This is a genomic window from Burkholderia sp. BCC0419 (assembly GCF_902830285.1).
In the GTDB taxonomy this organism is placed as follows: domain Bacteria; phylum Pseudomonadota; class Gammaproteobacteria; order Burkholderiales; family Burkholderiaceae; genus Burkholderia.
The window spans coordinates 743588-801258 of record NZ_CADESR010000001.1; the positions used below are offsets into that span (position 1 = coordinate 743588).

A 57671-nucleotide genomic window follows, 5' to 3' on the forward strand; every position below is an offset into this window, starting at 1 on the left:
TGAATCTCGCCGCGGCGACTGCCGCTGCGACTGCGGCCGCAGCAGGCGGCGCCGCGGCTGCAGAAGCGGAAGCCGCGCCGTCCGTCGAACGCGAACTGCCGATCACGCCCGAGATGCCGGTCGCACGCGATGCGGCGTCCGACATGAATCTCGCCGCGGCGACTGCCGCTGCGGCGGAGACGGTCGAGCCGCTCGCAGCGGACACATCGCCCGCGCCCGAAATGACGGCACCGCGCGACGAGTTGCCTGAGTCGTCGCCTGCTCACGCTGCGGAGCCGCCCGCGAACGAGGCGACCCCGGTTCCGGCTGAGGCTTCGCACGACGCAGAACCGGCCGAAAAAGCCGCTGTCGCTGACCAGCCGGCCCAGCCGGCCCAGCCGACCGCCGCATCCGCCGCATCTGCCGCACCTTCGACAACCGAAGCGCAGCACGCGACGCTGATGCAGAACGCGATCAGCGCGCTCAACAGTCTCGACATGCCGTTGCCGCCGCGGGCGGCGGACGAGCCGTCGTTGACGCCGGAGGAAGTCGCAGCGCGGGCAACGCAGCCCGACGCCGATAAAATCGCAACTAACGGTCAATCCGCCCAGCACCCGCCGATGGGTTCGGGTGAAACGACACCGGAACATCCGGCCGACCAGGAAGACGAGTTCGACTGGGATCCGGACGCGGCGATGCCCGCCGGCCAAGCGGGCAGCCCGCCTGCGGCGACATCGCTGCCGCCGCTCGGCGGCGCGCAGTTCGGCGCGCTGAAGCTCGACTTCGATCTCGACCTGCCGTCCACGCCGGGTGCCGCGCTGCCTGCGCTCACCGCGGACGAACTCGCGCGCATCGCCCGCAACAAGCTCGACCTCGCGGCCGAATACGTCGAACTGGGCGACCTGTCCGGCGCGCGGACGCTGCTGCAGGAAGTGGTCGACGCGAACGACGCCGCGACGCGCGACGACGCACGCGCGCTGCTCGCGAAACTGGCGGACGAGGCGTGATGCGGATCGCGCTGGGCATCCAGTACGACGGCGCGGCGTTCTGCGGCTGGCAGGCGCAGCCGCACGGCAAGACCGTGCAGGACGCGCTCGAGCACGCGCTCGGCGAATTCGCGTGCGTGCCGCTGCATACGACGGTGGCCGGGCGGACCGACACGGGCGTGCACGGGCTAGGGCAGGTCGTGCATTTCGACACCGACCTCGAGCGCGAGGTGTTCTCGTGGGTGCGCGGCACCAACGCGTTCCTGCCGTCGACCGTTTCCGTGCAGTGGGCGAAGCCGATGCCGGACACCTTCCACGCGCGTTTCTCGGCGTTCGAGCGTACCTACTACTACGCGCTGTACGTGCATCCGGTGCGCTCGCCGATGCTGGCCGGTCGCGCGGGCTGGATCCACACGCCGCTCGACGACGACGCGATGCGCGCCGCCGCCGCGCACCTGATCGGCGAGCACGACTTTTCGTCGTTCCGGTCGTCGGAATGCCAGTCGAAGACGCCGGTCAAACACCTGTATCAGATCGACGTGCGGCGCGCGGGGCATTTCATCCATTTCCGCTTCCGCGCGAACGCGTTCCTGCATCACATGGTGCGCAACCTGATGGGCTGCCTCGTCGCGGTCGGGCGCGGCCGCTATCCGGCCGACTGGCTCGCCGACGTGCTGGCCGGGCGCGATCGCAACCTCGCGGCGCCCACGTTCATGGCCGACGGGCTGTATCTCGCCCACGTCGGCTACCCGGCGGAATTCGCCGTCCCGCCCGCGCAGCTCGGCAGCGTGCCGTGGAGCAGCGTCTGGGCCGATCTGGACCCACTATCATGACGGATCACGACGTGCCTTCTTCGAGTTCCGCCGCGGCGGGCCTGCCGCCGCGCACGCGCATCAAGCTGTGCGGGCTGTCGCGCCCCGAGGACGTGCTGCACGCGGCGGCGCTCGGCGCCGATGCGATCGGCCTCGTGTTCTACCCGAAGAGCCCGCGCGCGGTGACGATCGCGCAGGCAGCCGAGCTGGCGAGCCTGGCGCCGCCGTTCGTCTCGGTGGTCGGGCTGTTCGTGAATGCGACCGAAGCCGAGATCGAAGCCGTCGTGCGCGACGTGCCGCTCACGCTGCTGCAGTTCCACGGCGACGAGACGCCCGAGCAGTGCGATGCGCTCGGCCGCGCGGCCCGCCTGCCTTGGTTGCGCGCGGTGCGCGTCGGCCCCTCGACGCAGCGTGCCGATTTGGTAGAATCGGCTCTTCATTATTCGAAAGCGCGCGGCCTCCTGTTCGACACCCTGGTGCCGGATTACGGCGGTAGCGGCAAGGTCTTCGATTGGTCTCTTATTCCCGCAGAGCTCGCGCGTCGGGCCGTTTTGAGTGGTGGCTTGAACGCGCAAAACGTCGGTGATGCGATCCGCCAGCTGCGTCCGTTTGCTGTCGATGTCTCGAGTGGCATCGAAGTGGAGGGCGCGAAGGGCGTGAAGGATCACGCCCGGATGGCGGCGTTCGTACGCGCGGTGCGCGAAGCGGACGCCGGGTGATGCAAGCCGGTGCGGCCTGACAAGCGGGCGCACCGACCGATCGAGAGAGACACCATGTACAACCTTCCTGATGATCGCGGCCATTTCGGCCCGTATGGCGGCACGTTCGTCGCCGAGACGCTGATTCACGCGCTGGACGAACTGCGCGCGGCGTATGAAAAGTTCCGGAACGATCCCGAGTTCGTCGCCGAATACGAGCGCGAACTGAAGTACTTCGTCGGCCGTCCGTCGCCGATCTATCACGCGCAGCGCTGGAGCGAGATGCTCGGCGGCGCGCAGATCTACCTGAAGCGCGAAGACTTGAACCACACGGGCGCGCACAAGATCAACAACGTGATCGGCCAGGCGCTGCTCGCGAAGCGCATGGGCAAGAAGCGCGTGATCGCCGAAACGGGCGCCGGCCAGCACGGCGTCGCGACCGCGACGATCTGCGCGCGCTTCGGGATGGAGTGCATCGTCTACATGGGTTCCGAGGACGTGCGCCGGCAGGCCGCGAACGTCTACCGGATGAAGCTGCTTGGCGCGACGGTCGTGCCGGTCGAATCGGGTTCGCGCACGCTGAAGGACGCGCTGAACGAAGCGATGCGCGACTGGGTCACGAACATCGAAAGCACGTTCTACATCATCGGCACGGTCGCGGGCCCGCACCCGTACCCGATGATGGTGCGCGACTTCCAGCGCGTGATCGGCGACGAGTGCAAGGTGCAGATGCCCGAGCTCGCCGGCCGGCAGCCGGACGCGGTGATCGCCTGCGTCGGCGGCGGGTCGAACGCGATGGGCATCTTCTATCCGTACATCGACGATCAATCGGTGCAGCTGATCGGCGTCGAAGCGGCCGGCGACGGCCTCGACACGGGGCATCACGCGGCCTCGCTGATCGCCGGCAGCCCGGGCGTGCTGCACGGCAACCGCACGTACCTGCTGCAGGACGACGACGGCCAGATCATCGAGACGCATTCGGTGTCGGCGGGCCTCGACTATCCGGGCGTCGGCCCCGAGCACGCATGGCTGAAGGACAGCGGCCGCGCGCAGTACGTGCCGATCACCGACGCAGAAGCGCTAAAGGCGTTCCACGACTGCTGCCGGATCGAGGGGATCATTCCCGCGCTCGAGTCGAGCCACGCGATCGCGTATGGCGTGAAGCTCGCGCCGACGTTGCCGAAGGACAAGATCCTGCTCGTCAACCTGTCGGGCCGCGGCGACAAGGACATGCACACGGTCGCCGAGCGATCGGGCATCGAGCTCTGACCCCGACCGATGCGTGACCTGATCGAAGAGCCGGGCGGCGGCGCCGCGAGCGAGGTGGAGGCGGTTCAGCCCGCCGCTGCCGTGCCGCGCGCGCTGCCGCACGGTATCGAACTGCACAACCGCGATTTCCTGACCGATGCCGCGCACCTGCCGGACGCGTCGATCGACCTGATCGTCGCCGATCCGCCGTACGGGCTCGGCAAGGACTACGGCAACGATTCGGACAAGCGTTCGGGCGACGATTTCCTCGCGTGGACGCGCGAGTGGCTCGAACTCGCGATTCCGAAACTGAAGCCGAGCGGGTCGATGTACATCTTCTGCACGTGGCAGTACGCGCCGGAAATCTTCAGTTTCCTGAAGACGCAGCTCACGATGGTCAACGAGATCATCTGGGACCGGCGCGTGCCGAGCATGGGCGGCACGACGCGCCGTTTCACGTCGGTGCACGACAACATCGGCTTTTTCGCGGTTTCCAAGGCGTATTACTTCGATCTCGATCCGGTCCGCATCCCGTACGACGCCGACACGAAGAAGGCCCGCTCGCGCAAGCTGTTCGAAGGCAGCAAGTGGCTGGAGATGGGCTACAACCCGAAGGACGTCTGGTCGGTCTCGCGCCTGCACCGGCAGCACGCGGAGCGCGTCGATCATCCGACCCAGAAGCCGCTGGAAATCATCGAGCGGATGGTGCTCGCAAGCTGCCCGCCGGGCGGCCGCGTGCTCGATCCGTTCATGGGCAGCGGCACGACCGCGGTGGCCTGCGCACGGCAGGGGCGCGACTTCGTCGGCTACGAGATCAACGAAAGCTATTGTGCGATCGCGCACGAGCGCGTGAGCGCGCTCGCCGCGCCGGCGTGCGCGTGAATCGCGCCGCCGCATCGCCGAACGCACCAAGGAAAAAATTGCCATGTCCCGTATTCAGCAGACCTTCGCCGCGCTCGCCGAACAAGGCCGTAAAGGCCTGATCCCGTTCATCACGGCCGGCGACCCCGATCCCGCGAAAACCGTCGAATTCATGCACGCGCTCGCCGCAGGCGGCGCGGACGTGATCGAACTCGGTGTGCCGTTCTCGGACCCGATGGCCGACGGCCCCGTGATCCAGCGCTCGTCGGAGCGCGCGCTCGCGCGCGGCGTCACGTTGAAGAGCGTGCTCGCCGACGTGAAGCGTTTTCGCGAAACCGACCCCAAAACCCCCGTCGTGCTGATGGGCTATGCGAACCCGATCGAACGGATGGGCGTCGACGCGTTCGCGGCCGAAGCGCACGCGGCCGGCGTCGACGGCGTGCTGGTGGTCGACTATCCGCCGGAAGAGGCGGGCGTGTTCGCGGAAAAGATGCGGGCCGCGCAGATCGATCCGATCTTCCTGCTCGCGCCCACGTCGACCGACGAACGCATTGCCGACGTCGGCAAGATCGCGAGCGGCTACGTGTACTACGTGTCGCTCAAGGGCGTGACCGGGGCCGGAAATCTGGATGTTTCCAGCATTGCGGGTAAAATCCCGGCCATCAAGTCGCGCGTGCCGGTTCCGGTGGGCGTCGGCTTCGGCATCCGCGACGCCGAAACGGCGCGCGCGGTGGCCGAAGTGTCGGACGCCGTCGTGATCGGCAGCCGCCTCGTGCAGCTGCTCGAAAGCGCTGCGCCGGACGCTGCCGCCGATGCGCTGAAGACTTTCATCGCCGAGCTGCGTGCCGCCCTGGACGGCGCGGGCAAGACGGCGCGATAAACACAACAGGAAGCGGGCGGGCCAAGCGGCCGGCCCGCCACGGAACAGGAAACCATACGATGAGCTGGCTCGACAAACTGTTGCCGCCGAAGATCAAGCAGACCGACCCGAAAAGCCGCAAGGGCATTCCGGAAGGCCTGTGGGTCAAGTGCCCGTCCTGCGAGGCCGTTCTCTATCGCAACGACGTGGACGCGAACCTGCACGTGTGCCCGAAGTGTGATCACCACATGCGCATCGGCGCGCGCGAGCGCCTCGACGGGCTGCTCGATCCGGAAGGCCGCTACGAGATCGGCCAGGAAATCGTGCCGGTCGACTCGCTGAAGTTCAAGGACAGCCGCAAGTACCCCGATCGTCTGAAGGAAGCGATGGACGAGACGGGCGAGACCGACGCGATGGTCGTGATGGGCGGCGCGATCCACACGCTGCCGGTTGTGGCAGCCTGCTTCGAGTTTTCGTTCATGGGCGGCTCGATGGGTTCGGTCGTCGGCGAGCGCTTCGCGCGCGGTGCGCAGAACGCGCTGGAACAGCACGTGCCGTTCATCTGCTTCACCGCATCGGGCGGCGCACGGATGCAGGAAAGCCTGCTGTCGCTGATGCAGATGGCCAAGACCACCGCGATGCTGACCAAGCTGGCCGAAGCGAAGCTGCCGTTCATCTCGGTGCTGACCGACCCGACGATGGGCGGCGTGTCGGCGAGCTTTGCGTTCCTCGGCGACGTCGTGATCGCGGAGCCGAAGGCGCTGATCGGCTTCGCCGGCCCGCGCGTGATCGAGCAGACGGTGCGCGAGAAGCTGCCGGAAGGCTTCCAGCGCGCGGAATTCCTGCTGACGACGGGCGCGATCGACATGATCGTCGACCGCCGCAAGATGCGCGACGAGATCGCGCAATTGCTCGCGCTGCTGCAGCGACAGCCGGCCGACGCGCTGGCTTGACCGGCGCAAGGTTGTGACTCTGCGCGTCGCCTGGCTTCAGCGTCAGGCGGCGCGCTTCGTTTTTCGTAGTGGCGGTACCGATCCAGATTTGATCCGATGAGCACTTTTCCCACTCTCGATGCGTGGCTTTCGCATCTCGAACGCGCGCACCCGGTCGGCATCGACATGGGCCTGACCCGCATCGGGCAGGTCAAGGCGGCGCTGCAGCTCGAATTCGCGTGCCCCGTGATCACCGTCGGCGGCACGAACGGCAAGGGCTCGACCTGCGCATTCCTCGAGACGATCCTGGTGCGCGCCGGCTACAAGGTTGGCTGCCACACGTCGCCGCACCTGCTCGAATTCAACGAGCGCGCGCGCGTGAACGGGCAGAACGTGACCGACGACGAACTGCTGCCGCACTTCGAGGCCGTCGAAGCCGCGCGCACGTCGCTGGCCGAGCCCGTGTCGCTCACGTATTTCGAATTCACGACGCTCGCGATCCTGCATCTGTTCGCATCGCGCGGGCTCGACGCGGTGATTCTCGAAGTCGGCCTCGGCGGCCGGCTCGATGCGGTCAACATCATCGATACCGATTGCGCGATCGTCACGAGCATCGACATCGACCACACCGAATACCTCGGCGACACGCGCGAGAAGATCGCGTTCGAGAAGGCCGGGATCTTCCGCGCGGGCAAGCCGGCGATCTGCGGCGATCCGGCCGCGCCGCAGACGCTGATCGACCACGCCGAAGCGATCGGCGCCGACCTGTGGCTGGTCGGCCGCGATTTCCGCTACGAGGCGCAGGCGGGCGCCGAGCGCCAGCAATGGAGCTACCTCGGCCGCGAGAAGCGCTATCCGGCGCTCGCGTATCCGGCGCTGCGCGGCGCGAATCAGCTGATCAACGCATCGGCCGCGCTCGCCGCGCTCGAGGCGCTGCGCCCGGTGCTGCCGGTGTCCGCGCAGGACATCCGGCTCGGGCTGGCGAACGTCGAGCTGCCGGGGCGCTTCCAGGTGCTGCCCGGCAAGCCGGCGATCGTGCTCGACGTCGCGCACAACCCGCATGCAGCGGCCGTGCTCGAGCAGAACCTCGGCAACATGGGCTTCTTCCCGTACACGTACGCGGTATTCGGCGCGATGCACGACAAGGACATCGACGGCGTGCTGCAGCACCTGAAGGGCGAGATCGACCACTGGTGCGTGACCGATCTGCCGCTGCCGCGCGCGGCCTCCGCGGAGCAGCTCGAAGCCGCGCTGCGCAAGGCCGGCGTGGAGGAGGGGCCCGATTCGAGCGTGACGCGTTACGCGTCGCCCGCGGAAGCATTTCGCGATGCACTAAAAAGAGCATCCGAGAATGATAGAATCGTGGTTTTCGGCAGTTTCCATACGGTCGCCGGCGTGCTGGCCTACCGTAAATCGCAGCAACACTGACTGACGGGCAGTTTCGGACTCAGCCATTCATGGGAATTTTCTCGTTCGGCAAGAAAGACGACGACGCGCCCCCGCGGCGCGGCGGTCGCACCGGGGCCTCCCGGAACGTGCGCACGGAGCGCACTGAACGCGTCGAGCGACGCTCGCGCCGCACCGAGCGTCCGGAATCGGACGCACTGCTCCTCGATCCGACCCTTCCAGAAAAGCAACGCGCGCGCCGTCGCCTCGTCGGCGCGATCGCGCTCGTCGTGGCCGCGGTGGTCGTGCTGCCGATGGTGCTCGATTCGCACCCGAAGCCGGTCACCGACGACATCGCGATCGACATCCCGAACCGACCTGCGCACCAGGCGGTCGCGCCGCGCGACGACGATGTGTCCGACGTGCAGGCGGGCGTCGCGCACGACGAACCGCCGGCCTCCGACACGGCCGTTGCGGCCGCACCGGCGCCCGCGCCGAAGGATGCTGCCAAGCCGGTCGCGAAACCCGATACGACCACCACCGCGAGCGTGACGCCGCCGAAGCCGGCTGCGCCCGCGGCGAAACCGGCCGCGCCGAAGCCTGCGCCCGCAACGGTAGCGAATGCCGGCGCGGCGAGCCCGGACAGCGGCGATGCATCGTCGCCGGCATCGCCGGCCGGTGCGCGCTTCGCGGTGCAGCTCGGGTCGTTCAAGGACGACGCGACGGCCCGTTCGTGGGCGACCAAGTTGAAATCGGCGGGCGTGCCCGCATATGTCGAGCATCGCAAGCAGGCAGACGGCAGCACGGCTACACTGTTGCGTGCCGGCCCGTTCGCGGATCGCTCGGCGGCCTCCGCCGCGATCGCGAAGGTGCGCGAAGCCGGTCTGACGCAGTAATGCCGCGATGCTGACGGCTTTCGACTACGCTGTGTTGGCGGTGATCGTGTTGTCGGCGCTGCGCGGCGCGTGGCGCGGCTTCGTGTCCGAGATTTTCGGGCTGATCGGCTGGATCGCGGCGATCGTGATCGCGGGCCGCTACGTCGGGCTGGTCGTGCCGTATATCCCGGCGAACTGGCCGGGCGGCGCGCTGACGCAGTGGGTGATCGCCTTCGCGTTGCTCGTGATCGGCGTCGTGCTGGTCGCCGGCGTGGCGAACGCGCTGCTGTCGCGGATCGCGCAGGCGAGTGGCCTGGGCGGCGTCGACCGCTCGCTGGGCATGATGTTCGGGCTGGTGCGCGGCTGCGTGCTGGTGGTGCTGCTGGTCGCGGCGGCCGGGCTGACCGAACTGCCCAAACAGGATTTCTGGCGCAATGCGCTATTGCGTCCTTTTGCCGAACAGGGCGTGCACGAGCTGAAGCAGCTCCTGCCCGACGGCATGGCCCAGTACGTACGCGTGTGACGACGCGGCCGGGCAGGACGTAACCGATTTTGTCATCTTGAAGGACATGCCATGTGCGGCATCGTAGGTGTTATCTCCCAATCCCCGGTCAACCAGCTGATCTATGACAGCCTGCTGCTGCTGCAGCATCGCGGTCAGGACGCGGCGGGCATTGCGACGGCGGACGGCAGCAATTTCCACATGTACAAGGCGAACGGCATGGTGCGCGACGTGTTCCGCACGCGCAACATGCGCAGCCTGCCCGGCACCTACGGCATCGGCCAGGTGCGCTACCCGACGGCCGGCTCGGCGTCGAGCGAGGCCGAGGCGCAGCCGTTCTACGTGAACGCGCCGTTCGGGATCATCCTCGCGCACAACGGCAACCTGACGAACTGGCAGCAACTGAAGGACGAGATGTTCCGGATCGACCGCCGGCACATCAACACCAATTCCGACAGCGAAGTGCTGCTCAACGTGTTCGCGCACGAGCTGCAACTGTCGACCACGGGCCTCGAGCTCGATCCGGCATCGGTGTTCAAGGCGGTTTCTGGCGTGCATCGCCGCCTGCAGGGTTCGTATGCGATCGTGTCGCTGATCGCCGGCTACGGCCTGCTCGCGTTCCGCGATCCGTTCGGCATCCGCCCGCTGTGCCTCGGCAAGCTCGAGACCGAACACGGCACCGAGTGGATGGTCGCGTCGGAGTCGGTGGCGGTCGAAGGCATCGGTTTCGAATTCGTGCGTGACCTGGAGCCGGGCGAAGCGATCTTCATCGACAAGGCCGGCAACTTCCACAGCCAGCAGTGCGCGGAGAACCCGACGCTGAATCCGTGCATGTTCGAATACGTGTATCTGGCCCGTCCGGATTCGTGCCTCGACGGCGTGCCGGTCTACAACGTGCGCCTGCGCATGGGCGACTATCTCGCCGAGAAGATCAAGCGCGAACTGCCGAACGTGCCGATCGACGTCGTGATGCCGATTCCCGATTCGTCGCGCCCGGCTGCGATGCAGGTCGCCGCGAAGCTCGGCGTCGAGTATCGCGAAGGCTTCTTCAAGAACCGCTACGTCGGCCGCACGTTCATCATGCCGGGGCAGGCCGTGCGCAAGAAGTCGGTGCGCCAGAAGCTCAACGCGATGAGCATCGAGTTCAAGGACAAGCACGTGCTGATCGTCGACGATTCGATCGTGCGCGGCACGACCTCGCACGAAATCGTGCAGATGGCGCGCGATGCGGGCGCGAAGTCGGTGATCTTCGCGTCGGCGGCGCCGCCCGTGAAGTTCCCGAACGTGTACGGCATCGACATGCCGACGCGCGGCGAGCTCGTCGCGCACGGCCGCACCGACGAGGAAGTCGCGAAGATCATCGGCGCCGACCACCTGATCTACCAGGACGTCGACGATCTGCGCCGCGCGGTGCGCGACATCAACCCGAAGCTCGAGCGCTTCGAGGCGTCGTGCTTCGACGGCAACTACATCACCGGCGACGTGACGCCCGAGTATCTCGACAGGATCGAGCGCGCGCGCCTCACGCCGGCGTCGCAGGCCGATCGCGACACGGCCGGCGACACCGAGCGTTCGCAGATGAACCTGCAACTGTCGGTCGAGTAACGCCGGCGCACGCTTTTATCGAGGCGTGATAGGATGTGGCCTTGCGTCGATTTGATATCAGCTTGCGGACGCGGGGCAACTTCCCAAAACAGCTAAAGCGAAGGCCGGCGGCAGCCGGCCCGAGTCGATCGCTGTCGTACCGCACCGAAGCCCGCTGATGCCGACGCATAGCGGGCTTTTTGTTTTTTGGCCTCGGTTTTGACCGGGTCCGCGCCTCATGCATGACCGTCGGCGCGGCCATCGAATACGGAAAACGGAACATGGACGACTCCCTCAACTTCGACACGCTTGCCGTGCGCGCGGGCACGCTGCGCAGCGACTTCAACGAGCACTCGGAAGCGCTGTTCCTCACGTCGAGCTTCTGCTTTTCGAGCGCGGCCGACGCGGCCGAGCGTTTCGCGAATTCGGAAGACTATTTCACCTATTCGCGCTTCACGAACCCGACCGTCACCATGTTCCAGGAGCGTCTCGCGGCGCTCGAGGGCGGCGAGGCGTGCATCGCGACGGCGTCGGGCATGGCCGCGATCATGTCGGTCGTGATGTCCGCGCTGCAGGCGGGCGACCACCTCGTCAGCTCGCGCAGCCTGTTCGGCTCGACGCTCGGGATGTTCTCGCAGATCTTCAGCAAGTTCGGGATCACGACGACCTTCGTCGACCCGACCGACCTGAACGCGTGGCAGGAAGCCGTGCGGCCGGAAACGAAGATGTTCTTCCTCGAGACGCCGTCGAACCCGCTGACCGAACTCGCCGACATCGAGGCGATCGGCAAGATCGCGAAGGCCGCGAACGCGCTGTTCGTCGTCGACAACTGTTTCTGCAGCCCGGTGCTGCAGCAGCCGCTGAAGCTCGGCGCGGACGTCGTGATGCACTCGGCGACGAAATTCCTCGACGGGCAGGGCCGCGTGCTCGGCGGCGCGCTGGTCGGCTCGAAGGAATTCATCATGGGCAAGGTGTTCCCGTTCGTGCGCAGCGCGGGCCCGACGCTGTCGGCCTTCAACGCGTGGGTGCTGCTGAAGGGGATGGAGACGCTGTCGCTGCGCGTCGAGAAGCAATCGGCGAACGCGCTGGAGATCGCGCGCTGGCTCGACTCGCATCCGGCGGTGGCGCGCGTGTTCTATCCGGGCCTCGAATCGCATCCGCAGCATGAACTCGCGAAGCGCCAGCAGAAGGCGGGCGGCGCGATCGTGTCGTTCGAGCTGAAAGGCGACACGCCGGAGCAGCAGCGCGCGAACGCATGGCGCGTGATCGACGCCACCAAGCTGGTGTCGATCACCGGCAACCTCGGCGACACGCGCACGACGATCACGCATCCGGCCACCACGACGCACGGCCGCATCACGCCGGAAGCGCGCGCGGCGGCGGGGATCACCGAGGGGCTGATCCGCCTCGCGGTTGGGCTCGAGCATGCAGGCGACGTTCGCAACGATCTGGCGCGCGGTCTGGACGGCTGAGCACGCTGGCAGGCATCCTCACAGCGATGCGACGGGGCGTTCTTGTGCGGACGGCCTGTCGCCATCGGCGACATAGTCGCGGCGTCCGCCTTCGCGCGTGCGCGATCCGTTCAGCGGCCGCGCAGGTGCCGCCGGCGCGTCGTTACGCACGGCGCTCACCATCCATCGCAACGTTTCGTCGAGCGGCGTGACGGGCAGTTCGCCCACCGCGCGCCGCAGCTTGTCGCGCGACCCGCTCAGGCTCTTCACTTCGTTGTCCCGCACGAAACGCGGATCGATCGTCACGTCGATCACATAGCCTGCGATGCGGGACAGGATCGCCAGCACTTCCTTCAGCGAATAGGCGCGCTCCGAGCAAACGTTGAGTATCTCGCCGGCCGGCGCGGTTTCGATCAGTTTCAGGTACGCAGCCGTCACGTCACGCACGTCGGAGAAATCGCGGCGCACGTCGAGATTGCCGAGCGAGATCCGCGGTTCGTTGCGCGCGTAGTGCGCGACGAGTTTTGGCAGCAGAAATGAGTCGCTCTGGCCGACACCCGTGTAGTTGAACGGCCGCGCGATGATGATCGGCAGCCGGTCAGCCCACAGCTTCGCCGCGTATTCCATCGCGAGCTTGCTGATTGCATAGTCGTTCGCCGGGGCGGGCGGGACGTTCTCGTCGAGCACGCCGGCGGTCGAATTGCCGTAGATGTTTGCGCTGCTCGCGAGCAGCACGGCCGACGGACGGCGGTCGAGGCCCGCGAGCGCGGCCAGCAAATTGCGCGTGCCGACTACGTTGACCGCGTAAGTTTGCGCCGGCTCATCCTGTGCGACATGCGCGCGTGCGGCGAGATGCACGACTGCGTCGGGCCGTGCGTCGGCGGTCGCCGCGCGTACCGCATCCGCATCGAGCAGGTCGACGGGCAGCAGCGTGCAATTCGCGAACATCGGATCGTCGGTGGGCGGCGAACCGGGCGCGACCGTTCCCCAGACCTCGTAGCCGGCGGCTTCGAGATGCTGCGCCATGTAGCGCCCGGTGAAACCCGTCAAGCCCGTGACGAATGCACGGCGCGGTGCGTGTTCGATCTCAGAACGTGTCATGGTGTTGGTTCCGCGTCAGATCCGCCTCGACCATCATCTGGCAAAGCTGTTCGAGCGTCGTTTCCGGCGCCCAGCCGAGCTTGCTCTTGGCCTTGCCCGCGCAACCGATCAGCAGATCGACTTCCGCGGGGCGGTAGAACTTGGGATTCACTTCGACGAGCACGTTGCCCGTCGCCACATCGAGGCCGCGCTCCTGCTCACCCTTGCCGGTCCATTCGATCTGATAGCCGGCCGCCGCGAACGCCATCCGCACGAAGTCGCGCACGGTCTCGGTCCGGTTGGTTGCCAGCACGTAGGTGTCGGGCTCGTCGGCCTGCAGCATCCGCCACATCCCTTCGACGTATTCGAGCGCGAAGCCCCAGTCGCGCTTCGCGTCGAGGTTGCCGAGTTCGAGGCGGGTTGCCTTGCCGAGCTTGATCTTCGCGACGGTGTCCGTGATCTTGCGCGTGACGAATTCGCGGCCGCGCAGCGGCGATTCGTGGTTGAACAGGATGCCGCTGCTGCCGAACAGGCCGTACGACTCGCGGTAGTTCACGGTCATCCAGTGCGCAAACAGCTTCGCGACGCCATACGGGCTGCGCGGGTAGAACGAGGTCGCTTCCGTCTGCGGAATCGACTGCACCTTGCCGAACATCTCGGATGTCGACGCTTGGTAGAAGCGCGTCTTCGGGCTCACGACGCGAATCGCCTCGAGCAGGTGCAGCGGGCCGAGGCCGGTGACATCGGCGGTTGTGGACGGTTGCTCGAACGACACGCCGACGAAGCTTTGCGCGGCCAGGTTGTACAGCTCGTCCGGCTGCGTGCGTTCCAGCAGCCGCATGCTCGAACCGGCGTCAGTCAGGTCGTGCTCGACGAGCGTGAGGTTCGGGTGCGTGTTGACGCCCAGCTCGGCGATGCGCCACAGGTTAACCGAGCTGGTGCGGCGGTAGGTTCCCGTGACCTGGTAGCCCTTGTCGAGCAGCAACTTGGTCAGGTAGGCGCCATCTTGCCCGGTGATCCCCGTGATGATGGCCTTCTTGCGAGTTTGGCTCATGGCGTTGTCCTTGTCGAAATCGATGGATAGAAAAATTCAGGCGGTCGTGCCGGCGGCGGCCGGCACCACGCGGCGCGCAGGCCCGCGCGTCAGGCGCCGTTCGAAGCCGTACCAGCTCAGGGTCGCGTAAGCGAGCGTGATCGCAAGCGCGAGCGCGGCCGTGACGAAACGGTTCAGGTGCAGCGGCCACAGCGCGTACAGCACGCTCAGGTGGATCAGGTAGACGGTGTAGCTGACGGTGCCGACGTAGACGAGCATCGGGTTCGTCAGCACGCGCTGCAAGAGGCCGCGGCCGCGCAGCGCGATCACGACGATCGACGTGCACAGCAGCAGCGAGATGCTGTAGAGCGCGGCATTCGACAGCGGCGTGTTCGCGGCGCGAAAGCGCGGGAACGACAGGTGCAGCCAGCCGAGGATCGCGAGCGACACGAGCGCGCCGACGATCGCGAGCGGGTAGAACGGCTCCAGCGCGCGCCGGTCGCGGCGCAGCACGATCGCGAGCAATGCGCCGGCCGCGAGCAGGTCCATCCGGAACGGCGTCAGGTAGTAGATCGGCCAGAACGAATCGAACCACGGCGTCGCGATCGCGCGCAGCACCGGCGCCGCGACGATCAGCGCGGCGGCGACCCACAGCAGCGCGCGCTCCGAGCACCACAGCACGACGAACGGCCAGAAGATATAGAACTGCTCCTCGACCGCGAGCGACCACAGCACGTTCAGGCTGTCATGGCCGATGCTGCCGAGCGACAGCCCGATATTGGTCGAGAAGAACGCGAACCACGGCCAGTGCGGCAGCCAGCTCGCACCGAACAGCAGCGTCGACACCACCAGCAGCAGCACGTACGGCGGCAGGATGCGGCGTACGCGGCGCGCGTAGAAGTGGCTGAAGTACGACTGCCCGCGCGCCTTGCGATCGAGCAGGATGCCGGTGATCAGCAGGCCGCTCAGCACGAAGAACAGATCGACGCCCATCCACAGCGGGGCCTTCAGCGCGTGCTGCAGGAATACGGCGCCCACCGCGATCGCGCGCAGCCCGTCCAGCTGGACGATGCGGCCGTGTTGCGGCGGGGCGAGGTCGGCGGGGCGCGACAGGGCCGTCATCGCGCGGCTCCTTCACGACCCGCATCCGATGCGTGTACGTATTGCATGCCTTTAAATGGAATAGGGAATCGAAATCGATTCTAGGGAAAAGAAATCGGTAAAAAAACGCGCGTCATTTATCTGCCGCCAAATATTCAAATCCCGATTATTGCGATCGCGAGATGAAAGGTTGGCCCTCGGGCGGGCACGACAGGCGGCGCGGAGCGGAATTTTCTACACGGCGGCGGCTGAAAGGCGGTCGTTATTGCCGTTTCCGGACGTCATTTACAGGCTGTTCCGGTTCGATATTTCAGGTAGAAACATCCCCAAATATTTCCAAATTTCTTGTGATTATTTTTGCTTGTAACCTGCATCGCGACGTTTGAAACCCATTTAGCGACAGGTCGCCGCCGCGGGCGATCCGTGGCGGCGCCGGTCGCTGTTGCATCGAGTCTGGAGAAGCGCATTGCGACGTCTGATTCTGGTTGGCATGACGGTAGGCGCGGCGCTGCTGACGAGCGCCGTGCCGGCCGAAACGGTGTTGCCCGCGACGACGTCGTGGATCGGCAACACGTTCGGCTATGGCGACGGCAGCTGGACGCAGATCGACATCCGCGCGATCGCGGTGACGCCCGAGGGCAAGGTGTATACGAATGCGCCGTGGGACGAGAGCGGCGCCGAGGCGAGCGTCTACCAGGACGGGAAGATGCTCGGCTTCGCCGGCGGCACGCACGGCTGGGGCAATCTTGGCGGCAACGCGATCGCGGTGAACAGCAAGTACGCGTACGTCGCGATCGGCGTCGGCAACGAGCGCGGCCACCTGCAGTCGCCCGGCATCTGGCCGGACAAGGGCAAGCAATGGTTCGGCATCTCGCGGCGCACGATCGGCGACATGAAGCAGCCCGCGCCGTTTCGCGCGGCGCCGCAGGTCGCACCGGGCGGGCGCGCCGATACCGGCCGCGCACGGATGGCCGCGAGCTTCATGATGATGAACGAGGTGCCGGCCCCCGCGCGCTCGGAAGTGGGCGAGGCGAAGGCGGAAGTGGGCGGCCTCGCGGCCGACGACAAGACGCTGTTCGCGACGAACCCGTCGCATGACGCGGTCGACGTGTACGACGCCGAGACGATGCAGCAGAAGGGCACGTGGAGCGCGCACGAGCCGGGCCGCATCGCGCTCGCGGGCGACGGCACGCTGTGGCTGCTGACCGATACGCTGGGCGGGCCCGCGCATCTCGTGCACGTGCGGGCCGACGGCCGCAAGCTCGACGACGCGCCGGCGCTGCCGGAAGGCACCGACGCGGTGGACGTGGCGGTCGACGCGAAAGGGCGCGTGCTGGTCGCGGACAACGGGCCGCGCCAGCAGATCCTGATCTTCTCGAAAGGCGGCAAGGGCTATGCGCCGTCGGGCACGCTCGGCGAGCGCGGCGGCATCTTCGCGGGCCCGGTGCCGGGCCGGCCGGGGCCGCAGCGCTTCAACGGGCTGACGGGCGTCGGTGTCGACCGCGCCGGCAACATCTATGTGTCGATGAACGGGATCGGGCCGCGCCACGACACGATCGGCGCGGGGCTCGGCGCGGTGCTGGAAAGCTACACACCGGACGGCAAGCTGCGCTGGCAGGTGCAGGGGCTGCTGTTCGTCGACGGCGCGTGGCTCGACCCCGCGCGGCCGAACAGCGTGTACATGGGCAACAAGCGCTTCGAGCTCGACCTGTCGAAGCCGCCGGGCCAGGACTGGAAATACGTCGGCTTCCTGTCGAACCGCTTCAAGTATCCGGACGATCCGGTGTTCCACACGGACCAGTATCCGGGCATGCCGATCGCGCGGCGCGTCGACGGCCGTACGTTCCTGTACCTGACCGACATGTACGCCGATCACCTGAAGATCTACCGCTTCGACGCGAAGCGCGACGGCGAGGTCGCGATTCCTTCCGGCCTGATCGCGGGCCGCGCGCGGCCGGTCGACAAGGTGCCGAACAAGCCGCCGGGCGGCGACTGGCTGTGGCGCGACGCGAACGGCAACGGCCGGATCGATGCCGACGAGTCCGAGATCAACACGACAGGCAAGGCGAAGGCGGGCGGCTGGGGCTGGTGGGTCGATACGAAGGGCGACATCTGGCGCACGAGCGACGTGCGCGGCATCCACCGCTTCCAGTACGGCGGCGTCGACAAGGCCGGCAACCCGATCTATTCGTACGACAAGGTCACGACCTACCCGATGCCGCAGCCGTTCACGCAGCTGCGCCGCGCGATCTACGAGCCGCAGACCGACACGCTGTACGTGACCGGCTACACGGCCGACGCGCCGCCGCAGCCGGGCATCAACAAGGAAGTCGGGCGCGTGCTGATCCGCTTCGACAAGTGGTCGACGGGCTCGCCAGTCGTGCGCTACCAGGTGGCGTTGCCGTGGAAGCTCGATGCGAAGCCGATCTTCGACCTGATCGGGATCACCGTCGAGGGCCGCTACATCTTCACCGTGGAGCCGGTCGGCAAGATCCACGTGTATGACAAGGACACCGGCAAGGAAGTGGGCGTGATGAGCCCGGGCGCGGAGGTCGGCAAGGCGTCGGGCTGGGTCGACGTGCCGTTCGGCATCAGCGCATTCCGGCGCGAGAACGGCGAATACCTCGTGTTCGTCGAGGAAGACGCGCGCGGCAAGGTGCTGATGTATCGCTGGAAACCGTGACGGGCGGCGCGCCGTCGTCGACGTCACTCAAGGCTTAAGCATGGACAAAGGCATACTCAAGAACGTTTCGATCAACTTCATCGGGCTGATCCTGCCGACCTTCGTGTCGCTGGTGACGGTGCCCGCGTATATCCACGCGCTCGGCGTCGAACGCTACGGCGTCGTCAGCCTCGTGTGGACGCTGATCGGCTATTTCGGGATCCTCGATCTCGGGATGAGCATGGCCGCGCAGAATCACATCTCGAAGGCGCTCGCGAGCGGCGACGACGACGAAAGCGCGCGCGTGTTCTGGAGCGCGTTCTGGCTGAATCTCGGCACCGGCATCGCGGGCGGGCTGCTGATCTATTTCGGCGCGTTCGTCTACACCGCGTATTTCACGAAGGTGTCGGCCGTGATGCAGCACGAGGTGTATCTGGCGCTGCCGTGGCTCGCGCTCGCGATTCCGCTCGCGAACGTGTCGTGGGTGTTCGCCGGCGCAATCAACGGCGCCGAACGGTTCGGCGTGTTCAACACGAACCAGACGATCGGCACGTTCCTGTTCCAGCTGCTGCCGCTCGGCGCCGCGTGGTGGATCGCGCCGAACCTGCAGACGGTGCTCGCCGCGGCCGTCGTCGCGCGCCTGATCGCCGCGGTGATGCTCGGCCAGGCCAGCATCAAGGTGCTCGGCATCCGGCGCATCGACCCGCCGCAGTGGGGCACCGCGAAGGGGCTGTTCAACTTCGGCGGCTGGATGCTGATCGCGAGCATGACGAGCATGATCGCCGACACGCTCGACCGCGTGATGCTCGGCGCCGGCATGGGCGCGAAGTTCGTCACCTACTACACGGTGCCGCAGAACCTCGTCACGCGCCTGAACATGTTGCCGAACGCGCTGGTGCGCACGCTGTTCCCGCGCCTGTCGGCGGTCGGCCGCGATCATGCGGATACCCTCGCGCGCCAGTCGCTCGAATTCCTGAACGGCGTGTTCACGCCGGTCGGCATCGTCGCGATCTTCGCGCTTGCGCCGTTCCTGACGCTGTGGGTCGGCGCCGATCTCGCCGCGCATTCGGCGCCGGTCGGCCGCGTGCTCGTGATCAGCGTATGGCTCGTCGGCCAGGCGAGCGTCACGCGCATCCTGATCCAGTCGCAGGTCAACCCGGCCCGCGCGGCATTCGCCGGGCTCGTCGAGATGCCGTTCTTCGTCGGCGGCCTGTGGTTCGGCATTCATCACTTCGGGCTGATCGGCGCGGCGGTGGTCGTCGCGGCGCGCGCGCTCGTCGACTACGGCGTGCTGCTGTATCTGTCGGCGATCCGGATGCGCGCGATCGTGCTCGACATGCTGGCGCACCTGGCCTTCCTGCTCGCGAGCCTGTTTCTCGCGCAGGCCTGGTCGGGGCTCGGCGAGTCGATCGGCATGTGCGCGGTCGTGCTGGTGCTGAACGTCGCGTGGTCGCTCACGATGACGCCGGGGCTGCGCGCGCTCGTGCGTGACCTGTTTGTCCGTCTCAATGCGAGGAAAACCATTTGACGTCCTCCACTGCCTAAAGGCAGCGGATTCCCACAACCGGCGATGCACGTCCGCATCGGAGAATGTTCAGCGCAGCGTTGATATCACGATCATGCACGACACCACAGCCGTCGCAGGCCCACTCTCTTATTCGCAGTCCCGCGATACCTTTCGGCCGCGTCGTGCTGTCTTTCGACCCGCACGCCGAACAGGACTGGGTAGAACCGCTTTCGTCCACTTCCTCGAACGTGGCTCCGTGCGCGATCGCTTTGTAACGGAGCTTGCTTCGGAAGGACGACCAGGCTGCGTCGTAGACGCTCTTCGCCATCCTGGTTCTGGCGAGTTTCGCGGCCGACACATTGCCCACTGCGATGTAATCGAAGCGCAGCACCAGATCGAGCGCGAGCTTGTGCTGGAAATCGGCTCGGGCGTTCGCCACCTTGGCGTGCAGCTTCGCAATATGTCGTTTGTGCTTTCGTGCTCGCTGCGCTTTCGCCAACTTTTCCGCCGCTCGCCGACCGAACAGGTCATTGGGCAGTTTCTCGCCGGTCGAAAGTGTGGCGAAGTCTTTCAGGCCGAGATCGATGCCGACACCCGAACGAATCGGGCGAGTCGGAGCATCGGGTATCTCGATCACGATATTCAAGAACCAGTTGCCACGCGCATCCTGCGCAAAGTTGGTGCCGTCCTTGATCTTGCCTTCGGGAAGCGGCCGGCTACTGAACACACGGAAGGTATTGCCGGCAAAGCGAAACGCAGCCCCCTCGCGCTTCAGTTCCCGGCCTTTCAGCGGCACCCAGCCGAGCGATTTTTTGCCGCGATAACGCAGGTAAGGGCGCCGGTGCTGGTTGCGCGATTTCGCGTATTGCTCGCACGTTGCGTTGACCGTACCGGAGTGAATGCCGAGTTCCTTGCTGCTGCCGGTCGTCAGCACGTTCAGGTCGAAGCCGGTCGGCCATTTCTTGCGCCACTTGAGCGCGTGCTTCTGCGTGTCGTTGCAGAAGTTCCAGACGTAGTTCACCGCACGGCTCTGCTTGTTGAGCAGTCCGTTGAGCGATTTCACCCGGTAGCGGTAGACAAGAATCATACCGGTGAGACTAACCCGTGGAAGAAGCTGCCTGTCAACAGCACTCCTTTCCCTCCCGTCATCAATGGCGGGGTTTCATGGAGCGACTGATGAATCGCGATCTAGCGGAACACGCCATCCTGAACCTGGCCACGGCCGACGGCACCGTGGTGGAAGCCGGTACTGCCGCCGCGCTGCGCCGGACCGAATCGGCAGGGCAAGCGGGCGCCCGTCATGCGTCCCGCCCGCTGCGCGTGGCGATCGTCCACGACTGGCTCGTCACCTATGCGGGCGCCGAGCGCGTGCTCGAACAGATCGTCGCGTGCTTTCCCGACGCGGACCTGTTCAGCCTCGTCGATTTCCTCGACGATCGCGCGTTCGTGCGCGGCAAGCCGGTGACGACGTCGTTCATCCAGAAGCTGCCGTTCGCACGCACCAAGTACCGCAGCTACCTGCCGCTGATGCCGCTCGCGATCGAGCAGCTCGACGTGTCCGAGTACGACCTCGTGATCTCGAGCAGCCACGCGGTCGCGAAGGGCGTGCTGACCGGACCGGACCAGGTGCACATCAGCTACGTGCATTCGCCGATCCGCTATGCGTGGGACCTGCAGCACCAGTATCTGGAACAGTCCAATCTCACGCACGGGCCGAAATCGCTGCTCGCGCGGATGATCCTGCATTACATCCGCAACTGGGACACGCGCACCGCGAACGCGGTGGACGGTTTCGTCGCGAACTCCGCGTTCATCGCGCGGCGCATCAAGAAGGTCTATCACCGCGACGCGGCGGTGATCTTCCCGCCGGTCGACGTCGACGCGTTCTCGCTGAACGCGGTGAAGGAGGACTTCTACCTGACCGCGTCGCGGATGGTGCCGTACAAGAAGATCGACCTGATCGTCGAGGCCTTCTCGAAGACGCCCGAGCGCAAGCTCGTCGTGATCGGCGACGGCCCCGAGATGCAGAAGATTCGCGCGAAGGCCGGCCCGAACGTCGAGATCATGGGCTACCAGCCGTTCGCGGTGCTGCACGACCGGATGCGGCGCGCGAAGGCGTTCGTGTTCGCGGCCGAGGAGGATTTCGGCATCTCGGTGGTCGAGGCGCAGGCGTGCGGCACGCCGGTCATCGCGTACGGCAAGGGCGGTGCGCTCGAAACCGTGCTCGACCCGCAATCGAACCTGAACCCGACCGGGCTCTTCTTCGACGAACAGACGCCGCACGCGATCGTCGCGGCCGTCGACGATTTCGAGCGCGCGCCGCAGCGCTTCACGCCGGGCGCGTGCCGCGCGAACGCGGAGCGGTTTTCCGCCGATACGTTCCGGCGGCGCTTCCTCGACTACGTGGAGCAAGCACTGCCCGGCTCGACCGCGCAGCGCGGCATGGCCGCCCCGCTGCCGGCCACGCGCGGCCCGGCGACGCTCGTGCTCGACCAGAGCGGCGTGCTCGGCGGCGCCGAGTTGTCGCTGCTCGAGATCATGAAGCACATGCGCGCGAACGCCGACGTGCTGCTGTTCGACGACGGCCCGTTCCGTGCGGCGCTCGACGAGATCGGCGCGCGCGTCGACGTGGTCGAGCAGGGTGCGCTCGCGGGCGTGCGCAAGCAGGGCGGCGTGTCGTTCGGCGCGGTGAAGCAACTCGTGCGGCTGGTGCGCGACGTCGCCCGGCGCGCGCGTCGCGCCGAGGTGATCTACGCGAACACGCAGCGCGCGATGGTGGTCGCCGCGCTCGCCGGGCGGCTCGCGCGCAAGCCGGTGGTCTGGCATTTGCGCGACATCGTCAGCACCGACCATTTCGGCGGCAAGCAGTTGCAGGCGATCAAGTACTGCGCGCGGTTCGGTGTCACGCGCGTGATCGCGAACTCCGACGCATCCGCGCAGGCGTTCCGCGCGCTGACGGGCTTCACGCCGCAGCACGTCGACGTCGTGTTCAACGGCATTTCGGCCGAACCGTTCGATGCGCTGGAAGGCGTAAGCCAGGCCGCGCTGCGCGCGCGCCTCGGGTTGCCCACCGACGCGTGGCTGGTCGGCTCGTTCAGCCGTCTCGCGCGCTGGAAGGGGCAGCACGTGCTGCTGGAGGCCGCCGCGCGGCATCCCGACATGCACGTGGTGCTGGTTGGCGCGCCGCTGTTCGGCGAGGACGACTATGCGGCGCAGCTGCACGAATACGTCGCGCAGCACGGGATGGACGCACGCGTGCATTTCCTCGGGTTCCAGCGCGACGTGGCCGCATGCATGACGGCGGTCGACGTCGTCGCGCACACGTCGATCACGCCGGAGCCGTTCGGGCGCGTGATCGTCGAGGGGATGCTCGCGCGCCGGCCGGTCGTCGCGGCGCGTGCGGGCGGCGTCGTCGAGATCATCGAGGACGGCGACAACGGGCTGCTCTGCGAGCCGGGCAACGCGGCCGCGCTGGCCGATGCGCTGGCGACGCTCAAGCGCGACGGCGCGCTGCGCGAGCGGCTCGTCGCGAGCGGGCGCGCGACCGCGGTGCGCCGGTTCGGGACTGAAACCTACGTGGAGCGGGTCGAGAAGATCCTCGCGGATACGGCCAAGGCCGCGAAGGCGAAGAAGCGGTAGCCGGCAGCCGGCGGCGGCCCGCGACGCGGAGCGTCGTGAACCGGCGGCAAACGGGCCCTCATGCGGTGTTGCGCTGCATGGGGGCTTCGTCTTTGGGGAGGTCTGTCTCGTGCGTTCAGCGCGGGCTGTTGCGGCAGGCCTGGATGAATTTCCGGTCGCGTTGGCTCGTTCCGTCGCCGCCGTCGATGCTCGGCTTGCCGGACGCCGCCGGTGTCGGATGCCCGGATGCTTGCTTCGTGGGCCCTGGATCGGAAGCGGTTCCATCGGGATCGCCTTGCGGACGCCAGGAGGCGGCGCGGTCCGATCGCGCAGGGAATCGGGTGGGATGGCCGGCGCGACGGTAGCGCGGCCGCTCAGGCGGGCGCTACGCACGGCTGATACACGTCGGGACGTCGCACGCGCCGCGCCCCGCCGCGCAGCCGCATTCCCGCACCTGTCCCGCTCATGAAAAAGCCCCCGCGCAACCAGACGCTGCACGGGGGCGGGGAGCGCCGGAACGGCGCGCTCAGGCAGTCTGTTCCGGTGCCGATGCTGCGACGCGGGCGGCGCGGGTCGGCTTGAAGCTGGCCGACCACATCATCGCCGGCCGTTCGAACATCCGGTAGAACAGGTACGCCACCGGAATCGCGACGGCCATGAACGCGAACGACGGCCAGATCGACAGTTGCAGTTCGGAGTGGAACAGCACCGAGCCGAGGCAGACGAACAGCGGCAGATGGATCAGGTACAGCGAGTAGCTGAAGTCGCCGAACCAGCTCAGCACGCGCAGCGGCGGCGTCGGGCGTGGCGGGCGGGCGAGTGCGCGGTACAGGAAGCACGCGAAGCCGGCCGACCACAGCTGGAACGCGCCGTACTGGCCGAAATGGAACGCGCCGCAGCCGGCCGCCAGCAGCACGGCGGCCGCGACGTACCACGCGCGCGACGGCACGACGGCCGTGCCGCGCGACTGCTGCGCGCGCACGTCGGCGATCCATGCGCCGATCGTCCAGGACAGCCAGTACGACGTGAAGAACTGCAGGTCGTGCCGTTCGAGCAGCCACGCCGACGCGACGTTGACGAGCGCGACCGCGGCCACGACGGCCGGCATGCCGATGCGCCGGCGCAGCGCGAACAGCAGCGGGTAGATCGCGTAGAACTGCACTTCGAGCGACAGCGTCCACAGCGCGCCGTTCGACCCGTACGTGTAGCCGGCGACGCCCTGCAGCGAGAACAGGTTCACGAGGAACGCGACGAGGCCGACGTCGCGGATCTTGTGGCTGACGGGCTCGATCTGCAGGCTGACCGCGTCGAGCGCGAGCGTGAACAGCAGCGCGGCGAGCAGCACCGGATAGATGCGCGCGAAGCGGCGCACCCAGAAGTTCGGCGCGTCGAGCCGGTACGCGGGATTGGCCGCGAGCTTGAGCGCCGCGTTGCGGTGGATGCAGTAGCCGCTGATCACGAAGAAGATCGGTACGCCGGCGGAGCCCCATGCGAACGGGAAGGTCAGGTAGCCGGCGATCACGCCCGGGCTCAGTGCGTGGCCGTAAGCCTGATGGAAGCTCTGCATGCCGACCCAGACGACCTGGCGGCAGTGGAAATAGGCGACGAGCAGCGCCGCGAAGCCGCGCATCGCGTCGATCACGTGTTCCTTGTGATCGGCGACGGGCGGCGCGGCCAGAGACGATCCGCTGAAAGCTTGCATGCGATTCGATTCCTTGCGACGGATGGACGGGAAGTTTCATCCAATCGTAATGCGCAAGAATTCGGTCAATGAATAAAAAAATACCGCCCGGAAATATCGGTATTCCACATCATGGATTTATGCCGGCCTGAAAGCGGAGTCTCGAGGGGCTACAATTATTTGCCGATTTTTTTCTGATAGTTTGAAGCTCCAGTTGATTGATGCAAGGAGCGGCAAGATGGACATGCATTGGATCGCGAGCGCTGCAGTACTGCTGGTCATGGCCGTGCTGTCGGCGTACCGTGAGGCGCTGAAGAACGAACCGATTCGCCCGGGCCTCGAGCGGGGCGGCGTGCCCTATATCGAGGAATTCGAATCGTAAGAATTTGTATCTGGAAAATCGGTAATTTGTTTCTGCTTCGGCAATCGGTTCGGCAATATCGACCGGGTTGAAACGATTATATTTTTTTTGAAATAATTGGGCAATCAGTTCATATCGAAAATGAACGGAGTGGAATTGGCAGTACCGTCGATTCTCGATATGCCGTTCGGAACACAATCGCGCCGGGTCGCGGGTCGACGCGGCGCAGTCAACGCTATCAGGATGCGAACATGTTGAAAGTCACCAGGGCCGTGTTTCCCGTTGCCGGTCTCGGAACGCGGTTCCTCCCGGCAACGAAGGCGAGCCCGAAGGAAATGTTGCCCGTCGTCGACAAGCCGCTGATTCAGTACGCGGTCGAGGAAGCGATCAACGCCGGTATCACCGAGATGATCTTCGTCACCGGGCGCAGCAAGCGCGCGATCGAGGATCACTTCGACAAGTCGTACGAGATCGAGGCCGAGCTCGAGGCGCGCGGCAAGGAAAAGCTGCTCGAGCTCGTGCGCGGCATCAAGCCGAGCCACGTCAACTGCTTCTACGTGCGCCAGCCGGAAGCGCTCGGTCTCGGCCACGCGGTGCTGTGCGCGGAGAAGCTCGTGCACGGCGAGCCGTTCGCGGTGATCCTCGCCGACGACCTGCTGCACGGCGAACAGCCGGTGCTCAAGCAGCTCGTCGACGTGTTCGACCACTATCACAGCTCGGTGATCGGGGTCGAGACGATCCCGCGCGAGGACAGCCGCTCGTACGGCGTCGTCGAAGGCCGGGAGTGGGAAGAGGACATCATCAAGCTGTCGGGCATCATCGAGAAGCCGGCGCCGGAGGATGCGCCGTCGAACCTCGGCGTGGTCGGCCGCTACGTGTTCATGCCGACGATCTTCGATCATCTGCGCAAGCTCAAGCCGGGCGCGGGCGGCGAACTGCAGCTGACCGACGCCGTCCAGTCGCTGCTCGCGAACGAACAGGTGCTCGCGTATCGCTACTTCGGCACGCGTTTCGATTGCGGCAGCAAGATCGGCTATCTGAAGGCAACCGTCGAGCTTGCGCTCCAGCATCCGGAAGTGAGCCGCGAATTCGAGGCGTACCTGCGTACCTGCTTGCCCGCGCTGGCTGCTGTCGCATAAGCAGCCGCACTGCTCCGCTGTTTCAGGTGGTGGTTGTTCCGTTGGCCCCGGCTGCCTTGTGCGCCGGGGCTTTTTTGCGTGCGTGCGGGCGAGGCGGGGGGGGCGCGCGGCGTGGCGGGGTGATCGGCCGTGCCGCATCCGGGCGGGTTCGAACGGATGCGTGCGCAGTGATTCCGGCGTGACGCGGGGCCGTGGTTCGATTACCGGCATGCGGCATGCGGCATGCGGCGTGCGATACCCGGGCGGCCGTGGCGATCAAGCCGGTGCCGACGTGCCGGTCGCGTGCGGCCTGATCGACGATTGCGCGACGCGATAGCCGTCGATGCTCGACCGGCGTCGATTCGCAATGGACGTCGCCGACGCACCCCGATGCCTTGCGCGGACTTCCATCCGCCGACGCTGCATGTGTTGCGGATAGAGAAGGGGCTGGCGCCGCACCGTTTCGGTGCCCGGCGTCGCCGGTGCGCCGCGCCTTGGCCGGCTGCGTCGCATCCGTGCCGGTGTCTCGCTCAGCGCGGCGACGCGCTCGGCTGTGCGGCGAAGTACCGGGCCAGCATCGCGGCGATCGGCTTCTTGAAGTCGAGCAGCCGCTTTTCGAGATAGCGCCAGGACAGGTGCGCGAGCAGCACGGCGAGCGCGAATTGCAGCATTTCCGGCAGCGCGTCGCGGACGATGTCCGGCATCGGCACGTGCGCGAACGACGCGGGCAGCACGCCGAAGCGCGCCGGAATCAGGTTGTGGAACAGGTAGAAGCCGTAGCTGATCGTGCCGAGATAAGCGAGCGGCGCCCAGTCGAGCAGCGCGACGACGGGATGCTCGGGCTCGTTGACGATCCACAGCATCAGCGCGCCGAGCGACACGGACAGGCCGAGATCCGCGAGCCCCGCGACCGCATCGGGCAACGCCGTGCAGGCGGGCAGCACGAGGAAGAAGGCGACGCCGGCCGCGCCGAGCCAGCCGGGCGGCACGCGGCGCGCGGCGGCCGCGCCGCGATCGGCGAGCGCCATCGCGCCGACGCCGCCGAGCGCGATCAACGCGAAATTCCACGGGGAAAACGCGTAGATCAGCACCGGCGACGCGTCCGACAGGTAGAGCGCGAGATGCGCGACCGCGCACAGCACGACGGCCGCGACGCCGAGCGCGACGTGTCGCGCGGCGGGCACCGCGAGCAGCGCGAGCGGCGCGATCAGATAGAACTGCTGTTCAACGGCGAGGCTCCAGAAGTGCGACGTGGAGCCCGGCCAGCCGTCCTTGACGACGCCGATCCAGTAATTCGACAGGAACACCGCGTGCCATGCGAGCCCGAGGTTGACGCCGCGCTGGTAGAACAGCGCGTGCGCGATCGCGAGCGCCGCGAGCAGCAGGTAATACACGGGAAAGATCCGCAGCGCGCGCTTCGCGAGGAACAGCGCCAGCGCGTGGCGGCGCGTCAGGGTGCCGCGCTCGACCGCCTGGCGGTTGCGATGCAACTCGCCGACGATCAGGAATCCGCTGATGAGGAAAAACGTCCACACGCCAAGCTTGCCGACGTCGACGGCAAGGACATGGCCCTTGTGGGACAGGAAAACGAGGATGACGGCGAGGGCTCGCAGGCCGTCGAGTCCTTTGACGTATCTGACTTCGCGCATGGAGGCATCCGGGCATTGAGCGAGCCCAGTATAGGTGCGCAAATATCGAACGTAATTCGCGTTCGGACGTATACGTGAAGGCATTTTTTCACGCTCGAGCGTCGATGAAGTCGGTCGCGCGCAACAAAACCTGCGGGAAACCCCGTGAAAACGCATAAAAGTACTGCACGAAGCGTCAAGGCGCTTGTAGAATCCGGCGTTGAAGCGCGCGCGTTGCACGCTTCGTGTATCCAACGACCACACCTGGTAGGAGAAACATGGCGACTTCCGCAAAAAAGGTGGCCAAGAAGGCTGCCGCACCGGCCACCAAGAAAGTGGCTGCCAAAAAGGCTGCGCCCGCGAAGAAAGTAGTAGCCAAGAAGGCTGTCGCGAAGGCAGCACCGGCTGCTCCGACGCCGCTGAAGGACAAGTTCACGAAGGCATCGCTCGCAACGCACATCGCTGAGCGCGCAGCTGTCGAAGTGAAGGCGGTCAAGGCAGTGCTCGTCGCACTCGAGAACGTCGTGCTGGGCTCGGTTCACAAGAAGGGCGCAGGCGAGTTCACGCTGCCGGGTCTGCTGAAGATCACGGCACAAGTCGTGCCGGCGAAGAAGAAGCGCTTCGGCAAGGATCCGTTCACGGGCGAAGAGCGTTGGTTCCCGGCGAAGCCGGCCAGCGTGCGCGTGAAGGCACGTGCGCTGAAGAAGCTGAAGGACGCGGCAGCGTAATGCCGTGCAACGATTGCCGAATGCATGTCGGCAGCCGTTGCGATGTCCCGAGATCCCCGTACGCGAAAGCGTGCGGGGATTTTTATTGCGCCGCGCAAAGCGCGCGGCAGCGAAGACGCCGATGGGTTCGCGATGTCCGGCGGTTCGACAGGCGGCGCTCGATGCCCGCGAGCGACGTATCGCGCACGGGTAACGCCGAATGACAATCGTCGTTCGTGCCGGCCGTTTTCCGTCGCCGCGAGTCGCACGTGCCGCGCCTGTTGTGCCTGTTGCGTGCAGATCGTGACACCTGTCCATCGTGACTGAAGTCATCCCGGAAGAGATCACGGTCCAGGTCGCCGCCGCACGCGCCGCGATCGAGCCGCATCTCGGTGCGACGCTGCAAGCGATCCATCTGTTCGGATCGGCGCTCGACGGCGGCCTCAAACCGCGCAGCGACCTCGACTTGCTGGTGACGGTGACGACACGGCCCGACGAAACGGTGCGGCACGCGTTGATGTGCGACCTGCTCGGTGCGTCGGCGCCGCCCGGTTGCAGCGGCGGCATGCGTGCACTGGAGGTCACCGTCATCGCGCACGGCGACGTGGTGCCGTGGCGTCATCCGGCGCGACGCGAGCTGCAGTTCGGCGAATGGCTGCGCAGCGATCTGGAAGCCGGCATCGTCGAGCCGCCACGGGTCGATCATGATCTGGCCATCCTGCTGACGAAGGCGCGACAGCACAGTGTCGCGCTGGTCGGGCCGCCCGCGGACGTGCTGTTCGAGCCGGTGCCCGCGCGCGACTTCGCCGCCGCGCTGCTCGCGACCGTTGCGCAGTGGGAGGCCGAACCGGACTGGCGCGGCGACGAGTGCAACATCGTGCTCGCGCTCGCACGCATCTGGTACAGCGCCGCGACCGGCAGGATCGCGCCGAAGGACGTCGCCGCGACGTGGGTGCTGGAGCGCTTGCCGGACGCACACCGGCCGGTTGTAGCGGCTGCGCGTGCTGCCTATCTCGATGGCGAAGCGGGCGCGGCGATCCTGTCGGGCGAACCGCTGGCCGAATTCATCGGCTACGCGCGGCGCACGGTCGAGTCGATGCTGTCGGCGTAGCAACGGGCGCCGACGAAGCACGCTACCGGCTTACCGGCCGGCCAGGGATAGCGAACGCTTGCGAGCCGGCTGCATGCGCAAACCTTCGAGCCGGGTGCGTGCAGGCGATCCGGCGCGGCGTCACGCAAGCGCAGCCCGACGCTTATCGTCAGCCCGCCGTGCCCGCAAAGGCGGCCTTCAGCGCGGCGTCGTCGAACTTGGTCATCTGCATCATCGCGGCGGCCACGCGTGTCGCCTTGACCGCGTCGCGGTCGGCCATCATCGGGATGAGCGCTTCCGGCACGATCTGCCACGACACGCCATAACGATCCCTCAGCCAGCCGCAACCGTCGGCCGTGCCGCCGTTGTCGAGCAGGGCGCTCCAGTAGCGATCGAGTTCCGCCTGGTCCGCGCAGCTGACGAGCAGCGAGATCGCATGGTTGAACGCCTCCGTGCGCGGGTGGCTCATCGCAAGGAAGGGCTGCCCGAACAGCTCGAATTCGACCATCCGCGTGCTGTCGGTGCCGGGCACCGCCGTGACGCGCACGATGCGCGAATCCGGAAAGATGCCGGCATAGAAGGCCGCTGCTTCTTCGGCTTCCGTCGAATACCAGAGAAAAGGCGTGATCTTCTGAATCGTCATGACGAGTCTCCTGTCTGTATGGGTCCGGGGCAAACCATGTGCCGCCATCGATACGACGGACGACGCCTGCCGGAATCGACACGCGGCGCAAACAAATTCCGCATCGATTGAGCCGGGCGGCACCGGCTGTGCGGATGGTAGTCGTCCTACGGAGAAACGGCGACCTCTCCGGGCATCGGAAACGGTGTTGCGGGGGCATTGCAGCCGCCAGGCGCCGCTGCCGGCTCGCCAGCCTATGTCGGGTCCCGGCTTTGGCGCGGAGGCCCTGGAGGCGATGTCGGCCCGGCCTGCCGGAGACGGACGAAAAAAAGCCAGCCGCGGCCGAAACCGGGGCTGGCTTTCCAGGTCGGCGGCAGGGCATCGGAGACGCCATGCACGCCGGATACTTCGTTTTTAGAACTTGTGACGCAGGCCGAGCGCGACGATTTCCTGCGAGCTCTTGCCGGCGATGCCGTACGAACCGACCGACGCTTGCGCATCGCTGCCGTCGGCGTTCTTGCCGCTTGCGTGCTGGTATGCGCCAACCAGGTAGATATCCGTACGCTTCGACAGCGAGTAGTCCGCGCCGAGCGAAACCTGGTGGTACTTGGCGTCCGTCTGGCCGCTACCCTTCGTGTAGATGTAGCCGACGCCCAGCAGCAGCGGTGCCGATGCCTGGTACGTGACGAATGCGCGGCCCGTGTTGTACTTCTGGTTCGTGCCGAAGCCGGAGTTCGCATCAGCCTTGTACTGCGCGTTGCTGTAGCCGAGGCCGAACGTCACCGGGCCGAATGCATACTGGCCAGCGACTTGCGCGATGCCGATCGACGATGCCGACGAGTACGCGTTGTTGATGAAGTTGCCCGAGCCGTCGAAGATCGCGTCCGACGTGCCGGCCCAGCCGGTGCGCTGGCCGGTCGTGCTCAGCGGAGCCGAGTTGTTCGCGTGGAAGTAGCCGGCAGCCAGGCCGAGCGGGCCGTTGTTGTACGCTGCAGCTGCCGCCCACGTCTGACCCTTGCCGGTTGCGCCGGCGACGCCGCCGAGTGCGTACATCGCTTCGACCTGCAGGCCTGCCCAGACCGGCGACGTGTACTTGATCGCGTTGCTGACGCGCAGGCTGTTGTCGTTGTTGTCGACGTCACCCGGCGTGGCGAACACGCTGCCGAAGTAGTTGTCAGCCGTGACTGCCTGAACCAGGTCGACGAGCGGGTCGTACTGGCGACCCAGCGTCAGCGTACCGTACTGGTCGCTTTGCAGGCCGACGAAAGCCTGGCGACCGAACATGCGGCCACCTTGGCCCAGCGCGCCCGATGCCGAGTTGAAGCCGTTTTCCAACTGGAAGATCGCCTTCAGGCCGCCACCGAGGTCTTCCGAACCCTTCAGGCCGAAGCGGCTGCCTTGCAGGTTGCCGCTACCCATCGACCACGAATTGTTACCTTGACCATCGTTACCGTGAACATAGGTGATCGACGTGTCGATCACGCCGTACAGCGTCACGCTCGACTGAGCTTGAGCAGCGCCGGCCGCACCCAGCAGGGCGAGCGAGAGGGTCGAGAGAGCAAGTTTCTTCATCGTTGAGTTTCTCCACGCAAGTGATTCATCGTTATTTGTTGCGGATTGGAGAATAGCTCAGTGCCATACACGCAAGAAAGCTTAAAAAATAAAGTGTCTCGAAAAGGTAACAGCGGGAAAAAGTCTATATATATCAAGCACATCAGAAACTGTTCCTGTTTTTGAAATAGTTGACAATTGCTGCGCCGCGATTGTTTCAATAGTTGATACGTATGTCGGTGGATCTCCTGTTTCGGCCCGTTGCAGCAGGGAATCGAGGGTGTGCAAACGTTTGCGGTTGCAGGTGCTTGCGCGCCGACGTGTCAAGCAAGCGCCGACGCCGCGCGAAGGCGCGGCGGACAGCGGGGTTGCAAAGGTGCGGGCGGATGTGCCGGGCGCGCGCGAGATCGATGCGCGGCCGTTTTCAGCGGGCGGGTCAATCAGTCGTCGCGCGGGCGATTCTCGGCTTGACCGGCTTGATCGGCTTGATCGGCTTGATGAGCGGCTTGAGCGGACGCGGCCGGCGCCGGCTTCTCGGCTGCCCGATGCGCGTTGCCGCGGGCCGCCGCGAATTCCGCGCCGAGCAGCAGCACGATCGCGGAGAAGTACAGCCACATCAGCAGGACCGCGAACGATCCGGCCGCGCCGAACGCGCTTGCGGTGCCCGCATGCGCGAGATACAGCGCGAACAGCTTCTTGCCGCCGGAGAACAGGATCGCGGACACGATGCCGCCGATCGCGGCGTCGCGCCACGCGACGCGCGCATCGGGCAGGAACTTCATCAACGCCGCGAACGCGGCCGCGAGCACCGCGATGCCGACGAAGAACTGGATGAGGTTCGTGACGACCACGTACGGCGAATCGCCGAGCAGCCACGTGCCGATGAACGTGATCGCGGTGTCGAGCACGAGCGACACGATCAGCAGGAACGCGACGCCCAGTACGAGCCCGAACGAGATCAGCCGCACGCGCACCAGCCCGAGCATGCTCGACCAGCGGCTTTCGGTGGCCGGCCAGATCACGCTGAGCGCCGCGCTGAGCGACGCGAACGTGGCCGACGCGCCGATCGCGAGCGCGGCGAACGAGATCAGCGTGGCGATGCCGCCGCGTTCGCCCGCGCGGTGCGCGTTCTGCACGATCGTCTGGATGGAGGCCGCCGCATCGTCGCCGATCAGCTGGTGCGCCTGTTCGAATACCTGGCCGCGCGCGGCGTCGTCGCCGTAGAACCAGCCGGCCACCGCGATCACCATCACGAGGGTCGGCGCGAGCGAGAACGCGGAGAAAAACGCGATGCCCGCGGCCATCGCGGAGCAGCGGTCGGACGAGAAGCGCTTGAATGCGGTGAGGGCCCAGTTGGCCTGCTGCTGGGCGAGACGGGTGGCTTCGGAAGTGATCTGTCGTTTCATGACGGTTCGGTTGCGCGCGGAACGCGGATCATCGCAGAGTTGATCACACAAATCGGTATTGATCCGAGGATTCGATCATAGTTGCCTGAACTGTCTATAATTCCTTTCAGTTGCACCCACCCCACAATAACGCCGAGACCGCCATGCTACAAATGTCCCGGCGCCAGTTCCTGAAGGTGACGGCCACGTCGCTTGCCGGATCGAGTCTTGCCCTGATGGGCTTTTCTCCGTCCGAAGCGCTGGCCGAGGTCCGACAGTACAAACTGGCGCGCACCGTCGAAACGCGCAACACCTGTCCTTACTGTTCAGTAGGTTGCGGCATCCTGATGTACAGCCTCGGCGACGGCGCGAAGAATGCGCAGCCGAGCATCATCCACATCGAGGGCGATCCCGACCACCCCGTCAATCGCGGCACGCTGTGCCCGAAGGGCGCGAGCCTGATCGACTTCATCCACAGCCCGAACCGCCTGACGCATCCCGAGTATCGTGCGCCCGGCTCGGACAAGTGGGAACCCATCTCGTGGAACGACGCGCTCGACCGCATCGCGAAGCTGATGAAGGCCGACCGCGACGCGAACTTCGTCGAGACGGCCGAAGACGGCGCGAAGGTCAACCGCTGGCTCACGACCGGCATGTTGGCCGCGTCGGCGGGCAGCAACGAGGTCGGCTACCTGACGCACAAGACCATCCGCAGTCTCGGGATGCTCGCATTCGACAATCAGGCGCGTGTCTGACATGGCCCGACGGTGGCAGGTCTTGCCCCGACGTTTGGCCGTGGAGCGATGACGAACCATTGGGTCGACATCAAGAACGCGGACGTGATTCTCGTGATGGGCGGCAATGCAGCCGAGGCCCATCCGTGCGGTTTCAAGTGGGTGACGGAGGCGAAGGCGCACCGCAAGGCGCGGCTGATCGTCGTCGACCCGCGCTTCACGCGTACGGCCTCGGTGGCCGATTACTACGCGCCGATCCGCACCGGCACCGATATCGTCTTCCTGGGCGGCATCATCAATTATCTGCTGACGAACGACAAGATCCAGCATGAGTACGTGAAGAACTACACGGACTTCTCGTTCATCGTGCGCGAGGATTTCGCGTTCAACGACGGCATCTATTCCGGCTACGACGCCGAGAAGCACGCGTACCCGGACAAATCGAGCTGGGACTACGAGCGCGGCGACGACGGGTTCGTGAAGGTCGATCCGACGCTGCAGCATCCGCGCTGCGTGTACAACCTGCTGAAGCAGCACTACGCGCGCTATACGGCAGATATGGTCCAGCAGGTCTGCGGCACGCCGAAGGACAAATTCCTGAAGGTGTGCGAGATGCTCGCGACCACGGCCGTGCCCGGCCGCGCCGGCACGATCCTGTACGCGCTCGGCTGGACGCACCACTCGGTCGGCGCGCAGATGATCCGCACCGGCGCGATGGTGCAGCTGCTGCTCGGCAACATCGGCATCGCCGGCGGCGGGATGAACGCGCTGCGCGGTCACTCGAACATCCAGGGGCTGACCGACCTCGGGCTGATGTCGAACCTGCTGCCGGGCTACATGACGCTGCCGATGCAGGCCGAGCAGGACTTCGACGCGTACATCAAGAAGCGCGTGCAGCTGCCGCTGCGGCCGAACCAGCTGAGCTACTGGAAGAACTACAAGGCGTTCCACGTCAGCTTCATGAAGTCGTGGTGGGGCGATGCGGCCACCGCCGAGAACAACTGGGCCTACGACTACCTGCCGAAGCTGGACAAGCAGTACGACCTGCTGCAGGCGATCGAGCTGATGAATGCCGGCAAGATGAACGGCTACATCTGCCAGGGCTTCAATCCGCTCGCGGCGGCGCCGTCGAAGGTGAAGACGGCGGCCGGCCTCGCGAAGCTGAAGTGGCTCGTGATCATGGATCCGCTCGCGACCGAGACGTCCGAGTTCTGGAAGCATCACGGCGACTACAACGATGTCGATGCATCGAAGATCCAGACCGAGGTGTTCCGTCTGCCGACCACCTGCTTCGCGGAGGAAAACGGCTCGCTCGTGAGTTCGAGCCGCGTGCTGCAGTGGCACTGGAAGGGCGCCGAGCCGCCGGGCGAAGCGAAGAGCGACCTCGAGATCATGTCGGGGCTGTTCCTGCGCATGCGCAAGCTGTACCAGAAGGACGGCGGCAAGTACCCGGACCCGATCGTGAACCTGACCTGGCCGTACGCGAACCCGGAAAGCCCGACGCCCGAAGAACTGGCGATGGAGTTCAACGGGAAAGCGCTCGCCGATCTGCCCGATCCGAAGGATCCGGCGAAGACGCTCGCGAAGAAGGGCGAGCAGCTCGCCGGGTTCGCGCAACTGAAGGACGACGGCACGACCGCGAGCGGCTGCTGGATCTTCTGCGGCGCGTGGACGCAGGCCGGCAACCAGATGGGACGGCGCGACAACTCCGACCCGACCGGCATCGGCCAGACGCTGAACTGGGCATGGGCATGGCCGGCCAACCGGCGGATTCTGTACAACCGCGCGTCGTGCGACGTGAGCGGCAAGCCGTTCGATCCGACCCGCAAGCTGGTCGGGTGGAACGGTAGCACGTGGAAGGGCTCCGACGTGCCGGACTTCAAGGCGGATGAACCGCCCGAGAACGGGATGGGGCCGTTCATCATGAATCCGGAAGGCGTCGCGCGCTTCTTCGCCCGCGCGGGGATGAACGAAGGTCCGTTCCCCGAGCACTACGAGCCGTTCGAGACGCCGCTCGGCGCGAACCCGCTGCACCCGAACAACCCGCAGGCGCTGAACAACCCGGCCGCCCGCGTGTTCCCGGACGACCGCGCGTCGTTCGGCAAGGTGGCGGAATTCCCGCACGTGGCGACGACGTACCGGCTGACCGAGCACTTCCACTACTGGACCAAGCATGCGCGGCTGAACGCGATCATCCAGCCCGAGCAATTCGTCGAGATCGGCGAAGACCTCGCGAAGGAAGTCGGCGTCGCGCATGGCGAGCGCGTGAAGGTGTCGTCCAAGCGCGGCTACATCGTCGCGGTCGCCCTCGTCACGAAGCGGATCAAGCCGCTGACGGTCGACGGCAAGAAGGTCCAGACGGTCGGCATCCCGTTGCACTGGGGCTTCAAAGGTCTGACGAAGCCCGGCTATCTCGCCAATACCCTGACTCCGTCCGTGGGCGACGGCAACTCCTATACACCGGAATTCAAGTCGTTCCTGGTGAAGGTCGAAAAGGCGTAAGGGGAAAGAGATGGCATTGCAATCGCTGGATATCAAGCGCGTCTCGGCCACCACGACGCCACCGCCCACGGTGCGCGAACCGGTGACCGGGAGCGTCGCGAAGCTGATCGACGTATCGAAGTGCATCGGCTGCAAGGCATGCCAGACGGCATGCATGGAGTGGAACGACCTGCGCGACGAAGTCGGCACCAACGTCGGCGTGTACGACAACCCGGCCGATCTGTCGGAGCATTCGTGGACGGTCATGCGGTTCTCCGAATACGAGAACCCGGCGGGCGACCTCGAGTGGCTGATCCGCAAGGACGGCTGCATGCACTGCGAGGATCCGGGCTGCCTGAAGGCGTGTCCGTCGCCCGGCGCGATCGTGCAGTACAACAACGGGATCGTCGATTTCCACGAGGAGAACTGCATCGGTTGCGGCTACTGCGTGACCGGTTGCCCGTTCAACGTGCCGCGGATTTCGAAGAAGGATCATCGCGCGTACAAGTGCACGCTCTGTTCCGACCGCGTCGCGGTCGGCCAGGAACCGGCCTGCGTGAAGACCTGCCCGACCGGCGCGATCGTGTTCGGCACCAAGGAGGACATGAAGCAGCACGCGGCCGAGCGGATCGAGGACCTGAAGGAGCGCGGCTTCGAGCATGCGGGGCTGTACGACCCGCAGGGCGTCGGCGGCACGCACGTGATGTACGTGCTGCATCACGCTGACAAGCCGTCGCTGTACCACGGGCTGCCCGACAACCCGTCGATCAGCCCGATGGTGAAGCTGTGGAAGGGCATCGCGAAACCGCTCGCGGTCGCGGGCCTCGCGCTGACCGCGCTGGCCGGGTTCTTCCACTACACGCGGGTCGGTCCGAACGAGGTGAGCGACGAAGAGGAATCGGCCGCGCGCGACGAAGCGCGACGCATCAAGGAGGACGCGCAATGAACCACGACGACCCCAACCTGATCGTCCGCTACACGCCGAACGAGCGCACGAACCACTGGATCACCGCGATCACGTTCGTGCTGCTCGCGCTGTCCGGGCTCGCGCTGTTTCATCCGTCGATGTTCTGGCTCACCGCGCTGTTCGGCGGTGGCCAGTGGACGCGGATCCTGCATCCGTTCGTCGGCCTCGTGATGTTCGTGTCGTTCGCGATCCTCGTGGTGCGCTTCTGGCACCACAATGCGCTCGATGCGGACGACCGGCAGTGGCTGAAGCAGATCGGCGACGTGCTGACCAACCAGGAAGACAAGCTGCCGCCGGTCGGGCGCTATAACGCCGGGCAGAAGCTGCTATTCTTCACGCTGGTGGCGTGCCTGCTGCTGCTCCTGCTGTCGGGAATCGTGATCTGGCGGCGCTACTTCTCGTTCTACTTCCCGATCGGGGTGATCCGCGCGGCCGCTGTCGTGCATGCCGTGGCGGCCTTCGTGCTGATCGCGAGCATCATCGTGCACATTTACGCGGCGTTGTGGGTGAAGGGTTCGATCGGCGCGATGGTGCGCGGCACCGTCACGCTGGGCTGGGCTCGCAAGCATCACCCGAAGTGGTTCCGTGAAAGCGTGAAGTAACGCAGCGGAGCGGGGCGGTACGCCGATTGCGGCGGGCTGCCCCGTCAGCCGTCGGAACCGCCCGAAGCGCCGACTTGTCGGCGCTTGTTTTTTTGGAAGATATTTTCGTGACACAACGCATTCTGGAGCCGACCGAGATCTCGGCACTCGATCATTCGGCCATTCCGCGCTTTCGGCTGCCGGAGCGCGCGACCGCGTTCGCGGCGCGCGCCGCGCGGCTGCGCAAGCTTGCCGACCTGAACCCGATCAGCGGCTACCTGCGGCTGATGGCCACCGTCGCCGACGCGCAGCACGCGACGCTGCAGACGCTGGAGCTGCCGCTGCCGTCGAAGGAAGCGATCGCACGCGCGCAGGAACATTCGATGCCGCTCGTGCCGGCGCTCGACGGCGAGCGCGATGCGCGCTGGCGCGCCGTGCTGTATGAACTGCTCGATCGCGTCGAAAGCGCCGGGCTCGTCAATCCGCAGCTCGCGAAGCTGCTCGACCGGCTGCGTCTGATGGCACCCGCCGAGCTCGACGCGCAGGCCGATGCGATCCTCGCGCTGCGCTTCGCCGAGGTCGACCCGGCCACCGCGCCGTTCCTGATGGCCGCGCTGCAGGTCGCGTGGACGGACCTCGCGAGCCGCGTGACGCCGGCCGATGTCCCGTATCTCGACCAGCCGGGGCTGTGCCCGGTGTGCGGCACGCATCCGGTCGCGAGCGTCGTGCGGGTCGGCGGCCAGTACCAGGGCTACCGTTTCCTGCAGTGCGGGCTGTGCACGACCGAGTGGCACATGGTGCGCACCAAGTGCTCGCACTGCGATTCGACGAAGGGCATCGCGTATCACGGGATCGAAGGCGGCAGCGAAGCCGTCAAGGCCGAATCGTGCGACGAATGCAAGACCTATCGCAAGATCGGCTATCAGGAGAAGGACTACGAGTTCGAGCCGCTGGCGGACGATCTCGCGAGCCTCACGCTCGATCTGCTGATGAACGAGGCCGGCTACCAGCGTAGCTCGCCGAACCCGCTGCTGTGGCCGGACGTGTCGCGGGAAGCGGACTGACGGCACGGGGCCGGGGTGATGCGCGAGCGCGGCCCCGGCCGACTGCGAAGCATGAGACTGGAGCTACAACGACGTGACCGAACCGGGTGTGAATGAATTGAATGCGGTGCTGGCGCGCGTGCCGTCGGTCGAGCGCGTGCTGTCGTCGGCGCCGTTGCAGCCGCTCGTCGCGGACTATGGCCGCACGCGCGTGCTCAATGCCGTGCGCGCCGAACTGGAACGCTGGCGCACGGCCGCGCAGCACGATCCCGCGGCGGCCGAGCCGCTCGACGAGCCGCGCATCGCCGCTGCCGTCGCGCACACGTTGGCCGCGCAGAGCGCGGGCGCGGTGCGGGCCGTGTTCAACCTGACCGGCACCGTGCTGCACACGAACCTCGGGCGCGCGCTGCTGCCCGACGATGCGGTGCGCGCCGTGGTCGACGCGCTCACGCGGCCCGTCAACCTCGAATTCGATCTTGCTACCGGCCGCCGCGGCGATCGCGACGATCTGATCGATGCTCTGCTGTGCGAACTGACGGGCGCGGAAGCCGCGACCGTCGTCAACAACAATGCGGCGGCCGTGCTGCTGACGCTGTCGGCGCTCGCGACGAAGCGGGAAGTGGTCGTGTCGCGCGGCGAGCTGGTCGAGATCGGCGGGGCATTCCGCATTCCCGACATCATGAGCCGTGCCGGCGCGAAGCTGCGCGAGGTCGGCACGACCAACCGCACGCATCTGCGCGACTACGCGGACGCGATCGGCCCGCGCACGGCGCTGCTGATGAAGGTGCACTGCAGCAACTATGCGATCAGCGGTTTCACGAAGGAGGCGACGCTCGCCGAACTCGCGCCGCTCGCGCGCGAGCGCGGCGTGCCGGTCGCCGTCGATCTCGGCAGCGGCACGCTGGCCGATCTGTCGCAATGGGGCCTGCCGCACGAGACGACCGTGCAGGAAACCGTCGCCGCCGGCGCAAACGTTGTCACGTTCAGCGGCGACAAGCTGCTCGGCGGCCCGCAGGCTGGCCTGATCGTCGGCGACCGCGCGCTCATCGCGAAGATCAAGAAGCATCCGCTCAAGCGTGCGCTGCGCGTCGGCAAGCTGACGCTCGCGGCGCTCGAACCCGTGCTGCGCCTGTACCAGTCGCCCGAATTCCTGCGCGAACGCCTCACGACGCTGCGCTTGCTGACGCGCCCGCAGCGCGAGATCGCCGAAGCGGCCGAACGTGTGCGTCCTGCGGTGCAGGCTGCGTTCGGCAGCGGTTTCGACGTGACGGTCGAGCCGATGTTCAGCCAGATCGGCAGCGGCGCGCTGCCGGTCGACCAGTTGCCGAGCGCCGGGCTCGTCGTGCGCGCGTCGGACGGCAAGCGCAGCGGCCGCGCGCTCGCGCAGCTCGAGAAACGGCTGCGCGAATGGCCGCGCCCGGTGATCGGCCGCATCGCAGACAACGCGCTGCGGCTCGACCTGCGCTGCCTCGAAGCGGCCGACGAAGCGGCGTTCGTCGCGCAATGCGTGCCGCTCGCGGGGCCGGCCGCATGATCATCGGGACCGCGGGGCACATCGACCACGGCAAGACCACGCTCGTGCGCGCGCTGACGGGCGTCGACACCGATCGCCTGAAGGAAGAGAAGGCGCGCGGCATCTCGATCGAGCTCGGCTACGCGTATACGCCGCTCGACAACGGCGACGTGCTCGGCCTGATCGACGTGCCGGGCCACGAGAAACTGATTCATACGATGGCGGCCGGTGCGTGCGGCATCGACTTCGCGCTACTCGTGATCGCCGCCGACGACGGCGTGATGCCGCAGACGCGCGAGCACCTCGCGATCCTGCAACTGCTCGGCGTCACGCATGGCGCCGTCGCGCTGACGAAATGCGATCGCGTCGATGCCGCGCGCGTTGCCGAGGTGCGCGACGAGATCGCCGCGTGGCTGCACGACTCGACGCTGGCCGGCGTGCCGATCTTCGAAACGCGTGCGACGGTGGCCGACGATCCGCGCGTCGCCGCGTTGAAGCAGCACCTGGCCGACGCGGCAATCGCGTGGCGTGCGCGTCGCGATGATGGCCTGTTCCGGCTCGCGGTCGATCGCGTGTTTACGCTCGCCGGGCAGGGCACCGTCGTGACGGGTACCGCGTTCGCGGGCCGCGTCGCGACCGGCGACACGCTCGCGATCGTGCGCACGGGCGGCACGGCCCGCGTGCGCAGCATCCATGCGCAGAACCGGCCGGTCGAGGCCGGCCGCGCGGGCGAGCGTTGCGCGCTGAACCTGGCCGGCGTCGACAAGGCCGACGTCGAGCGCGGCGACACCGTCGCCGATGCGCGGCTCGTCGCGACGTCGCCGCGTCTGGACGTCGAGCTGACGCTGCTCGCGGACGCGGGGCTGACGCTGACCCACTGGGCGCCGCTGCATGTGCATCTCGGCACGCTGCATCGCGTGGCCCATGTCGCGCTGCTCGACGGCGACACGCTCGCGGCCGGCCAGCGGATGCGCGTGCAACTGGTGTTCGACGAGCCGGTGTTCGCGCTGCCGGGCGACCGCTTCATCGTCCGTAATCCGCAGGCGACGCGTACCGTCGGCGGCGGCCGGGTGCTCGATCCGTTCGGGCCGGCCCGCAAGCGCCGCACGCCTGCGCGCCGCGCGTGGCTCGATGCGCTCGCGGCGTGGCTCGACGAAGGGCGCATCGATGCGCTGCTCGCGCAGGCGCCGCTCGGCATTGCGCGCGCGACGCTCACGCATCTGACGGGATACGCACCCAATGCGCTGGCGTTGCCTGGCGATGCGCTGGCGATCGGGCAACGCGATGCCGCGTCGAACGAAGGCGCGGTGATTTCGCATGCGCACTGGCGTGCGTTGCAGACGCGGGCGGTCGATACGCTGCGCGTGTATCACGAACGCATGCCCGACGAGCAGGGGCTCGACGCCGCACGCCTGCGGCGGATGGCTGCGCCGCTCGTCGGCGATGCGCTGTGGCGCGCGCTCGTCGAGGCGCTGGTGGTGGGCGGCGAAGTCGCGCGCAGCGGGCCGTGGCTGCATCTGCCGTCGCATTCGGTGAGCCTCGAGCCGCGCGAGGAAGCGCTGGCGCAGCAACTGCTGCCGTTGATTCACGCGGGGCGCTTCGATCCGCCGTGGGTGCGCGACCTGGCCCGCGACACGGGCGCGGCCGAGGACGCGGTGCGCACGCTGCTGCGCAAGCTCGCGCGGCGCGGCGACGTGCACCAGGTCGTGCGCGACCTGTTCTATCACGCGGACGTCGCGCGCGAACTGGCGGCACTGGTCGCGCATCTCGCGCCGTCGCGCGGCGGCGGGCTCGATGCGGCGACGTTCCGCGACGCGACGGGGCTCGGTCGCAAGCGCGCGATCCAGATTCTCGAGTTCTTCGATCGGGTTGGGTATACTCGCTTCCACCGCGATCTTCACTACCTGCGGCCTGACAGCGGTTGGGTGGGTATTCAGGCGTAGGCGCTCGTTGTTCTTCGGTTTCTTTCCCCACGGAAGGCATTCGTATCCGGTGGTACGGCTGGACTTCAAATCCAGTTGGGGGTGTCAGACACTCCCGGGTAGGTTCGACTCCTGCTGCCTTCCGCCACACAAGGGTTTCCGGGCATTCCGCTAACGGATCGCGGACATGTTTGAATCACGGCCATCAAGACAGGCTTTGCCCTTCCTTGCGCAAAGATCCTGTCAGGTGACGCAATTCGTCCAGCAGTTTGACGGCGGGCGCGGGTAGCGTGCGTCGCCGGCGCCGGAACGCCGTCAAAGTGCGTTGCGCATCCAGGCCTTCAATATCCAGGGCGTCGATGACACCGGCTTTGCTTTCAGTGTCGTACATCGGTTCGGCCATCCACGAGACAAAGCCGCATCGCGCTACGAGGCTTTTGAGCACGGTCGCTGCGGCCCGCTCCCGCGCTGGCGCTCATTTCGGCTCTCTACAGATCGGCAACTCGATTTCGAATGTTTTCGACGCGGTATCGGCCGCTACATCGCCGCTCCATACAGATGATGTGCGTCGGTCAGTGCATCCGCGACGAGTTCCAGGCCGTCCCGGCATTGCTCCCGATCCTGCGGCCCGCCGAGGCAGATGCGGATCGCCGCCGGCGGGTCGCCGTCCGTCGAAAATGCCGCGCTCGCCACGGCGGCGACGCTCCGACTCCGCAGATGCTGCGCCAGATCCGGTGCGGTCCACAGGCACTCGCGCGGAATCGGCAACCAGAGATGGAAACCGTCGGGGTGCGCATCGAAAGGCCATGCGCCGAGAACCCGGCCTGCAATCGCCTGCCGTGCATGCGCCTCCGATCGAATCGCGGTCAGCATCTCGCTCGCCGTGCCGTCGTTGATCCATTGAGTGGCCAGCAGCATCGTGAACGGGCTCGGCATCACGGTCGTGGCGCGCAATGCGCCGGCGACACGCTGTGCTTCGCGCACCGTCGGCGCCAGCAGGTAGGCGATGCGCAACCCGGCGCCGAAGTTCTTCGACATGCCGGTCACGTAGTAGGTCAGTTCGGGCGCCAGCAACGCCAGCGGTGGCGGCGCGCTCTGCGGCAGCATCGCATAGGCGTCGTCCTCGATGATGGGCACGTTGTAGCGCAGCGCGATATCGGCCAGTGCTTCGCGGCGTCTGAACGGTATCGTGAGCGTGCTCGGGTTCTGCAGCGTGGGGTTGCAGTACAGCGCGGCAGGCCGTCCGCTTTTGCAGAGCGATTCGAATGCGTGCGGCAACGGACCGTCGTCGTCCCGTGGCAGCGGCTGCAACTGCACGCCCAGTTGCGATGCGATTGCCTTGATGCCGGGGTAAGCGAGCGAATCGAGGCAGATCGCGTCGCCGCGGCGCGCAAGCGTGGAGACGAGCGCGACGAGGGCGCTGTGGATGCCCGGGCAGACGAGCACGGTATCGCCACTGCATCCGGGTAGGCGATTGGCCAGCCACGCGCGGCCGGCGGCGCGATCCGCCGGTGTGCCGCCGAAATCCTGGTATCGCATGAGCTGGTAAGGATCGGCGCCATCGAACAAGGCCGCTGCCGATTGTTGCAGCCGCCTGGCCATCTCGGGCGGCTCGGGCGGCATGTTCATCGACATCTCGATGCTGCTCCCGCCCGACAGCGGAATCGTTCGCGTCGGGCCGCGCACGAACGTGCCGCTTCCTGCGCGCGTATCGAGCAAGCCGCGTCGGCGGGCTTCCGCATAAGCGCGGGCCACCGTCGTGTAGTTGAGGTTCAGCGCACCGGCGAGATCGCGCAGCCCGGGCAGGCGCTCGCGTGGTTTCAGACGGCCCGCGGCGAGATCTTCCTCGATGAGGTCGGGGATCAGCAGGTACGCCGGTTTCCTGCTTTCCAATAGTCGCTTCGACCAATGATGGATGGCGTAATCCATACCTGTTTCCATTTGACGGTTCATCAAAACGTTAGCATCACGCATTAATAGAAAAATATAGATATCGCCGTTTTGCAGCCGGATGATCGCATTGATCGCATCGTGTATCGGATTGATGCATCGATGCACGGTCGATGCGCACGAAGCGCTTCGCGCTGCATCAGTCCGGTGCGCGGCGGCGTGTTTGGCGGTCGTTTCCCGTCCGAGCCCGATCCGGTCACGCAAGGATCGGACCGACGGAATCGGCATTGATCGATTGAATGATTGGAGAGTGATTGCATCGGGTCGAGGCCTGGTTGGCATATGCGTTGCGTTGATGAGTTCGCCCGGATTCGAGAGCGTTCGGGAACATCACTCAACTCATTTTCAAACGGAGCGTGCCATGCCCGCAGTCAATCAGCCTCTGCACAAGAAAGGAGATTTCCTCGTCGATTACGAGGAAAAAGTGTTCGAAGACGTCAAGGCGGAACCGGGCGAGAAGGCGCTCGTGACGTTCCACACGGTTGCGTTCGAGGGATCGATCGGCTTCGTGAACCTGCTGCAGGCGACGCGCCTGCAACGCAAGGGGTTCGACACGTCGGTGCTGCTCTACGGCCCCGGCGTGACGCTTGGCCTGCAGCGCGGGTTTCCGACGCTCGGCGACGAGGCGTTTCCCGGTCACCTGAACTTCAACAAGCAACTCGTCAAGTTCATGGAAGAGGGCGGGAAGGTCTACGCGTGCCGTTTTGCGCTGCAGGCGCTGTACGGGCACGGCGAGGCGTCGCTGATCGAGGGCATCCGACCGATCAATCCGCTCGACGTGCTGGATATCCAGCTGCTTCACCGCAAGGAGAACGCGCTGGTCATCCATACCTGGACCGTTTGATCGAATGACGGGTGCCATCATGTCCGACAAACGCTTCGTCCGGGCGGCAGCCGTCCAGATCGCTCCCGATCTGGAGCGCGCCGGCGGGACGCTCGACAAAGTCTGCGCGGCGATCGACGAGGCCGCCGGCAAGGGTGTCCAGCTGATCGTCTTTCCCGAAACATTCGTGCCGTACTACCCGTACTTCTCGTTCGTGCGGGCGCCGGTCGCATCCGGCGCCGATCACATGCGGCTCTACGAGCAGGCCGTCGTGGTGCCCGGCCCGGTGACGCATGCGGTCGCCGAGCGCGCACGTCTGCACGGGATGGTGGTCGTGCTTGGCGTGAACGAGCGCGACCACGGCAGCCTGTACAACACGCAGCTGATCTTCGACGTCGATGGACGCCTCGCTGTGAAGCGCCGCAAGATCACGCCGACGTTTCACGAGCGGATGATCTGGGGACAGGGCGACGCGGCCGGGCTCAAGGTCGCGCAGACCGGTGTCGGACGGGTCGGTGCGCTCGCCTGCTGGGAGCACTACAACCCGCTCGCCCGTTATGCGCTGATGACGCAGCACGAGGAAATTCATTGCAGCCAGTTCCCCGGCTCGCTGGTGGGCCCGATCTTCGCGGAACAGATCGAAGTCACGATCCGCCACCACGCGCTGGAATCGGGCTGCTTTGTCGTCAATGCGACCGGCTGGCTGACGGATGCCCAGATCGAGTCGATCACGGACGATCCGAATCTGCAGAAAGCCCTGCGCGGCGGATGCAATACCGCGATCGTGTCCCCGGAGGGCCAGCATCTGGCCGAGCCGTTGCGCTCGGGCGAAGGGATGGTGATCGCCGATCTGGACATGTCGCTGATCACCAAGCGCAAGCGAATGATGGATTCGGTCGGCCACTATGCCCGTCCGGAACTGCTGAGCCTTGCCATCAACGATCGGCCGGCGACGACGGTGACCCCGATGGGGATCAGCGGGTCGGCCGCCCGCGACTTCGAGGGAAACTGCCATGAGCGCGAACGCGAAACCGTCGGTGCAGAGCCGGCAATTGATGACTGAACTGCAGTCGGTCGGGCTGCGCCTCGCGGACCCGCGGGTTGGCGCCGCGAGCCGGCGCGGCGGCGCGGGGCCGTCCGATCACAAGGCCGTGACGGTCGACGGCGTGACCATCATGGTCCCGGTGCACACGAGCACCGCGTGGGAGTCGCCGTTCGTCGCGGCGGAGCCCGACGCGGCGGGCGTCAGCCTGCTATCGCGCGGCGCCATCCCGATCGCGAGCATCAGCTTTCCGTCGAACCCGCGCTTCTACGCATTGCAGACACTGGAGGGCGTACCGTATTCGCACATCGCGACGCTGCATGGTGCCGACGTGCTGGCGACCACGGTGTTGCAGACCTGCATTCGCTACGAGAGCCGGCGCAAGACCTGCCAGTTCTGTTCGATCGGCCAGTCGCTGGCAGCCGGCCGGACGATCGCCCGCAAGACGCCTGAACAACTCGCGGAGGTGGCGCGTGCGGCGGTCCTGCTCGACGGTGTCAAGCACATGGTCCTGACGACCGGCACGCCGCCGACGCCGGATCGCGGCGCCCGCGTGCTGTGCGAAAGCGCGTTCGCGATCAAGGCGGCCGTCGATCTCCCGATCCAGGCGCAATGCGAGCCGCCCGACGACGACGGCTGGTTCGACCGGATGAAGGCAAGCGGGATCGATACGCTGGGCATGCATCTGGAGGCCGTGACGCCGGCCGTGCGCGAACGGATCATGCCGGGCAAGGCGAGCGTGCCGTTGTCCCGGTATATGGCGGCATTTCGCGCGGCCGTCGCGGTGTTCGGCCGCGGACAGGTCAGCACGTACATCCTCGCCGGGCTGGGGGACAGCGAGGCTGCGATTCTGGACATGTCGCGCGAGCTGATCGGCCTGGGCGTGTATCCGTTCGTCGTGCCGTTCGTTCCGATCAGCGGCACGCCGCTGGAGAGCCATCCTGCACCGTCGCCGGACTTCATGCGGGCGGTGCTCGCGCCGCTCGGCGCCATGCTGCGCGACGCCGGCATGCGTTCCGCCGACATCAAGGCCGGGTGCGGAAAGTGCGGCGCCTGCTCGTCGCTGTCGACCTACGAGGCGTGACCATGTACTGCGTAGAGATGGGGCTGGCCGACAGCCGCGACACCTACCGTCCTGCCGAATACCGGATCAAATGGGCGGAGCTTCCGTGGGAAATCGATGAAGCACACAAGCTGCGCCGGGCCGTATTCTGCATCGAGCAAGGGATCTTCGTCGGCGACGATCGCGACGATATCGATCGCCACGCGCAATTGCTGGTCGCGGTCAGCTGCTGCGCCGGGCTGCCGGAGCAGGTGGTCGGCACGGTGCGGATTCATGAAACCGCGTCCGGAAGCTGGATGGGTTCGCGGCTCGCGGTGCATCCGGCGTTTCGCAGGCAGGGCAGGATCGGCTCGATGCTGATCGCGCTGGCCGTCAGCAGCGCGCATGCCGAAGGTTGCGGGACCTTCGTCGCACACGTGCAATCGCAGAACGTGCCGCTGTTTCGTCGGCTTCACTGGGATGCGCTCGGCGAAGAAACCTTGTTCGGACGTCCTCATCAACTGATGCAGGCCCAGCTCGAACACTATCCGCCGTGCGGCACGCCATTCGAGGGTTTCGTCCTGCGGTCGGAGGGGCGGCCATGAGCGTCGAAGATCGCATCGCCACGCTGCGCGCAAGCCGCGGCTTCCAGCACAAGCATGACATCTCCGGCGTGGTGGCGTCGCTCGCGGCGGCATTGCCGAATGGCGAACGGGATCTCGCACAGGCGGTTGCACTCGGTGACGACTGCGCGGCGATCCCCGACGCGGACGGCTACCTGCTGTTTGCGATCGAGGGCATGGTCGGCGATTTCGTCGAGTCGATGCCGTGGTTCGCCGGGTACAGCGGCGTGATGGCGAACGTCAGCGACATCTACGCGATGGGCGGGCGGCCGATCGCCGTCGTCGACGCATTGTGGAGCGACGGAATCGACGCCGCGCGGCCGGTGCTTGCCGGGATGGCCGCGGCTGCGTCGGCGTATGGCGTGCCGATCGTCGGCGGCCACAGCAACACGCGCAGCGCGCAGCGGCAACTGGCCGTATCGATCCTGGGCCGGGCGCGCGCGCTGCTGTCGAGCTTCAGCGCGCGGCCGGGCGATCGCCTGATGATGGCGGTCGACCTGCGCGGCGCATTCGAGGAGCCGTATCCGTTCTGGAATGCGTCGGTCGGCGCGCCGCCGGCCCGGCTGCGCGGCGATCTCGAGATGCTGCCGACTTTGGCTGAAGACGGGCTGTGCGATGCCGCGAAGGATATCTCGATGGCGGGCGTGCTCGGTACGGCGCTGATGCTCGTCGAATGCTCGCGCGTCGGCGCGCGGATCGCGCTCGACGCGATCCCGCGTCCTCCCGGCGTCGACTTCGATCGCTGGCTGACGGCCTTTCCGAGCTACGGGTTCCTGATGGCAGCGCGGCCCGCGCATGCCGACGCGATCGTGGAACGCTTCGCGGCGCGCGGACTCGCGTGCGCCGTGATCGGCGATATCGACGCAACGCGCGAGGTCGTCGTCGAAGAGGCGGGCGAAACGGCGGTGCTGTGGGATTTCCGGATCGAACCGTTCATGACCGGCGTCGGCGGAGGCGTCCGATGAGCGGCGATACGTTGCGCATCGCGCTGCTGACCCACTCGGTCAATCCGCGCGGCGGTGTCGTGCACGCACTCGAACTCGCCAGTGCGCTGCACGAAGCGGGAAGCGACGTCACCGTGTTCGCGCCGGCCGCGCCGGGCGAGACGATGTTCCGCGATGTCCCGTGCCGCGTCGTGCTGGCGCGCGTCGATGGCCATCCGCGCAGTGTCGCGGAAATGGTGCGCGCGCGGATTGCCGCGATCAGGCACGCCTTGCTGGCGCACGATGCGGGCGGCTTCGACGTTCTGCATGCACAGGACAGCATCACGGGCAATGCGCTGGCCGAGCTGAGGCAGTCAGGCACGATAGACGGATTCGTACGGACCGTGCATCACCTCGACGTATTCGACGATCCGCAACTCGAACGCTGGCAGGAACGCGCGTGGAGGGAGGCGGACCAGGTGCTGTGCGTGAGCGCTGCGTGGGCGGCCACGATGCGCAAGACGTTCGGCGTCGACGCAAGCGTAGTGCCCAACGGCGTGGACGTCGCCCGGTTCGCTCGCGCGAGCCAAGCGGACATGCAGGCGGTGCGGCAGCGGTTCGGCCTGCGCGGCGCGCCGGTTGTCCTGGCGATCGGCGGGATCGAGCAGCGGAAAAACTCGATCGCGTTGCTCGAGGCGTTCGCCCGGCTGCGCGGCACGATGCCCGACGCACGGCTCGTGATCGGCGGCGGCGCGAGCCTGCTCGATCACGATGCCTATGCGCGCCGCTTCGTCGCGCGCGCTGCCGCGCTCGGGCTGGGGATTGGCGTCGACGAACCCGTCGTGCCGACGGGGCCGCTCGACGATGCGGCGCTGGTCGCGCTGATGCACTGCGCCGACGTGGTGTCGATGGTGTCGATCCGCGAGGGATTCGGTCTGGTCGTGCTCGAGGGGCTTGCTTGCGGAAAGCCCGTCGTCGTGTCCGAAATCGAACCGTTTACCGAGTATCTGGACGAGCACGCGTGCGTGTGGGCCAATCCCGCCGATGTGGATTCGATCGCCGACGCGCTGCGCGACGCGCTCTCGCGACGGCGTGCTCCCGATTTCGCCCATGCGGTCCCCGCACTGCTGAACCGCTTCACATGGGAAGCGAGTGCGCGCAGGCATCTGGACATCTACCAGGACAGGCTGGCGCAGCGTGCGCGAGCATCGTCCGCCGAGTAAGGAGGCATCATGCCGGTCATGCATTTTCGGGTCCGTTGGCCCGACCAGTCGGAAACCAATTGTTATTCGCCGTCGACCGTGGTGTCGGAATTTTTCACGCCGGATACGCAATACGCGCTCGACGACTTCGTCGAGCGAGCGCGGCGCGCACTGGGTATCGCGTCCGATCGCGTACGCGAGAAATACGGGTTCGCGTGCTCGGCCGCGATGGACGAGCTGGCGCGGATCGAAGCGCACGCGGAACGGTTTGCGCCGCAGGGCGATGCGACCGTGACCGTCATCGAGCTCGTTTAGGGCGTCCGGCACGCAGAAGTCCACTGTCGTCTTCGGTCAACAAACATTCAGGAATGCATCATGTCAAGCGAACCCGTTGTTTCATCCAGCCTCCCGGATATCGATGCCCATCTCGGCGTAGCCGTCATCGGCGGCGGGCAGGCAGGACTGTCGATCAGCTATTACCTGAAGCAGGCAGGTATCGATCATCTCGTATTCGAAAAGGAGACCGTGACGCACACGTGGCGCAAGCAGCGCTGGGACGCGTTCTGTCTGGTGACGCCGAACTGGCAGTGCGCGCTGCCGGGCTATCCGTATCGCGGCGCCGATCCGCACGGCTTCATGACGAAGGACGAGATCGTCGAGTATCTCGACGGCTTCATTCGCAGCGTCGATGCACCGGTGCTGGAACATACCGCCGTCGAACGTGTGACGCGCGATGCGGACGGACGCTATCGCATCGCGACGTCGCGCGGCGCGTACACGGCGGATCGGGTCGTCGTTGCATCGGGCGGCTACCATCGGCCGATCGTGCCGCGGATGGCCGAGCGGTTTCCGGCAACGATCGTGCAGATCCAGTCGTCGGAATACCGGAATCCGGCTGCGTTGCCGGACGGACCGGTTCTCGTGGTCGGATCGGGACAGTCGGGTGCGCAGATCGCGGAAGACCTCCACCTCGCCGGGCGAAAGGTGTTCCTCGCGGTGGGCGAGGCACCTCGCTGTGCCCGTTTCTACCGGGGCAGGGACGTCGTCGACTGGCTGGCCGACATGCAGTACTACGACATGCCGGTCGATGCGCATCCGCTGCGCGAAGGCGTGCGCGACAACACCAACCACTATGTGACCGGCCGCGACGGCGGGCGCGACATCGATCTGCGCCGCTTTGCCGTCGAAGGGATGGAATTGTACGGCCGGCTGGAGGATTTCACGAACGGGCAGCTGCGATTCTCCGCGGATCTGTCGACGCAGCTCGACAGTGCGGACGATACGTACAACCGGATCAATGCCGGCATCGATGCCCATATCGAGAAGAACGGGATCGCGGCGCCGCCTGCGACGCGCTACGAACCCGTGTGGCGTCCGGCCGGCGAGCGCGCGACGCTCGATCTCGCGGCCAGCGGCATCGCATCGGTCATCTGGTGCATCGGCTTCACCCCGGATTTCAGCTGGCTGGATGCGCCGGTCTTCAACGGTCGCGGCTATCCCGCGCACCGGCGCGGCGTGACGCCGGTTCCGGGGCTCTACTTCGTCGGGCTGCCCTGGCTGTACACGTGGGGTTCGGGGCGATTCTCCGGCGTGGCGCGCGATGCCGCCCATATCGTCGACCAGATCCAGACCGAGATGACGGCCGCGCGGTGCTCGGCCGACAGCCTGGCCGCCTGACGCCGATGCATACCGCCATTCATCGCTATCGGGCCGGCATGCCGCAACTCGCGCACACGGGGCTCGCGGAAAACTGGCTGCTCAAGGAGTGCGGGCAACGTCACTGGGACGCGCTGGCCGCGCATAGCGGCCGCGACGTGCCCGAGTTCTTCGACGACGAGGGGCGGCGTGCCTATGCGTCGTTCGTTGCGGTGCGCGTCGACATGAACCGCCGTCACGCGATTCGCGAGAACGACACGTTCGCGCTTCATGTCGCGCTTCACCGGGTCGGCCCGATTCGCCATTTCAGCGAACAGCGGATCCGGCACGGCGACGACGAAGCCGGTATCGTGCGGATGATGTCGACGTTCGTGACGCGCGAACACGCCGGCAGCAACCGTTCGGTGATGAAGGCGCGAATGACCGGTGTCGACGGCCGCACCGGGCCGGTCCCGGCCGATGCGCTGTCGATGGCGGAACGGGCGAAGAAGCTGCGGGTGCGGGATGCGTCGATCGTGCCGGCGCTCGCCGGCCTCGCGGAGGACGATGGCGCAAGCGTCTCGTTCCTGCCGTGCCCGAACATGGATTTCAATGGCGCGGATCTGCTGTACTTCGCCAGCTTCCAGGCATTCGTCGACCGCGCGGAATGGCAGCATTACCGCTTCGCGCACGCACCGGTGCTGGCGGCGCGTCAACTGTACTTCCACGGAAATCTCGACATCGGCGATGCGTTGACCGTGCGTTTCGTGCGGGCCCGACCCGATGCGGATAGCCTGCTGCACTGGAGCGAAATCGTGCGCGACAGCGACGGGACGAAGATTGCCGACGTGATCACGCAAAAGCACTGGAGCCGGGCATGAACGAAGCGGCAATCATGGTGCCGGGCGCCGACGTGGAGAACGTCGCGCCGAACGATCGAGGCGCGCGCACGGTGCCGCTGCGGACACTGTACACGCAGCGCGATCTCGAAGCCGTCGCGCACCTCGACGGCATGCCCGGCGCGTGGCCCTATGTACGCGGGCCGTACGCGTCGATGTATACCGATCGCCCATGGACGATCCGGCAATACACGGGGCACGCGGACGCGGTGGATTCCAATCTCGCGCTTCGCACGGCGCTCGAGCAGGGCGCGCAGGGGCTGTCCGTGGCATTCGACCTGGCGACGCAGCGCGGCTACGACTCGGATTGTGTCGAGGCGCGGGCCGATGTCGGCGTGGCCGGCGTCGCGATCGATACGGTCGAGGACATGGCGCGGCTGTTCGCCGGCATCGCGCTCGATCGCACGACCGTGTCGATGACGATGAATGGCGCGGTCCTGCCGATCATGGCGGCATTCGTCGTGGCCGCCGAGGAGCAGGGCGTGCCACCCGAGCGGATCGGCGGGACGATTCAGAACGACATCCTGAAGGAGTACATGGTCCGCAATACGTGGATCTTCGAGCCGGCGCCGTCGATGCGGATCGCCGCCGACGTCGCGTTGTGGCTGGCGCGGCATGCGCCGCGCTTCAATGCGCTGTCGGTGTCGGGATATCACTTCCAGGAAGCCGGCGCCGATGCCGTGCTCGAACTCGCGTTGACGCTGTCGAATGCGCGCGCGTACGTCGACACGCTGGCCGCACGCGGCATGCCCGCGGATGAAGCCTGCTCCCGCCTGAGCTTCTTCTTCGGCGTCGGCAGCGATTTCTATACGGAAATCGCCAAGCTGCGCGCGGCGCGCCTGCTGTGGGCGGAGATCGCACACGCGTGCGGCGCGCGTTCGCCCCGGGCATGCGCACTGCGCATGCATTGCCAGACATCGGGCTGGTCGTTGACGGCACAGGAGCCGGAAAACAACATCGTTCGCGTGACGGCGCAGGCGATGGCCGCGGCGTTCGGCGGCACGCAGTCGCTGCACACGAATGCGTACGACGAAGCGCTTGCGCTGCCCTCCGCGGCGGCGGCGCGCCTCGCGCGCAACACGCAGCTGATTCTGCAGCATGAAACGGGACTGTGCGACACGGTCGATCCGTGGGCCGGTTCGTACATGATGGAGTCGCTGACGGACGGCGTCGCGACACGCGTGCGCGCCGAGCTGGCGGCCATCGACGCGCAAGGCGGCGTGATTGCCGCGATCGAGTCCGGCTGGGTCAAGCGGCGCTTGCTGCGTACCGCGGCCGCGACGCAGGCGCAGGTCGATTCCGGGCGTCGGACCGTGGTCGGCGTGAACCGTTTCGTCGCGAGCGATCCGACGGACGCGTTCATGGTGCGCGAGACGGACGGCCGTCATGTTCGTGCCGGGCAGGCGCGCCGAATCGCAGCCGTCAAGGCCGCGCGCGATCCGGCGCGGGTGGCGACGGCGTTGCAGCGGCTGGCCGACGCGGCGTGCGACGGCACCGGAAACCTGCTCGCACTGGCGATCGACTGCATGCGGGTACGTGCGACCGTCGGGGAGTGTACGCGCGCGCTGGAATCGGTATGGCCGCGGCATGCCGCGGCGGTGCAAGCGCACGGGGAGGGTGTATACGGCGACCATCGGCGAGGCGATGCCGCATGGCGGGCGGCGAAGGGCCGCGTCGACCGGCTGGCGAAGCGTGCGGGACGCAGGCCGCGCATCGTGATCGCCAAGCTCGGCCAGGACGGACACGACCGCGGTGCGGCCGTCGTCGCTGCCGCGCTCGAGGACGCCGGATTCGACGTCCTTCGCCTGCCGCTTTTTCAGCAACCCGCATCCGTGGCGGCAGCCGCGCAGGCGCATGGCGCCGATATCGTCGGCATTTCGTCGTTGTCGGGCGCCCACCTCGAGCTCGTCGACGGGCTGCTCGACGAACTGGCATTGCATCGCGCCGAGATTCCGGTGGTGCTGGGCGGCATCTTTCCCGCCGCGGATGCGCGACATCTGAAAGCGAAGGGCGTCGCGGCGACTTTCGGACCGGGCACACCGCTCGACGCAATCGTCGAAGCGCTGTGTGCATGTATCGAGCGGGCTCGGTGTGCACATACGGCGGACGGCGCGAGCTGACGCTGGTCGGCCGGCCGTTCGTGCGACAGTAATCGCATCGCGCGAACGAGCGGCTGGGTGCCGCGTCACGCGATCACGGCGACGCCGTCTGCCGCCCGCCCGCCTTGGCCGGCGTCGAGCACGAACAGCGGATTGATCTCGGCTTCGACGAGCCGCGCGCCGAGCCGAGGCGCCATCCGCGAGAACACGACGAGTGCCGCGGCGAGCGAACGATGCGGTCATCCGGGGTGCGGCCATGCAGGCTGCCGTGCCGAGGTCGATTCCCCCGTTGATCCCTTTCGAAGCGGCGCCGTGCCGCCGGTCGTGAAGCCGGACGTCGACGTGACCGGACTGCTTCGCGCGTTGATCCGTTCGTCTTGAACCTTCCTCGTTGGTACGTCGCGCTTCGCGCAGCCAGCGGTGAAGGCGAGACGAGGGACGCGTCGCGTGTCCCGAGCGAGGAAAATCCATCCCTGCCGTGACGGGTCCGCAGAATTTTTCCGATTCGTATCCCGAAGTAAAGGCTGGGAATCGCCGAGGCCCGGATCTGGAAGGCAGGATTATCTTTCGTGCGCGTTGAGATATGTCCCGATTATGCGGCGCGGAAAATTATCCGGATCGCATTATCCAGATGCGATGATTCGTGCGTCGAAACGATATGCCTTGATAATTGAAGAAGTGAAGATTATTGCAATCAAAACGCTGCTGTGGATTGTGCGATTTTCGGAAACGATCAAACTGATTTTTATCTCGTCTTGAGGGTGAAGCGGGCTTGTCAGCCTATCCGGGCGCTGTATCAGGCATCGAGCGGGTGGGCCGCCAGCACCCTCGCACCGCGTGTGACAAGCTATTCGACCCTTAAGTTTTCCCTGAAATCCGTCGAAAATGTAAAGCATTGCAATGTGAAATCGCGGGCTGATTATTTCGGTTGCTGTGCGCGGTTTTATTTGGCAGGATTTTCATCACGTTGCTCGGCGCCAAAAAACGACGCGGTCGATAATTCAATTAACGTAAATGGCACGCTCCGGATGAGTAACGGTTTGACGGAAATATGACAAAAAAGGTGGCGAGGCGGCGAACAGGCGACATCGTTCGCAATTGGTGAATCAATCGCTTGCCCGGCAGCGTCGATGCATCACGCCATCGATCCGGGCGATTCCGAACGGGGCGGTCATGGCGATACTCAAGAACGATGCTTCCGGAGAAGCGTGCCTGCTGCGCGCATATCATGTGTTCGGCCGCGATCCCGCGCGGTGCGACACGGTCATCCGGGACGCCTCGGTGTCCCGCGTCCATGCCCATATCCGCTGGAGCGGCGGGCTGTGGGAACTGCACGATCACAGCAGCAACGGCACGTCGGTATCGGGCGTGCCGTTGCGCGACGGCGAGCACGCGGTGCTGCGACCCGGCGACGTGATCCGGTTCGGCCGGGCCGGTATCGCGCCGTGGCGCGTCGATGTGCTCGACGATCCGGCCGATACGCTGTGGCCGATCCGCGGCGTCGCGCCGCCGATCGTGCTTGCGCCGCGCCAGAGCCTGCCAGCCCGTGCCGCGCAACCGGTCACGATCGTCCGGTCGGCGTCCGGCGAATGGCTGTGTGACGACACGTTGCCGCCGCGCGCGCTCCATGACGGCGACGAAGTGTCGACCGGCGAGTGCACGTGGCGCGTGACGCTCGTGAGCTGCGGCTCGACGATGATGCTTCCCGCGCCCGCCGATCCTGCCATCCCGGCGCAACTGCTCGAATTCTTCGTCAGCCGTAACGAAGAGCACGTGCGCACGCTGCTGCACGTGCGCGGCGGCGTGGTCGACCTCGGCGAGCGGGCTCATCACTACAGCCTCGTCACGCTTGCGCGCGCCCGCTCGGCCGACATGCAGGCCGGCTACGACGCCGCCTCGCAAGGCTGGATCGACCTCGACCGGCTGGCGCACATGCTCGGTATCGATGCGTCTCATGTCAACGTGCAGATTCATCGCGCGCGGAGCCAGTTCGCATCGCTGCCGGGGCTCGACGCGGGCCAGCTCGTCGAGCGCCGGCGCGGCAGCGTCCGCTTCGGCGATTTTCCGTTCCGCATCATGCGCGGCGAGCATCTCGAATGCCAGTCGGTGCCGGGCGCGCTGCGTATCGGCGCACCTCGTCCCGCGTCGGGCCCGGTCGTCCATTACTCGTGAAGACGGGAGAACCAGCCGTGTTGCCGACCGTGCTCCGCGCGCCCGTCGTGCCGGGAGCGTCCGAAGCGCGGCGGCCCGTCGCGCCGTTCGCCGAGCTTGCCGGCAAGCGGCGCTACCGGCTCGGCCCGCTGCTCGGCGAAGGCGGCAACGGCGTGGTGTTTCGCGCGACCTGCGGAGAAACGGGGCAGGCGGTCGCGATCAAGCTGATGCGCGACGATGCCGCGCGGACCGCCGCGGAGCGCGCCCGCCAGCGTGCGCGTTTTCGGCGCGAGACGAGCCTGTGCGAAGCGCTGCGGCATCCGAACATCGTGGCGCTGCTGGACCAGGGGGAAGCGCCGGACGGGCGGCTGTTCGCGGTATTCGAACTGGTGCAGGGCCGGACCGTGCGCGATCGGCTCGCGGCGGAGGGGCCGCTGTCGGCCGTCGACACCGGGCGCCTGATGACGGAAGTGCTCGACGCACTCGCGGCCGCGCATCGGCGCGGCATCGTGCATCGGGACCTGAAACCGCAGAACATCGTGATCGCGATGGCCGATGACGGGCCGCACGCGAAGCTCCTCGATTTCGGCATCGGCGCATTGCTGCCCGGCGCGGAAGACATCGCGCGACAGACCGCGACGCTGGCGACCGAGGTGCTCGGCTCGCCGTCCTATTGCGCACCCGAGCAATTGCGCAACGCGCCGCCGACGCCGAAAAGCGACCT

Annotated in this window: 46 protein-coding genes, 1 tRNA gene and 2 pseudogenes (2 of these 49 running past the window's edge); 38 read left to right on the forward strand and 11 right to left on the reverse strand. The window is 66.5% G+C overall.

The window, feature by feature from the left end; translation table 11 throughout:
- The 12 genes from HWW87_RS03335 to HWW87_RS03390 form a co-directional block, all read left to right on the forward strand.
- Window positions 1-986 carry the final stretch of a FimV/HubP family polar landmark protein gene (locus HWW87_RS03335; protein ID WP_175819222.1) on the forward strand. It extends 1309 nt beyond the left edge of the window, so 986 of the gene's 2295 nt are visible here — the last part of the coding sequence; its start codon lies beyond the left edge, outside the window; it ends in the stop codon at window positions 984-986.
- A complete protein-coding gene (gene truA, locus HWW87_RS03340) occupies window positions 986-1798 on the forward strand; it encodes a tRNA pseudouridine(38-40) synthase TruA (protein ID WP_174433551.1) in 813 nt (270 codons plus the stop codon). Before HWW87_RS03335 ends, truA begins: the two co-directional genes overlap by 1 nt.
- Window positions 1795-2496, forward strand: a complete 702-nt coding sequence (locus tag HWW87_RS03345; protein WP_175819223.1) for a phosphoribosylanthranilate isomerase — start codon at window positions 1795-1797, stop codon at window positions 2494-2496. The genes truA and HWW87_RS03345 overlap by 4 nt, the downstream gene beginning before the upstream one ends.
- Window positions 2497-2550: 54 nt before the next feature.
- Complete coding sequence (gene trpB / locus HWW87_RS03350; RefSeq protein ID WP_175819224.1) at window positions 2551-3744, forward strand: tryptophan synthase subunit beta; 1194 nt, start codon at window positions 2551-2553, stop codon at window positions 3742-3744.
- 9 nt (window positions 3745-3753) lie between these two features.
- Window positions 3754-4605 (forward strand): site-specific DNA-methyltransferase, encoded by an 852-nt coding sequence (locus tag HWW87_RS03355; RefSeq protein ID WP_175819225.1) that lies wholly within the window; start codon window positions 3754-3756, stop codon window positions 4603-4605.
- Between the two features lie 43 nt (window positions 4606-4648).
- Entirely contained in the window at window positions 4649-5464 is an 816-nt protein-coding gene (trpA, locus tag HWW87_RS03360; RefSeq protein WP_174433554.1) for a tryptophan synthase subunit alpha, read from the forward strand.
- A 59-nt stretch (window positions 5465-5523) separates the two neighbouring features.
- Window positions 5524-6396, forward strand: a complete 873-nt coding sequence (gene accD / locus HWW87_RS03365; protein ID WP_006755101.1) for an acetyl-CoA carboxylase, carboxyltransferase subunit beta — start codon at window positions 5524-5526, stop codon at window positions 6394-6396.
- Between the two features lie 96 nt (window positions 6397-6492).
- Window positions 6493-7803, forward strand: coding sequence for a bifunctional tetrahydrofolate synthase/dihydrofolate synthase (gene folC / locus HWW87_RS03370; protein WP_027810587.1), 1311 nt, complete (start codon window positions 6493-6495; stop codon window positions 7801-7803).
- Window positions 7804-7832: 29 nt separating this feature from the next.
- The gene (locus HWW87_RS03375; protein WP_175819226.1) at window positions 7833-8657 is read left to right on the forward strand and encodes an SPOR domain-containing protein; all 825 of its coding nucleotides are present in this window, start codon (window positions 7833-7835) and stop codon (window positions 8655-8657) included.
- 7 nt (window positions 8658-8664) lie between these two features.
- The gene (locus HWW87_RS03380; RefSeq protein ID WP_027782633.1) at window positions 8665-9159 is read left to right on the forward strand and encodes a CvpA family protein; all 495 of its coding nucleotides are present in this window, start codon (window positions 8665-8667) and stop codon (window positions 9157-9159) included.
- Between the two features lie 51 nt (window positions 9160-9210).
- Window positions 9211-10743 (forward strand): amidophosphoribosyltransferase, encoded by a 1533-nt coding sequence (gene purF, locus HWW87_RS03385; RefSeq protein WP_175819227.1) that lies wholly within the window; start codon window positions 9211-9213, stop codon window positions 10741-10743.
- Between the two features lie 260 nt (window positions 10744-11003).
- Window positions 11004-12194 carry an O-succinylhomoserine sulfhydrylase gene (locus tag HWW87_RS03390; RefSeq protein ID WP_175819228.1) on the forward strand — a complete coding sequence of 397 codons (1191 nt, stop codon included), beginning with the start codon at window positions 11004-11006 and terminating at the stop codon, window positions 12192-12194.
- A 144-nt stretch (window positions 12195-12338) separates the two neighbouring features.
- Here HWW87_RS03390 and HWW87_RS03395 read toward each other — a convergent pair.
- The 3 genes and pseudogenes from HWW87_RS03395 to HWW87_RS03405 all read right to left on the reverse strand — a co-directional run.
- Window positions 12339-13274: pseudogene (locus HWW87_RS03395) on the reverse strand (NAD-dependent epimerase/dehydratase family protein); the annotation flags it as partial.
- Window positions 13261-14307, reverse strand: coding sequence for a GDP-mannose 4,6-dehydratase (gmd, locus tag HWW87_RS03400; protein ID WP_175819230.1), 1047 nt, complete (start codon window positions 14305-14307; stop codon window positions 13261-13263). The gene gmd and the pseudogene HWW87_RS03395, both read right to left, overlap by 14 nt.
- A gap of 36 nt (window positions 14308-14343) precedes the next feature.
- Entirely contained in the window at window positions 14344-15408 is a 1065-nt protein-coding gene (locus tag HWW87_RS03405; protein WP_175819231.1) for an acyltransferase, read from the reverse strand.
- A 469-nt stretch (window positions 15409-15877) separates the two neighbouring features.
- On the opposite strand from HWW87_RS03405, the gene HWW87_RS03410 reads away from it, so the two are divergent.
- Both HWW87_RS03410 and HWW87_RS03415 read left to right on the forward strand, forming a co-directional pair.
- A complete protein-coding gene (locus HWW87_RS03410; protein ID WP_175820664.1) occupies window positions 15878-18070 on the forward strand; it encodes a hypothetical protein in 2193 nt (730 codons plus the stop codon).
- 40 nt (window positions 18071-18110) lie between these two features.
- A complete protein-coding gene (locus HWW87_RS03415; protein ID WP_175819232.1) occupies window positions 18111-19577 on the forward strand; it encodes a flippase in 1467 nt (488 codons plus the stop codon).
- A gap of 13 nt (window positions 19578-19590) precedes the next feature.
- Here the strand turns inward: HWW87_RS03415 and HWW87_RS03420 are convergent, their stop codons facing one another.
- Window positions 19591-20643: an RNA-guided endonuclease TnpB family protein gene (locus HWW87_RS03420; RefSeq protein ID WP_175819233.1), complete on the reverse strand. Its 1053-nt coding sequence runs from the start codon at window positions 20641-20643 to the stop codon at window positions 19591-19593.
- Window positions 20644-20732: 89 nt separating this feature from the next.
- On the opposite strand from HWW87_RS03420, the gene HWW87_RS36935 reads away from it, so the two are divergent.
- Window positions 20733-23195, forward strand: coding sequence for a glycosyltransferase family 4 protein (locus tag HWW87_RS36935; RefSeq protein ID WP_208449926.1), 2463 nt, complete (start codon window positions 20733-20735; stop codon window positions 23193-23195).
- 505 nt (window positions 23196-23700) lie between these two features.
- Here HWW87_RS36935 and HWW87_RS03430 read toward each other — a convergent pair.
- Complete coding sequence (locus HWW87_RS03430) at window positions 23701-24876, reverse strand: acyltransferase (protein WP_174391259.1); 1176 nt, start codon at window positions 24874-24876, stop codon at window positions 23701-23703.
- Window positions 24877-25093: 217 nt separating this feature from the next.
- On the opposite strand from HWW87_RS03430, the gene HWW87_RS03435 reads away from it, so the two are divergent.
- Both HWW87_RS03435 and galU read left to right on the forward strand, forming a co-directional pair.
- Window positions 25094-25237 carry a hypothetical protein gene (locus tag HWW87_RS03435; protein WP_006479318.1) on the forward strand — a complete coding sequence of 48 codons (144 nt, stop codon included), beginning with the start codon at window positions 25094-25096 and terminating at the stop codon, window positions 25235-25237.
- A gap of 230 nt (window positions 25238-25467) precedes the next feature.
- The gene (gene galU / locus HWW87_RS03440; protein ID WP_006754479.1) at window positions 25468-26355 is read left to right on the forward strand and encodes a UTP--glucose-1-phosphate uridylyltransferase GalU; all 888 of its coding nucleotides are present in this window, start codon (window positions 25468-25470) and stop codon (window positions 26353-26355) included.
- 509 nt (window positions 26356-26864) lie between these two features.
- Here galU and HWW87_RS03445 read toward each other — a convergent pair.
- Window positions 26865-27983, reverse strand: a complete 1119-nt coding sequence (locus tag HWW87_RS03445; RefSeq protein WP_175819234.1) for an acyltransferase — start codon at window positions 27981-27983, stop codon at window positions 26865-26867.
- 257 nt (window positions 27984-28240) lie between these two features.
- Here HWW87_RS03445 and HWW87_RS03450 point away from each other — a divergent pair, with 257 nt between their 5' ends.
- Window positions 28241-28690 (forward strand): HU family DNA-binding protein, encoded by a 450-nt coding sequence (locus tag HWW87_RS03450; protein WP_011548077.1) that lies wholly within the window; start codon window positions 28241-28243, stop codon window positions 28688-28690.
- 298 nt (window positions 28691-28988) lie between these two features.
- A complete protein-coding gene (locus tag HWW87_RS03455) occupies window positions 28989-29780 on the forward strand; it encodes an AadA family aminoglycoside 3''-O-nucleotidyltransferase (RefSeq protein ID WP_175819235.1) in 792 nt (263 codons plus the stop codon).
- A 148-nt stretch (window positions 29781-29928) separates the two neighbouring features.
- On the opposite strand, the gene HWW87_RS03460 is transcribed toward HWW87_RS03455, so the two are convergent.
- The 3 genes from HWW87_RS03460 to HWW87_RS03470 all read right to left on the reverse strand — a co-directional run bounded on the left by HWW87_RS03460 (window position 29929) and on the right by HWW87_RS03470 (window position 33338).
- Window positions 29929-30402, reverse strand: a complete 474-nt coding sequence (locus tag HWW87_RS03460; protein ID WP_175819236.1) for a VOC family protein — start codon at window positions 30400-30402, stop codon at window positions 29929-29931.
- A gap of 393 nt (window positions 30403-30795) precedes the next feature.
- Complete coding sequence (locus HWW87_RS03465; RefSeq protein ID WP_175819237.1) at window positions 30796-31953, reverse strand: porin; 1158 nt, start codon at window positions 31951-31953, stop codon at window positions 30796-30798.
- Window positions 31954-32372: 419 nt separating this feature from the next.
- Window positions 32373-33338 carry a YihY/virulence factor BrkB family protein gene (locus HWW87_RS03470; RefSeq protein ID WP_175819238.1) on the reverse strand — a complete coding sequence of 322 codons (966 nt, stop codon included), beginning with the start codon at window positions 33336-33338 and terminating at the stop codon, window positions 32373-32375.
- Window positions 33339-33481: 143 nt separating this feature from the next.
- Between HWW87_RS03470 and fdnG the strand changes: the two genes are divergently transcribed.
- The 7 genes from fdnG to HWW87_RS03505 all read left to right on the forward strand — a co-directional run bounded on the left by fdnG (window position 33482) and on the right by HWW87_RS03505 (window position 42706).
- Window positions 33482-36553: a formate dehydrogenase-N subunit alpha gene (gene fdnG, locus HWW87_RS03475; protein ID WP_175819239.1), complete on the forward strand. Its 3072-nt coding sequence runs from the start codon at window positions 33482-33484 to the stop codon at window positions 36551-36553.
- A gap of 10 nt (window positions 36554-36563) precedes the next feature.
- A complete protein-coding gene (gene fdxH / locus HWW87_RS03480; RefSeq protein WP_175819240.1) occupies window positions 36564-37478 on the forward strand; it encodes a formate dehydrogenase subunit beta in 915 nt (304 codons plus the stop codon).
- Window positions 37475-38101 (forward strand): formate dehydrogenase subunit gamma, encoded by a 627-nt coding sequence (locus HWW87_RS03485; RefSeq protein ID WP_027805740.1) that lies wholly within the window; start codon window positions 37475-37477, stop codon window positions 38099-38101. The genes fdxH and HWW87_RS03485 overlap by 4 nt, the downstream gene beginning before the upstream one ends.
- A 107-nt stretch (window positions 38102-38208) precedes the next feature.
- Complete coding sequence (gene fdhE, locus HWW87_RS03490) at window positions 38209-39144, forward strand: formate dehydrogenase accessory protein FdhE (protein ID WP_175819241.1); 936 nt, start codon at window positions 38209-38211, stop codon at window positions 39142-39144.
- A gap of 73 nt (window positions 39145-39217) precedes the next feature.
- Window positions 39218-40657, forward strand: a complete 1440-nt coding sequence (selA, locus tag HWW87_RS03495) for an L-seryl-tRNA(Sec) selenium transferase (RefSeq protein WP_175819242.1) — start codon at window positions 39218-39220, stop codon at window positions 40655-40657.
- Window positions 40654-42579 carry a selenocysteine-specific translation elongation factor gene (gene selB / locus HWW87_RS03500; RefSeq protein WP_175819243.1) on the forward strand — a complete coding sequence of 642 codons (1926 nt, stop codon included), beginning with the start codon at window positions 40654-40656 and terminating at the stop codon, window positions 42577-42579. Before selA ends, selB begins: the two co-directional genes overlap by 4 nt.
- A gap of 31 nt (window positions 42580-42610) precedes the next feature.
- Window positions 42611-42706: transfer RNA gene (locus tag HWW87_RS03505), tRNA-Sec, on the forward strand.
- A 57-nt stretch (window positions 42707-42763) separates the two neighbouring features.
- Here HWW87_RS03505 and HWW87_RS03510 read toward each other — a convergent pair.
- Together HWW87_RS03510 and HWW87_RS03515 are read right to left on the reverse strand one after the other, a co-directional pair.
- A pseudogene (locus tag HWW87_RS03510) lies at window positions 42764-43012 on the reverse strand (LysR family transcriptional regulator); the annotation flags it as partial.
- Window positions 43013-43095: 83 nt separating this feature from the next.
- Window positions 43096-44487, reverse strand: coding sequence for a PLP-dependent aminotransferase family protein (locus HWW87_RS03515; RefSeq protein ID WP_175820665.1), 1392 nt, complete (start codon window positions 44485-44487; stop codon window positions 43096-43098).
- Window positions 44488-44869: 382 nt separating this feature from the next.
- Here HWW87_RS03515 and HWW87_RS03520 point away from each other — a divergent pair, with 382 nt between their 5' ends.
- The 12 genes from HWW87_RS03520 to HWW87_RS03575 form a co-directional block, all read left to right on the forward strand.
- Complete coding sequence (locus tag HWW87_RS03520) at window positions 44870-45352, forward strand: MSMEG_0572/Sll0783 family nitrogen starvation response protein (protein WP_059708432.1); 483 nt, start codon at window positions 44870-44872, stop codon at window positions 45350-45352.
- A gap of 19 nt (window positions 45353-45371) precedes the next feature.
- A complete protein-coding gene (locus tag HWW87_RS03525; protein ID WP_175819244.1) occupies window positions 45372-46394 on the forward strand; it encodes a Nit6803 family nitrilase in 1023 nt (340 codons plus the stop codon).
- Window positions 46387-47457: an MSMEG_0568 family radical SAM protein gene (locus tag HWW87_RS03530; RefSeq protein ID WP_175820667.1), complete on the forward strand. Its 1071-nt coding sequence runs from the start codon at window positions 46387-46389 to the stop codon at window positions 47455-47457. The genes HWW87_RS03525 and HWW87_RS03530 overlap by 8 nt, the downstream gene beginning before the upstream one ends.
- Before the next feature lie 2 nt (window positions 47458-47459).
- The gene (locus tag HWW87_RS03535; protein ID WP_175820666.1) at window positions 47460-48020 is read left to right on the forward strand and encodes an MSMEG_0567/Sll0786 family nitrogen starvation N-acetyltransferase; all 561 of its coding nucleotides are present in this window, start codon (window positions 47460-47462) and stop codon (window positions 48018-48020) included.
- Window positions 48017-49003: a sll0787 family AIR synthase-like protein gene (locus HWW87_RS03540; RefSeq protein WP_175819245.1), complete on the forward strand. Its 987-nt coding sequence runs from the start codon at window positions 48017-48019 to the stop codon at window positions 49001-49003. The genes HWW87_RS03535 and HWW87_RS03540 overlap by 4 nt, the downstream gene beginning before the upstream one ends.
- Window positions 49000-50184, forward strand: coding sequence for an MSMEG_0565 family glycosyltransferase (locus tag HWW87_RS03545; RefSeq protein ID WP_175819246.1), 1185 nt, complete (start codon window positions 49000-49002; stop codon window positions 50182-50184). The genes HWW87_RS03540 and HWW87_RS03545 overlap by 4 nt, the downstream gene beginning before the upstream one ends.
- Before the next feature lie 9 nt (window positions 50185-50193).
- Complete coding sequence (locus tag HWW87_RS03550) at window positions 50194-50478, forward strand: MSMEG_0570 family nitrogen starvation response protein (protein WP_175819247.1); 285 nt, start codon at window positions 50194-50196, stop codon at window positions 50476-50478.
- A gap of 60 nt (window positions 50479-50538) precedes the next feature.
- On the forward strand, window positions 50539-51840 hold the full coding sequence (locus HWW87_RS03555; protein ID WP_175819248.1) for an MSMEG_0569 family flavin-dependent oxidoreductase: 1302 nt from the start codon (window positions 50539-50541) through the stop codon (window positions 51838-51840).
- A gap of 5 nt (window positions 51841-51845) precedes the next feature.
- Window positions 51846-52679, forward strand: a complete 834-nt coding sequence (locus tag HWW87_RS03560) for a Pnap_2097 family protein (protein WP_175819249.1) — start codon at window positions 51846-51848, stop codon at window positions 52677-52679.
- On the forward strand, window positions 52676-54817 hold the full coding sequence (gene scpA, locus HWW87_RS03565) for a methylmalonyl-CoA mutase (protein WP_175819250.1): 2142 nt from the start codon (window positions 52676-52678) through the stop codon (window positions 54815-54817). The genes HWW87_RS03560 and scpA overlap by 4 nt, the downstream gene beginning before the upstream one ends.
- Window positions 54818-55969: 1152 nt before the next feature.
- Window positions 55970-56968 (forward strand): FHA domain-containing protein, encoded by a 999-nt coding sequence (locus tag HWW87_RS03570; RefSeq protein ID WP_175819251.1) that lies wholly within the window; start codon window positions 55970-55972, stop codon window positions 56966-56968.
- On the forward strand, window positions 56965-57671 hold the beginning of the coding sequence (locus HWW87_RS03575; protein ID WP_175819252.1) for a TOMM system kinase/cyclase fusion protein. The gene runs 3343 nt beyond the window's last position; the window shows 707 of its 4050 coding nt (coding positions 1-707); its start codon is at window positions 56965-56967; the stop codon falls past the right edge of the window. Before HWW87_RS03570 ends, HWW87_RS03575 begins: the two co-directional genes overlap by 4 nt.

Excerpts from the sequence above, each read along its gene's own strand:
- HWW87_RS03530 (WP_175820667.1), top strand. The coding sequence starts at position 46,387 with ATGACTGAACTGCAGTCGGTCGGGCTGCGCCTCGCGGACCCGCGGGTT.
- gmd (WP_175819230.1), bottom strand. The coding sequence starts at position 14,307 with ATGAGCCAAACTCGCAAGAAGGCCATCATCACGGGGATCACCGGGCAA.
- folC (WP_027810587.1), top strand. The coding sequence starts at position 6,493 with ATGAGCACTTTTCCCACTCTCGATGCGTGGCTTTCGCATCTCGAACGC.
- HWW87_RS03545 (WP_175819246.1), top strand. The coding sequence starts at position 49,000 with ATGAGCGGCGATACGTTGCGCATCGCGCTGCTGACCCACTCGGTCAAT.
- HWW87_RS03415 (WP_175819232.1), top strand. The coding sequence starts at position 18,111 with ATGGACAAAGGCATACTCAAGAACGTTTCGATCAACTTCATCGGGCTG.
- HWW87_RS03560 (WP_175819249.1), top strand. The coding sequence starts at position 51,846 with ATGCATACCGCCATTCATCGCTATCGGGCCGGCATGCCGCAACTCGCG.
- selB (WP_175819243.1), top strand. The coding sequence starts at position 40,654 with ATGATCATCGGGACCGCGGGGCACATCGACCACGGCAAGACCACGCTC.
- HWW87_RS03525 (WP_175819244.1), top strand. The coding sequence starts at position 45,372 with ATGTCCGACAAACGCTTCGTCCGGGCGGCAGCCGTCCAGATCGCTCCC.
- HWW87_RS03555 (WP_175819248.1), top strand. The coding sequence starts at position 50,539 with ATGTCAAGCGAACCCGTTGTTTCATCCAGCCTCCCGGATATCGATGCC.
- truA (WP_174433551.1), top strand. The coding sequence starts at position 986 with ATGCGGATCGCGCTGGGCATCCAGTACGACGGCGCGGCGTTCTGCGGC.
- HWW87_RS03380 (WP_027782633.1), top strand. The coding sequence starts at position 8,665 with ATGCTGACGGCTTTCGACTACGCTGTGTTGGCGGTGATCGTGTTGTCG.
- HWW87_RS03535 (WP_175820666.1), top strand. The coding sequence starts at position 47,460 with ATGTACTGCGTAGAGATGGGGCTGGCCGACAGCCGCGACACCTACCGT.
- trpA (WP_174433554.1), top strand. The coding sequence starts at position 4,649 with ATGTCCCGTATTCAGCAGACCTTCGCCGCGCTCGCCGAACAAGGCCGT.
- HWW87_RS03390 (WP_175819228.1), top strand. The coding sequence starts at position 11,004 with ATGGACGACTCCCTCAACTTCGACACGCTTGCCGTGCGCGCGGGCACG.
- HWW87_RS03515 (WP_175820665.1), bottom strand. The coding sequence starts at position 44,487 with ATGGATTACGCCATCCATCATTGGTCGAAGCGACTATTGGAAAGCAGG.
- scpA (WP_175819250.1), top strand. The coding sequence starts at position 52,676 with ATGAACGAAGCGGCAATCATGGTGCCGGGCGCCGACGTGGAGAACGTC.
- HWW87_RS03445 (WP_175819234.1), bottom strand. The coding sequence starts at position 27,983 with ATGCGCGAAGTCAGATACGTCAAAGGACTCGACGGCCTGCGAGCCCTC.
- HWW87_RS03450 (WP_011548077.1), top strand. The coding sequence starts at position 28,241 with ATGGCGACTTCCGCAAAAAAGGTGGCCAAGAAGGCTGCCGCACCGGCC.
- HWW87_RS36935 (WP_208449926.1), top strand. The coding sequence starts at position 20,733 with ATGAATCGCGATCTAGCGGAACACGCCATCCTGAACCTGGCCACGGCC.
- purF (WP_175819227.1), top strand. The coding sequence starts at position 9,211 with ATGTGCGGCATCGTAGGTGTTATCTCCCAATCCCCGGTCAACCAGCTG.
- HWW87_RS03410 (WP_175820664.1), top strand. The coding sequence starts at position 15,878 with ATGACGGTAGGCGCGGCGCTGCTGACGAGCGCCGTGCCGGCCGAAACG.
- HWW87_RS03470 (WP_175819238.1), bottom strand. The coding sequence starts at position 33,338 with ATGAAACGACAGATCACTTCCGAAGCCACCCGTCTCGCCCAGCAGCAG.
- fdxH (WP_175819240.1), top strand. The coding sequence starts at position 36,564 with ATGGCATTGCAATCGCTGGATATCAAGCGCGTCTCGGCCACCACGACG.
- HWW87_RS03540 (WP_175819245.1), top strand. The coding sequence starts at position 48,017 with ATGAGCGTCGAAGATCGCATCGCCACGCTGCGCGCAAGCCGCGGCTTC.
- galU (WP_006754479.1), top strand. The coding sequence starts at position 25,468 with ATGTTGAAAGTCACCAGGGCCGTGTTTCCCGTTGCCGGTCTCGGAACG.
- HWW87_RS03430 (WP_174391259.1), bottom strand. The coding sequence starts at position 24,876 with ATGCAAGCTTTCAGCGGATCGTCTCTGGCCGCGCCGCCCGTCGCCGAT.
- HWW87_RS03435 (WP_006479318.1), top strand. The coding sequence starts at position 25,094 with ATGGACATGCATTGGATCGCGAGCGCTGCAGTACTGCTGGTCATGGCC.
- HWW87_RS03405 (WP_175819231.1), bottom strand. The coding sequence starts at position 15,408 with ATGACGGCCCTGTCGCGCCCCGCCGACCTCGCCCCGCCGCAACACGGC.
- HWW87_RS03355 (WP_175819225.1), top strand. The coding sequence starts at position 3,754 with ATGCGTGACCTGATCGAAGAGCCGGGCGGCGGCGCCGCGAGCGAGGTG.
- HWW87_RS03485 (WP_027805740.1), top strand. The coding sequence starts at position 37,475 with ATGAACCACGACGACCCCAACCTGATCGTCCGCTACACGCCGAACGAG.
- HWW87_RS03550 (WP_175819247.1), top strand. The coding sequence starts at position 50,194 with ATGCCGGTCATGCATTTTCGGGTCCGTTGGCCCGACCAGTCGGAAACC.
- accD (WP_006755101.1), top strand. The coding sequence starts at position 5,524 with ATGAGCTGGCTCGACAAACTGTTGCCGCCGAAGATCAAGCAGACCGAC.
- HWW87_RS03570 (WP_175819251.1), top strand. The coding sequence starts at position 55,970 with ATGGCGATACTCAAGAACGATGCTTCCGGAGAAGCGTGCCTGCTGCGC.
- HWW87_RS03420 (WP_175819233.1), bottom strand. The coding sequence starts at position 20,643 with ATGATTCTTGTCTACCGCTACCGGGTGAAATCGCTCAACGGACTGCTC.
- HWW87_RS03460 (WP_175819236.1), bottom strand. The coding sequence starts at position 30,402 with ATGACGATTCAGAAGATCACGCCTTTTCTCTGGTATTCGACGGAAGCC.
- HWW87_RS03375 (WP_175819226.1), top strand. The coding sequence starts at position 7,833 with ATGGGAATTTTCTCGTTCGGCAAGAAAGACGACGACGCGCCCCCGCGG.
- HWW87_RS03520 (WP_059708432.1), top strand. The coding sequence starts at position 44,870 with ATGCCCGCAGTCAATCAGCCTCTGCACAAGAAAGGAGATTTCCTCGTC.
- HWW87_RS03345 (WP_175819223.1), top strand. The coding sequence starts at position 1,795 with ATGACGGATCACGACGTGCCTTCTTCGAGTTCCGCCGCGGCGGGCCTG.
- HWW87_RS03465 (WP_175819237.1), bottom strand. The coding sequence starts at position 31,953 with ATGAAGAAACTTGCTCTCTCGACCCTCTCGCTCGCCCTGCTGGGTGCG.
- trpB (WP_175819224.1), top strand. The coding sequence starts at position 2,551 with ATGTACAACCTTCCTGATGATCGCGGCCATTTCGGCCCGTATGGCGGC.